The organism is Pontibacter sp. GD13 (assembly GCF_058216355.1).
Window position 1 is genome coordinate 230687 of sequence record NZ_JBYZMQ010000003.1, and the last position, 41857, is coordinate 272543.

Sequence of the window (41857 nt, forward strand, 5' to 3'; positions counted from 1 at the left end):
ACTTTAAATTAGCATTTAAAAGTATAACTTTACCGCATACAAACTTATCAACCCATGAAATATCAATACATCCTTTTACTTGGCCTGTTGCTGCTCGTCGATATTCTGACTTTTACCGAGATAGCCGATTTTGTGCGGCAGCCTTCTGATGCTTCGGTGGCTATGGGCTTGTTGTTGCTTGCCGTTTTGGTAGTGGCCAACTTCTTTGTCATTCGCTTTTCTATTAATAAACTTCAAGCTTAACCATGAACCGACAGATACTCACCTGGAGCATTTCTTTTATTTTGATTCTTGTTCTCTCTATCACAGCCATGAAATCGTGTACGCGCATTGATGCCGGCCACGAAGGAATTCTGGTAAAGCTTTACGGTACCGACAAAGGCGTGCAGGACGTGTCGTTGGTAACGGGGCGTGTGTGGTACAACCCTTTTACCGAAGAAGTTTTCCAGTTCCCGACCTTTGTGCAAACCGTGGATTATAATGCCTTTACCGTGAATGCCAAAGATGGCTCGGTGTTTACCGTAGACCCCACTATTTCGTTTAGGGTGATGGCAGGCGAGAGCCCGAAGATATTTGCCAAGTACCGAAAAGACATCGACCAGATTACCACCACCACGCTGTATAACTACACCCGCGATGCGTTCCGGATCCAGTTTAACCAGTACAGCACCGATAGCATTATCTCGAACCGCCAGAGCTTCGAGGACAAAGTACAGATAGCCCTGGATAACGCCCTGCGCAAAGAAGGATTTGAACTGGAGCAAATGACCAGTGGTTTGCAGTACCCTGAGGTAATTGTGCAGGCCGTAAACCTGAAAAACAAAGCCGTACAGCAGGCCATGCAGGTAGAGAACGAGCTGAAAGTTGCCGAAGCGCAGGCCCGCAAGAAGATTGTGGAAGCCGAGGCAGAGGCAAAGGCAAACGAAGTACGGCAGCGCACCCTCACCCCCATGCTTATTCAGCAGCAGTTCATCGAGAAATGGGACGGAAGAACGCCGCTCTACGGAAGCTCCCCCACCTTTTTCAAGAACGTGCAGTAAGCGTAGCGTAAGCAAATCTGCTAAAGTATAAAAAAGGCCGCTGGAAGTTATTTCAGCGGCCTTTTTTTGTGGTACCGGGTCCAGGTACGCCCAGCAAGTATTCAGAACATGGATCGATACAGGCATTAATCCTTTTATGTGTGGTGCCGGGTCCAACCACCCCCAACCCCTCCTTTTCTAAGGCGGGGAGTTTTTCTTACTTATGTTAACTATTTGCGTTTACTGAACTTAGATTATAGGTTTGGCAGCATGGCGATACATAACAGAAAGTACCTCAAGGAAAAGCGCAAAGAGCTAAGAAGTAGTTTAACGCCTGCAGAGGCGGAACTATGGAAATACTTGAAAGCTTCACAATTATACGGGCGTAAGTTTAGGCGACAACACAGCATTGCCAACTTTATCCTGGACTTCTATTGCCCTTCAGAGAGCCTGGCTATAGAGTTAGATGGGCAAGTGCATCAGCATGTTATTGCGGAGCAGGCAGATGTAGAACGGGATCAGGCGCTTCAACAGCTTGGGATACATGTAATTCGATTTGAGAACAAAGAAATATTCCAAAACCTAACTGCCGTTCTACTAGAGATAAGCAACCGCTTCCGGAACAAAAACTCCCCGCCTTAGAAAAGGAGGGGTTGGGGGTGGTTGGACCCGGTACCACCAGACCAGTAAGCGACACCTGCCGAACTACTCCGGCTTTTCGCGCATATCCGGGAAATCCTCTTCTGCGGGGTTGATGATGCGCTGGGGTTCGCCCTGAAAACCGTTCAGCTCGTTGTGCTGGTCGAAGGGTACTTTGATGCCGTGGTAGTAATCCTGAATTTGGTAGTCTTTGCGCAGGGGGTGGCCCTCCCAGTCGGCGGCGCACAGGATGCGGCGCATGTCGGGATGATCGGTAAAGTAAATGCCCAGCAGGTCGAATACTTCCCGCTCGTGCCAGTCGGCGGAGCGCCAGATAGGGGTTACGGTTGGAACTTGCGGCATGGGCTGCTCCTCTGAGTTGTTGCGGGGCACCTGCACCTTTAACATCAGACGATGATCATGCGGGATGGAATAGAGGTTGTAGGCTACTTCCATCGTGCCTGCCTCCGGGCCATTGTCTATCCCGGTCAGGCAGGAAAGAAAATCGAAATAAGTCAGTTCATTGTCGTGCAGCTCGAGGCAAACTGCCGGCAGCAGCTCCGTCTGAAGCAGCAGGTAGGGTTGCAGGCCATCGGCCTTGATCTCCAGGATCGCCTCCGGACCAAACGCATGATATATAAAATCTTTTAGCTCCTCGAACGACACGGCTTTTTAATTTTGAATGAAGGAATGATGGAATTCTGAACGACTGAGTTAACCAACTGTGGCATCAGTTACAGGCTGGCCTTGCGCTGCCCGCTTCGCCATGAGCTGTTGTATGGCCCTTGGGGCGCGTATCGTTTCCTTTCGGATGATTTCCTGTAGTTTCAAAAATCCGCCGATCAGGGCCTCCGGCCTGGGCGGGCAACCCGGCACGTATACATCCACGGGGATAACCCTGTCAACGCCTTTAACCACATGGTAGCCGTGTTCCCAATAAGGGCCACCGCAGTTGGAGCAGGAACCCATCGAGATCACGTAGCGCGGCTCCGGCATTTGTTCGTACAAACGCCGCACGCGGTCCGCCATCTTAAAGGTTACCGTGCCGGCCACAATCATCACATCCGACTGGCGTGGCGAGGCCCTGGGTATAATGCCAAAGCGGTCCATATCATAGCCCGAAGCATAGGCACCCATCATTTCGATGGCGCAGCAGGCTATGCCAAAGCCCATCGGGAACAGCGAGGTCAGCCTTGCCCAATTGAGCAGGTCATCCAGCTTGGTGATCACAATGCCGCCTTCTCCGGTTTTTGCTTCCATAATGGTAAATCGTATTATTTGGAGCTGCCCGCTCTTATTTTTTTAAGCAGCAGAAATTTAACAGGCAGCCCTTTAGTGCTTACGCAAAAGTATAAAACGCCAGTTAAACATCAGCTACGCCTGTTTCCGGCTGCGTAGGCGCAGTTTTGGGGCCGTATGGCCGTTGGTTAACACGTTGGTACACATCCAGGGGTATGCTGGAGCAACTCTGCGGAAGTATGGGTTTCGGCTTGATCCAGTCCAGGTGCCCCTTAACCCACGCATAGGCGAGGCCCAGCACCAGCACGCCAATAAAGACAAACATCTCGATCAACGAGAACCAGCCCCAGGCGCCGTTGGTGGCCTCTATCAGTTCCCGGCGCCCAAACACGGTTGCCCACGGAAACAGAAACGCCAGTTCCACATCAAACACAATAAAAATAAGCGCCACCACGTAAAAACGGGGGTTAAACTGTATCCAGGCATTGCCAATCGGCTCTTCCCCCGACTCGTAAGTAGAGAGCTTTTCCGGGTTGGGGTTGCTGGGGCGGATCAGCCTGCTGGTCAGCAGACCGATCACCACAAAAAAAGCACCGCCAATCAGGTAGAGCAGGATGGTACCGAAATCAGAAGTATAGGTTTCTGCCATGGCTTGCAGTTGTTTATACAAATTTACAATAAAATTGCGGTTTACCCCAAGTATGGCCCGTTGCTAAAATAAACGTGGTGCCAGCCAGTTTAAATTGAAATGACAGGTCCAAAACTATAACGTATGGTTAGCTGAAATACGAAAAACATTTATGCTTGCAAACCTGTACCAACTAAAACAACCATTTACCATACCTTACCATGCTGACAGGCCGCGTTACCGCACCGGAAATCAACACCGAACATGGCTGGCTGAACACCGACAGGCCCTGGTCTATCAAGGACTTCCGGGGAAAGATCGTGCTGTTGGATTTCTGGACCTTCGGCTGCATCAACTGCCAGCACATTATCCCTGACCTGAAACGGCTGGAGGAAGAGTTTACCGATGTGCTGGTCGTGATCGGGGTGCACTCTGCTAAGTTTGATGCTGAGAAAAGCAGCGAGGCCATCAAGCAGGCCATCCGCAAGTTCGGCATTACGCACCCGGTGGTTAACGACGCAGATTTTAAGATATGGGACCAGTATGGCGCCAAAGCCTGGCCAACCATCGTGCTGATCGACCCTATGGGGAAAGTGATCGGGCAGCATGCCGGCGAAGGGGTATACGATACAGTACGGCCCCATATTCAGCAACTGGCAAACGATTACAAAGCGCAGCTAAACGAACAGCCCATTGTTTTCCACGTGGAGCATAGCCAGGAGCAGATGCTAAACTTCCCCTCCAAGCTGATCTGCGACGACGGGCACGATATTTACCTGTCCGACAGCGGCCACAACCGCATTTTGAAGCTGAACACCCAGGGGCAGGTGCTGGAGGTGATCGGAAGCGGCGAGCAGGGCTTTAACAATGGCGGCTTTGCCGATTCCACTTTTTACGAGCCCCACGGCCTGGCGCTGCACGGCGATATACTTTATGTGGCCGATTCCAAGAACAATGCCATCCGAAAAATTGACCTGGAGCATCGCATGGTGAGCACAGCCGCCGGCACCGGAGAGCTGGAGTATTATTTTAGGGAGGACAGGCTGCAGGAGCCCGTGAACCCCAACAGCCCCTGGGATTTGCTGATCTACCAGAACAGCATGTTCGTGGCCAGCGCCGGGAACCACCAGATCCTGCGCATGGATTTGGAAACGGAGCAGCTATACCGCTTTGCCGGCAGCGGCCGCGAAGCCTTAACGGACGGGCAACTGCAGGAGGCGGCATTCAACCAGCCTAGCGGCATGGCGCACCAGGCGCACGTGCTCTACGTGGCCGATGCCGAGGCAAGCGCCATTCGTACTATAAACCTGAAAACGGGCATGGTGCTTACTCCCCTGGGCAGAGGCCTTTTTAACTTTGGCGATGTGGACGGCAACGTGGATGATGCCCTGCTGCAGCACTGTGTGGGCGTGGAAGTAATAGACCAGGACGTATATATTGCTGATACCTACAATGGCAAGATAAAAGTGCTGGACCTATCCAGAGGGCGCGTGCATACGCTCACTGCCGGCTTGCACGAGCCAAATGACCTGCTTTTCCTGAACGGGCAACTCTGGGTAACCAGCACCAACAGCCACCAGCTTTTTAAAGTAGACCTGAGCACCGGCGAGAAAGAGGAAGTGGTGGTGCAGCTTTCGGGTGGCGTAATTGCCTAAACTTTAATGCTTTGTAAATTCGCATACTTTAAAAAAAGGCCTTATCTTCAGGTAGTGATTTAAATTCTGCTCTCTTTTTGCTTCACTTTGTCTGTCGTATCGGTATGAATTTTAAGAAAAAAACACTGTTTACTGCTTTTCTGCTAATTTCCTGCGGGCTGTTTCAGTTAGTACAGGCTCAGGTGTTGGTAGTAGATGCAACGGGCAGGCCGATCATGCCAAAGGAATATGTCAAACTAAAAGGGTCGCCCTATCTTTACCCCGATTGGGTGAAAGGTACGGTACAAATGGCCAATGGTGTGGTTTATAAAGACATTTTCCTGATGTATGACCAGGTGACAGAGGAACTCAACTTTACCTATAAGGATGGGAAGGTACAGAAATTTGTGGACCCGGTAGTGGGTTTTACCATGGGCGACAGGAAGTTTGAGCGAAATCCGGATTATAAAAATACAACCCTGTCCCAAGAGTTCTTTGAGGTGCTAGTGGACGGCGACACGAAACTGCTCCGGAGGACAAGCAAGAAAATTCTGGACGAGGTGAACCATGCCGTAGCAACCAAAGAAAGAAGCGTGAGTACCACCACCAGTTATTTTTTTACGGTGCCCGGCAACCTGGTACTGCTTAAAAACAACAAGAAAACGCTGCTTAAAAACCTACAAAAACACCAGCAAGAGGTGGCAGCCTACATGGAAAAAGAGGAACTGAGCTTAAAAGATGAACAGGACCTGGTGCAGCTGTTTACTTATTACAATACGCTGGATTAATTTTTCGGAGAGGCTGCCCGTCGCTGTTCAAACGTGTCAAATCCCCCCAATTCCTCCTTCTGCTCCACCTCTACGTGCGTTACCCGGGCACGGCTTGGCCCTTGGTGCGCCCACTGCTCCAGCGCTTTCAGGGCCTTGGGTTCTCCTTCGGCTTCCAGGTACACGGTGCCATCCTGCTCGTTGCGTACAAAACCCGTTAAGCCCAGTTCCTTTGCCTTCTCTTGCGTGCTGGCCCTGAAAAAAACGCCTTGTACCTTGCCATGAATGCGCATGGCTACCCGTTTTATGTCTTTCCCCATTGGTTGCTATATGTCTATTCTGTTTTGTCCTGCTGTTTGTCTTTGGCACAGGCCTGTTCGATTTCAGAAAGTTGCGATGTGTTGATCCAACCCATTTTAGCGGCATGTTTGGCAGCTGAAAACGTTTCTTCGACCAGCATCATCTCGGTTCCTCCCTGCTCTACTTTCTGGGCTAACTCCTGCACCTCCTCATCGCGTTTATGTTTGGTTACATCCCGAATGTACACACCCAGGATGCGGCCCGGGTACTCTGCTGCAATTTTCTGATAGGTTTCCGGGTCGTGCTGGCCGCTGTCGCCAATGCAGATGAAATTGAGCTGTGGGTAGGTATCAAGTATATGGCGTATTTTCTCGCTTTTGTACGCTGCCTGGCTAGTTTCATACTTCCCCTTATCCAAAGTAGTGGCGTGGTCTCGCAGTAACAAGGGCCCTTCCGGTATGTTATGCGACTGCAGGAAGCTAATGAGCAGGTCATACAGATTCCATTCGCTGCCCGATACAAAGAAGATCGGGTTAGAGGCTTTGCCATCTTTTCCCTTCAACAACGCTTTCAAGAAGGCGGCAATACCAGGAAACGGACTGCGCTCGGTGGCGTTTTTCTGAAGCATCAGGCGCAGGTTGCCCATAAATTGGTTGGCATGCGACACCATGACCGTATCATCCATATCCGAGATCACCCCAAACTCTACCTCCTTCCCCGGAATAAACAGGTGTCCTTTAGCCTCCTTCTCGTCATGATCAGTATACTGGTCCTGGAGTTGCAGCCGGATTTCAGAAACAGCAGGGTCGAACCGGGTGTTTGCATCGGCATGGATCTCTACCTCAAAATAGCCTTCCTGGTCTGTTTCGATATCTAGCTCTTGCTCTCCGTACCAGGCCTTTAGTTTTGCGCCCGGTATCTCGTCCGATTCCATGCGTTTCCACATGTTTAGCCACTGCTCCCTTTTGTGGTCTACCTTGGCGGGGTTCTTAATGTCCTCCTTTTCCAGCACGCGTCCTTTTAAAAAAACATACTTGTCGCTGGCAAACCCATAATAAGGCATGATCGTGACAGGTTCCAGCACGTTCAGGCGCTGTTTTATAGCAAATTTCACCCGCGATGCCTGTGTTTCCAGCGTATCGAGGGCATCAAGCAGTTTCTGTTTTACTTCAGCGGTCAAATCACTCATAAACTTTTTTAGTTCATTGAACGAGACAGGCCAAAGTGGGGTTTGGCGGTTCCTGACATTGCCTGCAGGTAAGCCTTCCAAAATTTACAGTTCATTTAAATCAAACTATACTTTTGCGAAAAAGAACATTTGCTGGTGCTATCTTTGTTAGGCAAGTGGGTGCATATGGTTATGCGAAAATGCAGCTGACCAGGCATGGCCTGCTACCAGTTGTGGGCACTGTTTAAACCGAGATCGATATGTCATTATTATTCACTGATTTTAAGAGTTGGGAAAAGCATTGCGCCGAAACAGGTGAGCCGCTTTACCAGCCTGTGTTAGCTTACGAGATAGAGCAGAAGGGCCGCACCGAAGCGTTTATCTGGGAAAACATTGCCAAGGCTTTTGAGGTGATGAAGGATGCGGTGCAAACCGGCCTGACCGAGGACATGCGCTCGCGCTCGGGCATGGTGAACAACAGTGCTAAAAAGGTAGCCAATTCGCCGGTTACGGTGCTGTCGCCGGAGTTCCAGATGCTGGTGTCGCGCGCCTTGGGTGCCAAAGAGGTGAACTCGTGCATGGGCCGTGTGGTGGCCGCCCCAACCGCAGGTGCCTCCGGTATTTTGCCCGGCACGCTTACCACGTTGCAGGAACTGCACGGCCTCGAAGACCGCAGGATACACGAGGGTTTGTTAGTGGCAGCCGGCATTGCCCTGATCATAGAGCAGAACGCCTCGTTGGCAGGTGCCGTGGGTGGTTGCCAGGCCGAGACAGGCAGTGCGGCGGCCATGGCGGCAGGTGCCATTGTGTATTGCCTGGGCGGCGATGTGCCGCAGGTGTTCAATGCCGTAGCCATTACTATCCAATGCATGCTGGGGCTGGTATGCGACCCGGTGGCCGGATTGGTGGAGGTGCCTTGCATTGTGCGTAATGCCAGTGCGGCAGCTATTGCTTTCTCCTCGTCGCAGCTGGCCATTGCTGGCGTAGATCCGGTTATACCCGTAGACCAGTGTGTGGCAGCGCTGGGCGAGGTAGGCGAGAGTATGGAGCGCAAGTACAAGGAAACAGCGGAGGGTGGCCTGGCCAATACGCCCCGGGCCCGTGAAATAGAAAATTTTGTGCTGGTGCAGGATGTGGAGATCTTGCCCGACGAAGACGCTGAATAGGCCTAAGTTAAAAAGCGACAGCGGTATAAAAAGGCAGTGGGCTGATGCAGTCCGCTGCCTTTTTTGAACCACGTGCGCACAGGGCATTAAGACAGTATACTGGAAACCCCGGCAGCGATTTGAACTAATAAACAGGGGGGCACGTTGCCAAATCTAGGGTAGAGAGTTGAATTAGAGTGATTTAAGCGCCTTTGGATGCAAGATTTGGCCATTGCGCCACGTTATACTTTCATCAGCTGGTATTGCCCTTTCCGTAGGAGCAGTTTTGAATAAAAATACATGAAAAAATTCTTTTGGTGGTGCGCCGGAGCCGACGACACGATCCTTGAAAAATGCTCTAAATCAGAGCATGTAAAGTACGCCGGTATAGGCGCTACGGTGCTGTTTACGGGTTTGCTGGCCAGTATCTCCGGTGGTTATGCGTTGCACACCGTGTTCGACTCCCCGATTCTGGCCATTGCCTTTGGCCTGTTGTGGGGTGCCGTTATCTTTAACCTCGATCGTTTTATTGTTTCCACGCTGCGCAAAGAGGGCAAGTTCTGGAAAGAGCTGCTGCAGGTAACGCCCCGGATCTTGCTGGCCCTGGTGCTGGCCGTGGTTATCTCGAAGCCGCTGGAGCTGAAAATATTCGACAAGGAAATACAGGCCATACTTAAGGAGAAGCAGGCAGAACTGGCCATTGAGCACAAGGCGCTGGTGGGCAAGCAATTCGCCGAGGTAGATTCTGTAAAGTCAGAGATTGCCGCCATCCGCCAGGAAGTGGATGCCAAACTGCAGGTGCGAAACAAGTTATATGAAATTGTGGCTGCGGAATCGGATGGTACCGGCGGAACCGGCAAGATAGGCAAAGGCCCTATTTACGAGGAGAAGAAGCGGCAGTATGATAAAGTGGATGAGGAGCTGAAACTACTGCAGGCCGATGCGCAGGCAAGAATTTTGCTCAAAGAGCAGCGCATCGCCGACCTGATGCAGCAGTACGATACCACCGTGGCTGAAGGGCAGGCGAGTTTTTCGAACTATGATGGCCTGATGGCTCGCATCAATGCCTTAGACAAGCTACCCTGGCTGCCGGTATTCTTTATTACCCTGTTGTTTATCTGCCTCGAAACGGCGCCGATCTTTACCAAGCTTATCTCCAGCAAAGGTCCTTACGACGATATTCTGAAAGGAGTGGAGCACGAGCGCACCACCCAGGAAATGCAGCGTGTGGCAGAGCGCCAGAAGCAGTACGATACCCGACAGACCGTGGCTGAGGCCAAGTTCTCGTCCCGCACCGATTATGAGATTGATGCCAAGCGCGAGGAAGAGCGCATTAAGTCTGATGCGCACCTGGAGGTAGTACGAGAGTCTGCCGCCGTATGGAAAGAGCGTAAATTAAAAGACGTTAACCGCAGTCCGGATGCCGCTGCCGAAATTTTAAACGACGGCGAGGAGAACGGCTACTATAAGTGGTAACCTTTCGCGGTAGGCAAAGTATAAATCGCCTGTATCAGTAACTGATACAGGCGATTTATACTTTAGGGTTGGTTCCGGTGCTACAGGTATCCTGTGCGGGTCTGCAATGTATGGTTTTAGCCCCTTGTTTATTTAAAAGCAGCTGCCCGGGTTAATTGCAGGAGCCTTCCGTGCACAGCTGCCCGTAAATGCTTAACTTGTTATACACCAAAGCCCCTTCCCTATGACTGTTTCTAAAATGGCCCAAAACCTGATCGGCTCCGAAATTATAAAGGTGGCCGGCGAGGTAAACGCAATGATAGCGCAGGGTAAGCCGATCTGTAACCTGACCATCGGTGATTTTAACCCTGAAATCTATCCGATACCCGAACCTTTACAGCAGGGCATCACAAAAGCATACGAGCAGGGGCATACCAATTACCCGCCTGCAAACGGGGTGGCGGTGCTGCGGAAGGCGGTGGTGGAGTTTACAAAAGCGCGTTTGGGCCTCGATTACCCGGAGCATGACATTCTGGTGGCGGGCGGCTCGCGCCCCTTGATCTACGCGGCCTACATGGCCCTGATTGATCCGGGCGATAAAGTGGTGTACCCCACGCCATCCTGGAACAACAACCATTACTGCCATTTATCCGGCGCCGCGCCGGTAGAGGTAAGAACGCGGCCCGAGAATAACTTTATGCCCACAGCGGCCGATGTTGAGCCCCATTTGAAAGGCGCTACCATGCTGGCCCTTTGCTCTCCGCTGAACCCAACCGGCACCATGTTCTCCAAAAAAGACCTGGAGGAGATATGCGACCTGGTACTGGAGGAGAACCGCAGCCGCACGGCAGGAGAAAAGCCGCTGTACGTACTCTACGATCAGATCTACTGGATGCTGACCTTCGGTGCCGCCGCGCATTACGACCCGGTAAGCCTGCGGCCCGAAATTAGGGAATACACAATCTATATTGACGGCACCTCCAAATGCTTTGCCGCCACGGGCGTGCGGGTAGGGTATGCCTTTGGACCTACTCTGGTAATGGATAAAATGAAATCGATACTGGGCCATGTGGGTGCCTGGGCCCCGAAGGCCGAGCAGATGGCCATGGCTGGTTTTCTGCAACAGCCCAACCAGGTAGACGCTTTTATGGATGCCTTCAAACCCAAAATTCAGGAGAGCCTCGAGGTGCTGTACCAGGGCTTTCAGGAGTTAAAGGCAGCTGGCTTTGCCGTGGATGCCATTGAGCCCATGGGAGCCATTTATCTGTCGGCCAAGATCGACCTGGCGGGTAAAACCACCCCGGAGGGCACCGTGCTGCAAACCAGCCAGGACGTTACCTTTTATGTGCTGCATGCGGCAAAGCTGGCCGTGGTGCCTTTCTCCGCTTTCGGCTCTAGCCGCGACCTGAACTGGTTCAGGCTATCGGTGGGTGGCGCATCGCTGGATGCTATCAAAGCCTCCTTAGGGCGGCTACAGGAAGCGCTTGAGAAGTTGAGGTAGTTGGCTTTAGGGCTGTTAAGAATAAAAAAAGGCCTGTATCGCTAAGATACAGGCCTTTTTGCTTAAGCTCGTTGCTCCTTCCAGAGCTGGTTAAAGGATTTCTTGGGAACGTGGAGCGGCTCGCGGCGTTTGCTCCAGGTATCTTTTAACACCTGCTTTAGCACAAAGTTCTTGATGCCGGCAGGTGCCAGGTTCAATAACCTGCGGCTTTTCATGGCCTTCACCCAAAACTTAAAAGCGGTTGTTTCGCTGCCCTCTGCCAGGCCTTGCTCCACACTTTGCTTGCGGTTAAGCAGCAACAGGTTGTGGATATTGATCTTAACAGGGCAAACAGAGGTACAGGCACCACAAAGGGAACTGGCAAAGCTCAGGTGCTTGTTCTCGGCCATGCCACTAAGGTGAGGCGTGATTACCGAGCCAATCGGCCCGCTGTACGTGCTCTCGTAGGTATGGCCCCCGATGTTTTTGTACACGGGGCACACGTTTAAGCAGGCGCCGCAACGGATACAGTTCAGCGCCTCGCGTTTTTCGGGCAGCGCCAGCAAGTCGGTGCGGCCGTTGTCGAGCAAGATCACATACATCTCATCCGGCCCGTCGTGCTCTTTAGGCTGCCGCGGCCCCGTCATGATGGTGTTGTAAACAGTCACGTTCTGGCCGGTTCCGCTGGTGCTCAGCAAGGGCCAGAACAGGTCCAGGTCCATAACAGACGGGATCATCTTCTCGATGCCGACAATAGCGATGTGTGTTTTGGGGAAGGTGGTGGAGAGCCTCGCGTTTCCCTCGTTTTCTGTAACGGCTATCCCGCCAATGTCGGCTATCAGGAAGTTGCCCCCTGTTATACCCACCTCGGCGGCGGTGTACTTATCGCGCAGCAGCTTGCGGGCAATGCCTACCAGTTCTTCGGCGTTATCAGTGGGGGCAATGCCCAGTTTCCGCACAAACAAGTCGGCTATGTCTTTTTTAGACATGTGCATGGCCGGGGTAACGATGTGATACGGGCGTTGCTCGGCCAGCTGCACAATGTACTCGCCCAGGTCAGTTTCTACGGTCTCGATGCCGTTCTTCTCCAGGTAGTCGTTCAGGTGTATCTCCTCGGTGCTCATCGATTTAGACTTGACAACCGAGCGGGCACGTTTGCGCTTCATGATCTCCCCAATTTCTTTCAGGGCTTCTTTGGCATCGCGTGCCCAGATCACCTTTCCGCCACGCGCTGTAAAATTAGCCTCAAACTCCATCAGGTACTTATCCAGGTTGTTGATGGTGTTTGTCTTTATAAAGGAGCCGCGCTCGCGGGCCAGTTCATGATCGGAGTATTGGGTGAGGCCACGCTGCACAGCGGCATTATACTTGCCGATGTTGAACTTGATGGTGGCACGGTGGCTTTGGTCAAATGCTTTGGTCTCTGCGTCCAGCAGAAACTGTTTCAGTTTACTCATACTGTCTCCCTTACGGTTTTTCTGGGTAAAAGCTACATCTGGGGGTGCGGCAAAAAAGAAAAACACCCTTAAAGTTAGGGTGTTTTTCTGGAAACTGCATAAGAGTTACCTGATGAGTTAAATTTAGGCGCCGAAAGGGGCGAGTTAAATTTGCGGAAGTTCAGGGCTTTGCTTAACCGCTATTGTTAACTTCCGGTAAATTCAGGGGCAGCGTGCCTCGGGCTTGTCTTCCCGGCTCCTAAACGCAACCCTAAACATGCAACGTGCTTACTTCTTGTGGCTGTCCACTACAATGCGGTTGTCGCGGTTTGCCACTTCCCAGGCTACGTAGAAGGCCAGACGCGCTACTTTCTCAGCACTGTCAAAAAGGATCTTGTCTACTTCGTCGGAGGGCTGGTGGTAGTCTGCATGCACACCGTTGAAGTAAAACACGATCGGAATGCCATGTTTGGCGAAGTTATAATGATCAGAGCGGTAGTAAAAGCGGTTCGGATCGTTCTCGTCGTTGTAAGTATAATCCAGCTTCAGGTTCACGTACTTCTGGTTCATCTCCTCGTTTATCTGGTGCAGTTCCGAAGAAAGCTTGTCCGCCCCTATCACATAGATATAATTGCTGTCGTTGGTTTTCTCATGGTCAGTGTCCATGCGCCCGATCATGTCGATGTTGATGTCTGCCACGGTGTTCTCTAGCGGGAAAACAGGGTTTTCAGAGTAGTACTCTGATCCCAGCAAACCCTTCTCCTCGCCTGTAACCGTTAGGAACAGCATGCTGCGGCGCGGCCCGAAACCATCCTTTTTTGCCTGGGCAAATGCCTCTGCCAGTTCAATAACCGCTACCGTGCCGGAGCCGTCATCGTTGGCGCCGTTGTAAATCTGGTCGCCCTGGCGCGTGGTGTCCATGCCAACGTGGTCATAATGAGCCGATACCACTACCACTTCATCCTTCTTATCAGAGCCTTCTATAAAGCCCAGCACATTCTCCGTCGGGAGCGGGTCTGACTTACGCTCTGTTTTGATCCTGACATCTTTGGCTGCCTTGAAAGTTGCTGCCACAGGCTTACCTGCTTTTGCCACCATGTTGCCATAGTCGAACAGCTTATCGGTGGTGGTGCCTAAGAGGGCGGCGCCGGCCACCGGCGAGATGAAAACAGGGGTAGCGGTTGGTTCGCCACTGCTTTTTATGCCGATAGAAGGACGTGTGGCATACGCTTTATAGCGTTGGGTGAGGCTGTTGAACTCATCCTGGCTGGTGCCTGTCACGATCAGGACTGCCTTAGCGCCGCGCTTGGTGGCGGCATTCCGCTTAGAGCGGTAGTCATTCCCCCAGTCCGAGGCTTTTTCGGTGCCGCTGATCAGGTAGTTGCCATTGGGCCCTTTAGGCTCCCCTGCCAACACCACCACTACTTTGTTTTTTACATCCAAGGTGTTATAATCGGAGTATTTCTCATCATCGATGCCATATCCAGCAAAAACAAGGTCTGCGGCTTGCTCTGTCTGGAAAGGCGAGCTGCTGCCCAGCACAAAGAAATCCTGCATCATCAGGAATTTTTCTGACCCGATGGTCATGTACCCGTCACCCCACTGGCTTTTCTCCAGGTCGAAGGTTTGGTAGTAGGGGTTGGTGGCGTTGCCCTTCACCGGGCCCATCAGGCCATCCTCACGGAACTCACGCGAAATGTAGGCAGCTGCCATTTTCTGACCTTTCTCACCGGTGTTACGACCTTCGTACTCATCCGAGGCCAGTATGTGCAGGTGCTTGGAAAGGTCGGCGGCTGTTACGGTCGCCGCATACTTGGGTGCAGCTTCGCGCAGCTTCGTAGCGTCGGTTACTGGTTCTTTGCTAACGGAAGGTGTTTTGGAGCAGCCGAATCCGAGGGAAGCCAGCAGCAGGTAAGCGTAGACATTATGTCTCATAATTGGAGCAGGTAAGTTAAAATTTAGATTTAAAGATTAGAGTGAATCAGATTATGGCAAATGAGGTGACGGGCTTTACGGGCTGTTAAGGCCCTATTTTACTGCTTTACGATAAGAACAGTTGCAAAAGCGGCCACGCCTTCTTTTTTCCCCACAAAGCCCAGGTGTTCAGTGGTGGTTGCCTTAATGGAGAGATCGTGCGCCGGAATTCCCATCACTTCTGCCAGGCAGGCTTTCATGGCCGGGATATGTGGGTTTACCTTGGGCTCCTGCAGGCAAACCGTCGTGTCGATGTTGCCGATCTCATAGCCTTCCCGGGATAAAAGATGCACCACTTCTTTCAGCAGTATCTTGCTGTCGATGCCCTTGTACTGTGGGTCTTTGTCGGAGAAGTGGAAGCCAATGTCGCGCATGTTGGCCGCGCCGAGCAGGGCATCGCAGATAACATGGATCAAGACATCGGCATCGGAGTGGCCCAGGGCCCCGTGTGTGTGCGGGATCTTGATGCCGCCCAACCAAAAATCGAGTCCTTCCTGCAACTGGTGCACATCGTAGCCGAAGCCGGTTCTTATTTTAAGTTTCATGTAAGCGCGCTTAAGTAAAAGCCTTTTCACCGCTTGCGGGCGGAGGGTATAAAAAGTAAATCTAATTTAAAATTACGATTGTGTGTTAGCAGCCGCCGCCTTTTTTGCCGTTTTATGCTTTATGGGCAGCTGAGAAGTACCTATAAAGCCAAAGCCAGCTACCCGTAGGCAACTGGCTTTGGCTTTGTTTATATAAAAGAGTTGGTGGCTTAGGCCTCCACCTCTGCCAGGGAAGGATAATCGACATAGCCTTTGGCGCCAGGCGTGTAAAAGGTGTCTTTGTCTGGTTGCTGCAGCGCTGCATTCTGCTCGAAACGCTCCGGCAGGTCAGGGTTGGCGATAAACGGCACGCCGAAAGCCACCATGTCGGCATCACCTTCGGCTATTACCTTGTTACCTTTTTCCTGTGTAAAGCCGGCATTAATGATCAGGTTGCCTTTATAAAGCGGGCGGTAGTGCTTGGCAATGTGTGGCTCGGCATGCGGCAGGTCGCTGACATCGGTAAAAGGCTCTGACAGGTGCAGGTAGGCCAGGTTATACTTGTTCAGGTTTTCCACGATGTAATCGAACGTCGGAATGGTATCCTCATTCAGGGTCATGCCGAACACGCCGTGCAAGCTTGGGTTCAGGCGTACACCTACTTTCTCTGTCGGCACTACTTCCTTTATGGCATCGAGTATCTCAAAAAGTATGCGGGCACGGTTCTCTATCGAGCCGCCATAGGCATCGGTGCGTGTGTTGGAGGTAGAGGCAAAAAACTGGTGCAACAGGTAGCCGTTGGACGCGTGTATTTCCACTCCGTCAAAATCAGCCGCTATGGCGTTCTGAGCCGCGTTCTTAAAGTCCTGCACCGTCTGCTTGATCTCATCCAAGGTAAGGGCGCGTGGCGTCACCGTATCCTTAAACCCCTCTTTGGTAAACGATTTCTCGTTCGGGTTGATGGCCGAAGGGGCCACGGGTAGTGCGCCGTCGTGGAAATCAGGGTGCGACATGCGGCCTACGTGCCATAGCTGCAGAAAAATCTTACCGCCTTCGGCGTGCACGGCCTTCGTGATCTTCTTCCAGCCCTCTACCTGCTCCTGCGTATAAATGCCGGGCGTATTAATGTACCCTACCGCCTGCTGCGATACCTGCGAGCCTTCCGAGATGATCAGCCCGGCGCCTGCGCGCTGTCTGTAATAAGTGGCCATCAGGTCGGTGGGCACATTGCCCTCGTTGGCGGCGCGGCTGCGTGTCATGGGGGCCATGATCACCCGGTTATCCAGTTCTAAATCGTGTAGTGCTATGGGTTTTAAAAGTGCTTGTGTCATTTTATTCAGTTATATCAGTTATAGATGTAAGCGTAAAGGCCGGCGGCTGTAAATAGTACCAGGCGGCCTTCCACCCTGTTCAATTAATTATTATTTCAGTGTTTAAAAGTTAAATTCAATCCCATTGCGGGGCGAAAGGCGGGTTCACCACGCGGGTGTTCGCTTTTTTAAGCTCATCAATCTGCTGCATCTCCTCCAGCGTCAGCTCAAAGTCGAAAATGCTGATGTTAGATTTCAGGTGGCTTAATTTGGATGTTCTCGGGATGGCCAGTACGCTTTCCTGCTGCATCATCCAGCGCAGTGTTACCTGCACCTCGTTTTTGCCATACTTATCGCCGATGTTTTTCAGGGTTTCGTTGCCCACTACCTGGCCCTGCGCAATAGGGCTATAGGCAGTAAGGGTGAGGTTATGCTCCAGCAGGTAATTGTACAGCTTGGTTTGGTTGATGAGCGGATGATACTCTACCTGGTTTGTGATGATATCGGCGCCCGTTGCCAACACTTTGTCCAGTAGCTGCGTGGGGTGGTTGCTAACGCCGATATGCCTGGTGTAGCCTTTTTCCTGGGCTTTCATCAGTTCCTGCATGTACTCTTCCACAGGCACGTTCGCGTTGGGCCAATGGATCAGCAGGAGGTCCACCTGGTCGGTTTTTAGTTTTTTAAGGCTCTCCTCCACCGACGGCAGGAAGTTCTTCTTGTACAGGCTTTCCCGAAATACCTTGGTGGTCAGGAAAACCTCCTCTCTGGCGGGGCCTGCTTCCTGAATGGCACGGCCCACGCCTTCTTCGTTTCCGTAGATCTGTGCCGTGTCTATGTGGCGGTAGCCTTCGCTCAGGGCAGCCTTTGTCATTTCATAAGCCGTCTCATTCTCAAGCTGAAACGTGCCGAAGCCAAGGGCGGGAATTTTGGCTCCTTTTATGGTTATATCTTTCATAATTAAAGTCTATACATTATTTGTTTATACAAATATTATGTTAAAAAAATAGTTATCCCCTGAGTTTATCCAGCAGGTTACTAACCAAAACAGCCTCCTGGCTCGAAAGGTTATGGAAACTGGCGAAAAGGCCCGGGAAACTGGCGTCTACCTGTTGTAGTTTCTGCATGCCCTTTTCCGTGATGCGCACCTCGATCATTCGCCTGTTAGCGGCGCAAATGTCGCGGGTGACGAAGCCTTTCTCGATCAATTTGTCGATCAGGCGCGTGACGTTGGAGTTGCGGTCTACCATGCGGTTCTGGATGTCGCCGAAGCACACAGGCTCAGGATACTGACCACGGATGATGCTTAGCACGTTATGCTGCTGCAGGGTAAGGCCAAGTTTTTTGAAGAACGGCATCAGTTGCTGATTCACCCAGTTGTTGGTAAACAACAGGTTTGTCAGCAGGCGACGGTAATCGTCTTTAAATTCTACCTGATGTATTTCGTCTTCTATGCGCATGCGTCCGTATTAAGGCGTGCAAATATATGCACCTTGTTTGTATATACAAATGTTACGCGTTAAAAGTTCAGTTCTATTATTACGCGGTAGCATGCAAGGGCATAGTTTAGCCTTACCCGAATCAATTCCCAGCCTTGTATAAACAAAGTGAACTGCAACCTGGCGCTACTGGAAAATTGGTGGTTAGGGTCAGGTTTGAACGCATCAATGGCCCTAAGTAAAGTAACCTATAGCGCTTTTGCCTGAGGCACGCGGGGTGCCTGAAACCGAAAAAGCGGCTGGAGGGCCGCTTTTTCAAGTATAGGTTAAAGTAGAGATCAAAAGAATTTACGCTTCTACGGCGGCTGCTTTCTTCTCGGCTTTGTAAAGCAGGGTGCTGCAGTTGTTGGGGTCCAGCACCTGTTGGGCACTGCGCTGAATATCTGCGGGGGTAACAGCTTGCAGTTTCTCTCCTTCGGTGTTCACAAAATTGGCATCGCCCAGCAGTTTGCCGTAGGCCAGGTTCATGGCGCGGTTAAGCAGCTCAATCTCTGAAAACACGATCGAGGTCTCTGCCTGGTTTTTTACCTTGTTCAGCTCATGCTCCCCCACCAGGTTATCCATCAGCTCCTGGTTAATAGCCTCGATGGCAGCGTTGGCTTCCTGCAGGTCCACGCCCTCGTTCAGTTTGCCCTGTATCATCAGCAGGCCGGGTTCTATAGAGCCCGACACGGAAGCTGTGATCGAGTTGAACAGCTTCTGCTCCTTTACCAGTTTGTCGTATAGCCTGCTTGATTTGCCCCTACCCAGTATATCGCTCACCAGGTCGGCTGCATAATACGCCTCCTCGGTTCTGCCGGGCATGTGGTAGGCTTTGTAAATGGCACTAAGCGGCACATCGGCGCTGGTTTCCAGAACGCGCGGTACCGTTTGCCTGGGCTCTGCGGGTATCTGGCGCGTGTACTTCTCTCCGGCGGGTATGGGCCCGAACCACTTTTCCGTCAGTTCTTTGGCGTGGTCAAACGTTACGTTGCCAGCCACTACCAGTATGGCGTTGCTCGGGGAGTAGTGTTTCCTGAAAAAGGCCTTCACCTCATCCATGGTGGCGTCCTCGATGTGGGCGATCTCCTTGCCGATGGTGGCCCATCTGTACGGGTGCTCCTGGTAAGCCAAAGGGCGCAGCTTCAGCCACACATCCCCGTAAGGCTGGTTCAGGTAATTCTGCTTAAACTCCTCCACCACTACCTTTCGCTGCACCTCCAGGCCGTTCTCGTTAAAAAGCAGCTCCATCATTCTATCCGACTCCAGCCAGAAGCCTGTTTCTATGTTCTGTGCGGGCACAGAAAGGTAATAGTTGGTGATGTCGGGACTGGTAAAGGCGTTGTTCTCGCCACCTACGCGCTGCAAGGGCTCGTCGTAGCTGTGGATGTTGATAGACCCGCTGAACATCAGGTGCTCGAACAGGTGTGCAAAGCCGGTGTGGGCCTCGTCCTCGTCGCGGGAACCTACGTCGTAGAGCACGTTCAGTACGGCCATCGGGGAAGTATGATCTTCGTGCACGATCACGCGCAAACCGTTGTCGAGGGTAAATTCTTTAAACTGTATCATATTTTTTCAAAGGCATAAGAAAGCAGGCAAAGGACTTTAGGATATACTATAGCCTGATGACAGGGGTTATAGCAGTCCTCTGTCTTTTGTCTAAAAGTCTTTCATCAAAAGATCAGACAAAAGTATAAATTAGCTGCGTATTTTCAGGGCTACGCTTAATATATTAACTTGCCCATCCATAACGAGGTTTTCCTTTTTTAAGATGAACTATAACCGCAAAGAGTATACCGACGACGAACTGTTAGCCTTATACAGGGCTATATTGAAGCCACGCATGATCGAGGAGCGCATGCTGGTGCTCCTGCGACAGGGTAAGGTAAGCAAGTGGTTCTCCGGTATCGGCCAGGAGGCCATCTCAGTCGGCTCGGCCCTGGCGCTCGATCAGGACGAGTATATTTTGCCGCTGCACCGGAACCTGGGTGTTTTCACCAGCCGGAACGTGCCCCTCGACAGGCTCTTCGCCCAGTTTCAGGGCAAGACAACGGGCTTTACCAAAGGCAGGGACCGCTCTTTTCACTTTGGCAGCAACGAGCACCACATTGTCGGCATGATCTCGCACCTGGGGCCGCAGCTGGCTGTTGCCGACGGCATTGCACTGGCCGACCTGCTGGAAAACAAGGAGAGGGTAACGCTGGTGTTCAGCGGTGACGGCGGTGCCAGCGAAGGCGATTTCCATGAGGCCCTGAACGTGGCGGCCGTGTGGGGCCTCCCGGTTATTTTCATGATCGAGAATAACGGCTATGGCCTTTCCACGCCAAGCAGCGAGCAGTTCAAGTTTAACCAGTTTATCGATAAAGGCCCAGCCTATGGCATCGATGCCCTGCAGGTAGACGGCAACAACATCCTGGAAGTGTACGACACGGTACGGCAGGCGGCCATCAGCATGCGCAAGAACCCAAGGCCCATGCTGATAGAGGCGATCACGTTCCGGATGCGTGGCCACGAAGAGGCCAGCGGAACGAAGTATGTGCCGCAGGAGCTGTTTGAGAAATGGGCCAAGAAAGACCCTGTGGAGAACTTTGAGAAGTACCTGCTGGAAGGGCTGGTGCTGACACAGAAGACCATGGAAGGTATAAAAGCGGAACTGAAGGCAGAGATCGAGGAAGGGCTGAACACAGCCTTCGAAACACCCATGCCGGAGGTAAACCGTGCGCAGGAGATAGAGGACATGTACCGCCCGTTCAACCAGGAGGTGATCAGGCCCGCGTCGGACTCTAAAACCGAAAAGCGCTTTGTGGATGCCATCTCGGATGGGCTTCGCCAAAGCATGGAGCGTTACCCGGAACTGGTGCTGATGGGCCAGGACATAGCCGACTATGGCGGTGTGTTTAAAGTGACGGAGGGCTTTGTGGATAAGTTCGGTAAAAAGCGCGTCCGCAACACGCCCTTGTGCGAGTCAGCCATACTGGGTGTGGGCCTGGGACTATCGGTACGAGGGCAGAAAAGTATGGTGGAGATGCAGTTTGCCGACTTCGTAAGCGCAGGCTTCAGCCAGATTGTGAATAACCTGGCCAAGAGCCACTACCGCTGGGGGCAGCAAGCCGATGTGGTGGTGCGCATGCCGACCGGCGCAGGATCGGCGGCGGGACCTTTCCACTCGCAGAGCAACGAAGCCTGGTTTTTCCATACGCCGGGCCTGAAAGTGGTTTATCCCTCCTCGCCTTACGATGCTAAAGGCTTACTGAACGCCGCCATCGAGGATCCGAACCCGGTGATGTACTTTGAGCACAAAATGCTTTACCGTTCCATTTCTCAGGAGGTACCGGACGATTATTATACTATAGAGATAGGCAAGGCCAGGACCGTGACCGAGGGAACAGACCTGACCATCATTACGTATGGCATGGGGGTACACTGGGCAAAGCAACTGCAGCAGGAGCTAACCGATGCTAGCCTGGAGATCCTGGACCTGCGCTCGCTGCTGCCCTGGGATAAAGAAGCCGTGCGCGCAGCCGTTGAAAAAACGGGCCGGGTGATCATCCTGCACGAAGACACCCTGACCGGTGGCATTGGCGGAGAGATTGCCGCCTGGATAAGCGAGCATTGCTTTGAGCTGCTGGATGCCCCGGTGGCACGCGTGGCCAGCCTGGACACAGCCGTGCCGTTTGCGCCGCCATTGGAGCAGGACTTTCTGCCAAGGCAGCGGCTTCGCGACAAAGTAGACCTGATGCTGTCTTATTGATAACAAAACTCCGCGCACGTGAACGGTGATATGAAATTTAGACGAAGCCTTTTTCTATTACCGCTCATGGCCTTGTTTTTTGGGGTAACCGGCAGTTGCCAGCACAAGGGCGTTATACGCTGCCCTAAGATCGGCAGCAGCGGGAAACCCGTGGAGGTAAAAGGGAAGAACGGCCAGGCCCTGCAGACAACCACTGTGGCACTCGATAAAAACGGACGTGTTAAAAAGAAGAGCCGCCTTAAATTCTGGTAGCCGAACAAGCCTTTTAAAAATCAGTATAACTAAGCAGGCATAAGCTTGTTTGGGATGTTATACGCTTTTATACATAGGTGCAGCAAGAATTTGGCGTTGTTGGCGGCCCTGCTCTTTATGGCGGTTTCGCCTGCTCTTGCACAGATAAGCTACCAGAAAAAAGGAGAGCATAAACACCTGCGCAGGAAGTTTGTTAAACAGGCTGACACCGTAGAGGCCACATACAAAGCAACGCACCTCGATGTGAGCGCTTATAATTTTAAGATAGGCGAACCGGGCCGAAGCAGGATAAAAAGCGAGAAGTACCATTACAGTGCCGGCTCCGCACCAGAAAAGAAACACCGTTTCTTATTCTGGAAAAAGAAGGAGAAGAAGCGGCAAAAAAAATCTGATAACTAGACTAATAAGCATAACAATATGAATTGGCACCCCCTGACAAGCACTGAGCAGATCGATGAGGTAATAGCGGAGTCTAAAAATACTCCGATCGTGATTTTTAAGCATAGCACCGCCTGTTCCATTAGCTCCACGGCCAAAAGTCGCCTGGAGCGGCAATGGGATAACGCGGGCCTGGACCATGTAAAGCCCTACTTCCTGGACCTGATCAGCTACCGGCCTGTTTCGAGAGAAGTGGCAGAGGTGCTGCACGTAACCCACCAGTCGCCGCAGCTGTTGCTGGTGCAGGATGGCATGTGTACCTACGATGCCTCCCATCTGGGGATAAGTGTGGATGCCATTAAAAAGCAGGTAACGGCCTAGCAGGTTTAGTTACTGCGAGGCCGCCACAAGTTATACTTCATACAGAAATGCGATCGTTTGCTTTATGTCCGGGTGCAAGCTTAAGGCGACAGGGCAGGTGCGGGCAGCGTTCTCCAGCATTGCTTTCTCCTTGGCACTGTAGGCTTTGGCAGGCATTCTGAAATTAAGAATGATCTCGGAAATACGGCGTGGCTCAGCGGCCATCACCTTGATGGTTTCGATCTCCATGCCTGCTATATCGATGTTGCTGCGGTTGGCTACAATGCCCATAATGGTCATCATGCAGCTGCCTAAAGCGGCACAAACCAGGTCGGTAGGAGAAAAAGCCTCGCCTTTTCCGTTGTTGTCCACCGGCGCATCGGTGATAATGGTGTTGTTGGAGGCCACGTGCACAGCAGCGGTACGCAGGTCGCCTTTATAGGAGCTTTTAACGGTTATCATAGGGCCTTAACTATAGTTTTGAATACAACGTAAATTTAATTACTTTTAATAACAACTATAAAAAAATAAAGGGTGATCAGATACCTCGCACTTGCACTGGTTCTAACTTTCGGAATGGCCTTGCCTGCCTTCGCTCAATACGAGGAGGAGGAGAGTTTCCAGAATGAACTGAGTTACGGGATTAACTTTAATTCTAACGGGGGACTGATCGGGGGCGTGTTTGTGCGCTCTTCCTATTTAAAATCCCAGAACAATTACCAGTTTGGCGAACTAGAGCTCGTGGAGGTTAAGCATCCAAAAGAAAACCGTCTCTACAGTAATGAAACAGGCGATTTTTTTGTGGCAGGCAAACAGAATTACCTGTTTGTCGTTCGCCCGCGCTATGGCCGCGAGGTCGTGCTTTTCCGAAAAGCCGCTGAGTCGGGTGTGCAGGTGAACGCCGTGGGTGCCGTTGGCCCGTCGCTGGGTTTGCTGGTGCCTTATTACATCCGGTACAACTATGGCGGCGGCGTAGGCGGCACGGATGTGCGCACAGAGCAGTATGACCCTCAGAAACACCGCAACCTGGAAAACATACAAGGAAGCGTTTTCTTTTTGCAAGGCCTTGGAGAGGCTAACGTAAACGTGGGCGTGCATGTAAAAGGCGGCTTAAGCTTTGAGTATGGCCGCTACCGCGAAAGCATTGCCGGTATCGAGGTAGGCTTTGTGGTGGAAGTGTTCCCGAAGGAGCTCGTCATCATCCCGCAGGCCGAGAACGAACAGCTTTTTACCTCCGTCTACCTGAACCTGTACTACGGGCGCCGTAAATAATCCCCCTCCCGAACAAATCTTTGCGGTGCTTTGTTAAGGCAGCGTGCCCACCCGTTTACACATAGGGTTAAGGCACAAATCTTAGCCGATGGCTGAACTCTTACCGCATAAATCCTATCTTTGCACCATGGACGATTTGATCACACTTCCGGTTATTCAACCTAACGCGATACCTGAGGGGCTGAACGCTTTGGGCAAGCCCCGCAAACCGAACTGGCTTCGGGTAAAGTTGCCTGTGGGCAAAGAGTACGCAAAAGTAAGAAGCATAGTAGAGGAGTATAAGCTGCACACTATTTGCGAGAGCGGCAACTGCCCCAACATGGGCGAGTGCTGGGGGGCTGGTACGGCTACGTTTATGATACTAGGCAATGTGTGTACCCGCAGCTGCTCCTTCTGCGCAGTGGCCACGGGCCGCCCGAACGAGTTCGACGAGGACGAGCCGCGCCGCGTAGCCGAAGCCATACAATTGATGGGCGTAAAGCACGCTGTTATTACCTCTGTTAACCGCGATGAGCTAAAAGACCGTGGCGCTGCCATTTGGCATGATACCGTGAAGCAGGTAAAGCTCATGTCGCCGGCCACCACCATAGAAACCCTGATCCCGGATGTGAAAGGCACCTGGGAAGCACTGATCACCATGATCTCGCCGGGCCAGGAAGTGGTGTCGCATAACATGGAAACGGTGAAAGAGCTTTACCGCCGTGTGCGCCCGCAAGCCAAGTATGAGCGTAGTCTGGAGCAGATCCGGCGCACCAAGGAATATGGCAAGCGTACCAAAACAGGTATCATGCTGGGCCTGGGCGAAACGCGCGAGCAGGTATACCAGGCCCTGGATGACCTGGCGGCCAACGGATGCGACATCCTGACCCTGGGGCAGTACCTGCAGCCCACAAAGCTGCATATCGAAGTAGCCGAGTTTATCCACCCTGATCTGTTTGACCATTACCGGGAAGAGGGCCTGAAGAGAGGCCTGAAATACGTAGAGTCCGGGCCGCTGGTCCGGTCATCGTACCACGCAGAACGGCACGTGCACGTGTAAAGATTTGCACTTTTTGTATCAAGAAGCCCTGTTACTTACCTTAGTAGCAGGGCTTTTCTGTTTAATTGCACTTATTGCTAAGGGTATTTTGTGGGCGATTGTCTTTATTAAATCATGGGGGAATGCAAAATAAGAGGCTTATGCGGGTTCATTTGCAGCAGGTACAAGGTGCCGTGTTTCTGGCCCTGATTACAAGCGTGCAAAGAATTGTATCTTTATTCATTAATGAACAACATGTGCCTGAATATTAGGTAATTGTAGTAAATGTAACTTTTAAAACATCTTTAACATAATATACTTATTTTAATATAAAGTTTTCAATTACAAACAACTTGTAGGTGGAAATTAAGTAAAGCAAAATGTTCTATATCTATACTTGAATCTTTAGATATTAAAACACGCCCTTATTTTTCTTTGCTTAAAGTATATGAAAAAATATTTACTCCTATCCATCCTTTGCCTGCTTGCCACCACCCTAAGTATAGCGCAATCGGCACCAAGCCTTGGCAAGTCCACCATGTTTGCTGTTTTAGGGTTCAGCTACGTAAGCAACACCGGAAACACCGGCGTCAGCGGCGACTTAGGCGTGCCTCCACTGGGCATTTACACCGACAACGGGCAGCTGTTGGTGCGCGGCACCAAATACATCGGTTCGTCTATCGCGCTGGAGGCGTTGCAGGACGCCCGCGCGGTGTACGACTACTACAGCGGCCAGGCGGGCCCTGCTTTTACAGGCCCCGGACTGGTGGCAAACGGAAGTTCGCCGGGGGTTTACAGGAACAGTGGGTCCGTAGATCTGGATGGCATAATTGTGCTGGATGCCGGCGGGGATGTAAACGCCCAGTTTGTTTTTATTATCGATGGCGACCTGACCACACCCTCCATTGCGCCGCCCGCCCTGGGTACGGGCTTATTGCTGCAGAACGGGGCGCAGCCTCAGAATATTTTCTGGATCGTGAAAGGGAAAGTGAACCTTGGCAACTCCACGAGCTTTCAGGGAAACATCATCTCTTTGGGCGACATTACGCTGCAGCCGGGTGTAAACCTGATCGGCAGGGCCATTGCTTTGGCAGGCGGTGTAAGCCTGAATACGAACAACGTTTTTTTGCCTAGCGTAGTACTGGCCGACCTGAATGTGACAAAAGCCGCCGCCGCGGGCAATTACCTGATCGGCGATGAGCTTACCTACACCATCACGGCCAACAACGCCGGCCCCAGCACGGCATACAATGTGGTCGTGCACGAGCTAATTCCACCTGAACTCGAATTTGTCCGGGTAGAGAGCGCCAGCCGCGGCACCTACGACCCCATTACGCAGGAGTGGAAGATCGGGGAGATGCAGCTAAACGAGACAGCAGAGTTAAAACTTACCTTCAGGATCATCGCTGCAGGCGAAATCGTGAACAAAATATCCGTTGGCGGCAGCAACCCCGATCCAAAGCCCGGCAACAACGACGGCGAAGACCCTGTGGATGTGCCCGTGGAGTCAGCGGATGTGAGCCTCACTAAAATGGCTGGTCCCGGGCCTTATGTGGTAGGCGATGCCATCACTTACACCATTGTGGTAATGAACAAAGGGCCTTACGCAGCAACGGATGTCGTTGTGAACGAGGTGTTGTCAGGCAAGCTGGAACTGCTCAGCTTTTCGGTAAGCCAAGGCAGCTACGATCCGGCTACAGGCTCATTTACCGTTGGCACCCTGGGGAACGGCGAGACAGCCACGCTGACCATACAAGCCAGAATAATAGCGGCAGGCGAGATTGAGAACACCGCAGGGGTAGGAAGCGCTACCCCCGACCCGGTGCCCGGCGATAATACAGATATCGTAGTAGTTGACCCCACCTGTGCCACTCCCACACTTAGCCTGACAGGCAATGCCTCACCGTGCGCCGAAGCCGAAAACATAACCTATACCGTGTCCGAAGTGTTTGGCGCCACCTATGCCTTTGAGGTAACAGGCGGCCTGACCGAAGTATCCCGTACAGGAAACACCATTACTGTAAACATCGGCACGGCATCCGGAACGGTGAAGGCTACGGTAACAGACCTGTGCGGCAAAACTTATACCATTGAAAAAGAAGTTTTAGTCACATCCAGGCCAGCTGCACCAACTATAGCTGGAGAGGCAAGTGTATGCGCCAATACCACCGGCCATACTTACACGGCTGAGGGGCCTGCTGGCGCTGCCTATACCTGGACTGCTGCTGGCGATGTGGAGATCGTGAGCGGGCAGGATGGAAGAAGCGTGGTGGTAAGCATAGGCGCAAACGGTGGTACTTTAACCGTAAGCACCAGTAACGCATGCTTTACAAGTGCGGCAACAAGTATAGCGATCGGCATAACCCCACCTCCTGTTGCCCCGGCAAGTATAGCAGGCGACGTTAAACTCTGCGCTGGCGATGAGGCTACGTACACGGTGCCCGGCGTAACTGGTGCCACAGGCTATACCTGGGCAGCTCCGGCTGGCTGGGCCATTGTGAGTGGGCAGGGTACGGCAAGCATTGTGGTTCGGGCAGGCGCCAGTTCCGGGAATGTTACCGTAGTGGCAGAGAACGCATGCGGTGCCAGCACAGGTACAGCATTAGGCGTAGCAGTAAACGAGAAACCAGCAAGTCCGGGGGCGATAGCCGGAACAGCAGACGCCTGTGCGGGCAAAGATGGCTTTACCTATACCGTAAACCCAGTGGACGGCGCAGACAGGTATACCTGGACGGTTCCGGCCGGCTGGACTATCGTGAGCGGGCAGGGTACAACCGGCATCACGGTGAAGGCGGGCACGGCGGGTGGCTCTGTTACCGTGATTGCCGTGAACGAGTGTGGCAGCAGTGCACCAGCTGAAATGCCGCTTACGGTAAGCACCCCACCGCAGGCGCCGCTAGCTATCACTGGTCCGGCAAGCGGTTGTGTGGGCACCTCCTTAACTTATACTACGGGCAGTGCGGCCGGAGCTGAAGGCTATACCTGGACCGTGCCGGCAGGCTGGACCATTACAGGCGGACAGGGTACCGGAACGATCACCGTAACGGTAGGCAACACGCCCGGCATTGTAACAGTAGCAGCAACGAACAAATGCGGCGACAGTGCGGGTATAAGCAAAGCAGTTTCGTCAACCACGCCTCCTGCTGTACCGGGCCCTATTTCCGGGCCTTCGGCCACCTGTGGCAACACCGCAGGTTTAACATACAACATTGCCGCTGTGCCAGGGGCCACAGGCTACACCTGGACGGTTCCGGCCGGTTGGGCGATTGAAAGCGGCCAAGGCTCCACAACGATAAAGGTAACAGCCGGAACAGTTTCCGGCAACATTTCGGTAACCGCCGACAATGCCTGTGGCTCCAGTTCGGCAGTTATGTATGCCCTGAGTATCAGCAATGTGCCGCCGGCCCCCCTCACCATAACCGGTAGTTCCAATGGCTGTATCGGCTCAGTGCTGACCTACAGAGTAGATGCCCTGGACGGAGCCACCGGCTATACCTGGGCAGTGCCGGAAACCTGGACGATCAGAAGCGGGCAAGGCTCCAACACCATCGAGGTAGTGGCCGGAAGCGGCGCAGGCGCCATCACGGTATCGGGCACCAACGCCTGCGGCAAAGGGGCAGCGGCAAGTATAGCCGTGTCTCCCCTCACCACGCCAAACGCACCCGGAGCCATTGACGGACCAGACGCTTCCTGCGCGGCCAGTGAGAACCTGGTCTACAGCATCACCGTGCTCACCAGCGGGGAAACCTACACCTGGACCGTGCCGGACGGTTGGACCATCGTGAGCGGACAAGGCACTTATAGCATTACCGCCAATGCCGGTGCCACCGGCGGCGAGGTGAAAGTAACAGCAGCCAACGACTGCGGTACCAGCACGGCCAGCATCCTGAACGTGAAGATCACCGCCGCCCCAGCAGCAGTAACCCGCATTACCGATATGAGCTCCCTGTGTGCGGGCCTGAAGTATAGCGCTGCTCCGGTTACAGGCGCCACAGGCTACACCTGGACGGTACCTGCCGGCTTCACCATCGTGTCGGGGCAAGGTACAACCGAGATCACAGTGAAGGCAGACAAGCCGAATGCTTTTGGGGAGGTAAGCGTGGTGGCTAACAACGGCAATTGCTCCAGCGCAGCATCCAGCCTGCCGATAGACACCTCGATGCTGGACGGCGCACTGGAGTTCCCGAAGGCCTTTAGCCCGAACGGCGACGGTAAAAACGACACCTGGGTGATAAACAACCTGACAAAGTACCCGCAGAACCAGGTGGTGGTGGTAAACCGATGGGGCTCTGAAGTGTACAAGAAAACGAACTATCAGAACGACTGGAACGGCAACAAACTGGAACAGGGCACTTATTACTACGTGGTTAAAGTAACCCTGTGCGATGGTGTTGTAAAGGAATTTACCGGGTACGTTACGATTTTCCGCTAAGAGATATTCTTATCAACAGATAAAGCCCATTACCATGAAAATAATTTATACCCTCCTGTTGCTGCTGCTCGCTTTTGGAGTCAGGGCGCAGCAAAACCCCCAGTACTCGCAGTATATTTTTAACAGCATGAACATAAACCCGGCTTACACGGGTAGCAAGAACGTGCTCAACCTCAATGCCTTCCATCGTTCACAGTGGACTGGTATTGAGGGGGCACCCACCACACAGTCACTTAGCGTTGACGGCATCGCGGCCAACAACAAGCTGGGCGTCGGCTTTGGTATCGTCCGCGACCAAGTAGGGGCGCAGTCCTCGTTGTCGGCCTATGCCAACATAGCGGTGAAGCTACAGGTGAACGAGCGCGGTACCCTGAGCTTTGGCCTGGCCCCCGGCCTGGTGCAGCACACCCTGGATGGCGTTGAACTGGGTATAGAAGACGACCCGTCCATTCCGCCCGGTAAGGATACAAGTATAAAGCCGGATGTAAAGGTGGGAGCCTATTACCACACAGAGCGCTTTTATGCCGGACTTTCTGCCTCAGATCTGCTTCAGTTCAAGGATATGGAGCAGATCAGGCCGGAGCGCCATTATTACTTTACCTCAGGGTATGTGTTTGATGTGGGCAGCTTCCTGAAGTTTAAGCCCAGCGTGTTGGTAAAGGAGGATTTTCATGCCCCGGCCAACGTTGACCTGAACGCCTTTGTGCTTTTAGCCGACAGGCTGTGGCTGGGAAGCTCGTACCGAACCACGATGAATCTTTTTAACAGTGAACAAGACATGGAAGACGCCTACAAGCGATCAGCCATCGCTTTGATTGCAGAGTTGCAGATCCATAAATCGCTGCGCCTGGGCTACGCTTACGACAAGATGCTGAATAGCCTGAGCGGTTTTAACACGCACGAAATCTCGGTAGGGTATTATTTCTTCAAGAAGAAAGATACCAGGATCATCACACCGCAATATTTTTAACCTTTAGCCCCTTACGCGATGAACTATAGAAGCACACTTTTATACTTGGTAACGGCGGCCATGCTTGGCCTGGGCGCGGCGGCTCAGGCCCAATCGGAACTGCGTAAAGCCAACAAGCAATTCGATAACTATGCGTTTGCCCTGGCCCTGGATAATTACCAGCTGGCTGTGCAGAAAAACAAACCCGACCTGCACACCCTGCAGCGCATGGCCGATGCCTACCGCCTCACCCGCCAGAACAAGCAGGCCGAGCAGTGGTATGAGCAGATTGTGAACACGGCAGGGCGCGATCCGCAGAACGTATACTTCTACGCCGAGGCCCTGCGAGGCAATGGCAAATACGAGGAGGCCAAAAAGCAATACGCGCAGTGGGCCACCGAAACGCCCGACAACGGCCCGCAGGCCAGGCAACTGATAGCTGACTGCGACAGGGCCATACGCTGGCAGCAAAAACCCCTGGTGGCCGAGGTAAAGCCCCTTGAAAGTATAAATGCCGTGGGCTTCTCTGATTTCAGCCCGATGCAACATGGCAACGAGATCATTTTCACCTCTGACCGGGGAACCGGGGCAGATATAAAAAAATCGGATGTGTACGGCTGGACGGGAAGGCCTTACCTGCAATTATTTGCGGCAAAGCAGGACGAACAGGGCAACTGGGGCAACCCGAAAGCACTGGAGGAGATGATCAACTCAGACTATCACAATGCCACCGCCTCAGCCGCCGAAGAGGGGAACACGCTATACTTTACGCGCACCCACATGGTGCCTTTGCGCAAAAGGATGAATCCGGACCCCACCAGCTGGGCCCGGGAGCCGGAGGCAAAGGAGTTCGTTAACCGGCTTGAGATATTCTCGGCAGAGAAACAGGGAGCGGCCTGGACCAATATCCAGCCCTTCATTTACAATAATGTGGATGCATACTCGGTTGGGCACCCAGCCCTGTCAAAAAATGGGCAGATACTGTATTTTGCCTCTGATATGCCAGGGGGCATGGGGGATACAGACATTTACTATTCCGTTCGCAAGGCTGATGGCAGCTGGGGAGAGCCTGTAAATGCCGGCCCGGCCATAAATACTGCCGGGCGCGAAAGCTTCCCTTACCTGGATGCCAACGGCAAGCTGTACTTTGCCTCTGACGGACACGCAGGCTTTGGAGGCCTGGATGTGTTTGAAGCCGAAGGGCAGCATGCCGCCTGGACACAGGTCCGGAATGTGGGGGCACCCATCAACTCACCACAAAATGACTATGGCATCATGTTTACCAAAGCAGGCGACGAAGGGCTGTTCTCTTCGAACCGGGATGCTGAGAACGGCACGGACGATATCTATGCCTTCAAAATGCTGCGCCAGCCGGTAGTGGTAGTGGTGACCACGCTGGAGCGAAAACAAGACGCGCAGCACCGTAAAACGGAAGTACCGCTCCCAAAAACCCAACTTGTGGTTTCGCAGGAGAACCTAAACGATTCCGCTGTGGTTTTGACAGATGAAGAGGGGCGTTACGTTATGGATGCTCGCCGGGGAGACACTTTCGCTGTTGTGGGCAGAAAAGACGGCTACCTGACCCAGGAAACCCGTGCCCAGATACCCGCCACCGCAGGCGACACCGTGCAAATTGCGCTGCTGTTTGATAGTAATGAGGTGGATAAAGCCATTGTGCTGGAAAATATTTACTACGACCTGGATAAATGGAATATCCGTGCTGATGCGGCTGCCGGCCTCGATGAGTTGGTACAGGTGTTGAAGAACAACCCGCAGGTAAAAGTAGAGCTGAGTGCCCACACCGATAGCCGCGAAACACAATACTACAACAAGGTACTGTCGGAGCGCAGGGCCAAGGCAGCAGTAGACTACCTGGTGTCGCAGGGCATCAGCAGAAGCAGGCTAACAGCCAAAGGCTACGGCAAAACAAGGTTGGTTAACAACTGTAGCGACGGGGTGGAGTGCTCTGAGGAGGAGCATCAGCTAAACCGCCGGACTGAATTCAGGATTATCAAAAATTGATATAAAATTCTCATTAGCTTTCATAGTTTGGAAAGGCTCCGCAGTTTCTGCCGGAGCTTTTTTTATGTGTTTCAGCCCCAAGTCCGTCGGTTACCTTGCCCAGATGGAAGGGTTTAGCAATAACGTTTATAGCCGCCAACCAGGTGCAGTGCATGGGCCGTGCGTAATTAGTTTACAAACTAAATTAACTTTAGGGGCCTGGATGCGTTTTCATGGGGTATTTCTATTAAGTATGACTGCACGATATCTCTTTCTGCTCGGTTTGCTGCTGCTTGTCCTTTTGTTGCCCCAGGCTTTACAGGCACAGGCACACTTTGAGGGCTATATAAGAAAAGCCGAAACAGCGGAGCCCCTGGCAGGGGTTACGGTAACCGCGAATACCGGGGCGCAGACCACCAGCAACGAGGAGGGCTACTTCAGCCTTGCGGCAACAGGCGAAGTAACGCAGCTTATCTTTACCCACATCGGTTTTAAAACCGCTACTGTGTTTACGCCAGTGCCGGGCCAGCCGCTGCAGGTGTTGCTTCAGCCAGGCGCGACTGGCCTGCAGGAGGTGGTTATCAGAGGCTATGAAAGTAACCGGCCGCTACTGCAAACAGCCGGTGCTATAAGTGTGGTAGGCAGAGCAAGCATTGAGCGCTTTGATGAAGGCTCTATCGTTAGGGCTGTAAACACCGTGCCGGGCGTGCGCATGGAAGAACGGGCACCTGCCAGCTTCAGGCTGTCCATCCGGGGCAGTACGCTGCGCTCTCCTTATGGTATCCGGAATGTGAAAGTATACTTCGATGGCATTCCTTTTACCGAGGCAAACGGCACAACAGCGCTTAACCTGCTGGATGCCGCCAACATCGAACAGCTTGAGGTCCTGAAAGGCCCTACGGCCAGTATTTATGGCGCGGGCACAGGGGGCACGGTGCTGTTGAGCCCGCGCAGGGCGGCCCCCGGCGAGCAGCAGGTAATGGCAGGAACAACTGTTGGCTCCTACGGTTTCAGAAGGCACGTTGTGGCGGCAAGTACAGGCACAGAGAACAGCAGCCTGCTGGTGCAGTACAGCAAACAAAAGTATGATGGTTACCGCCAGCAGTCGGCCACAGACCGCGACGTACTGCTGATCTCTTCGGAGTTCACGCCCTCCGACAAGCGAACCGTCAGCACGAACCTTATTTATTCGAATCTCTACTACGAACTTCCCGGTGGGCTTACCCGGGAGCAGTATGAGCAGGACCCACGCCAGGCGCGCGGCGGCCAGTTTGGCAGTGTAAAGCAAAATGCCTCTCTTGACCTGGAGGGAATAAACGTGGGCGTGAAGCAGGAGTACAGGTTCAGCGGCAACTTCCGGAACACCACCGCGCTATATGGCTTGCACAAGTTCAAGGACAATCCCTTTAACACCGACTACGAGCGCAACACCAACCAGGAGTTTGGCGGCCGTACTGGTTTTGCCTACGATGCCGTTCTGGGAAGCGCTTCTGCCACCTTTACCCTGGGCGGGGAGTTTCAGCGGGGTTTTGAAGCGGCCCGCACCTACGACAATAACAGTGGCACCCCCGGCAACCTGCGCACCGACGATGAGGTGGTGGCCAAAACAGGCTTTGTGTTTGCCCAGGCCGAACTAGGGCTTCCCGCCGATATAATTGCCACCGCAGCGCTCAGCCTGAATGACACCCGGTATAATATTACCCGCTTACAGCAGGTAAGCAGCGGGAACTACGTCTTTAACCGCGACTTCAAAGCCGTGCTTTCTCCCAGGTTGGCGCTACTGAAACGGATCACGCAGCAAATAACGGTACATGCCAGTGTAAGCTCCGGCTTCTCTCCTCCAACCGAAGAAGAGATACTGACATCGGATGGCACGCTAAACAAAGACCTGGAGGCTGAGAAAGGAACGAATTACGAGGCAGGCGTGCGTGGTTTAGCGTTTGCAGGTAAGCTGAGCTTGGATGTGGTAGGCTTTTACTTCCGGCTGAAAGAAACCATTGTAAGCCGGCAGGATGCATCGAGCGTGGCCGTGTTCCGGAATGTCGGTTCCACCAATCAGAGAGGGATAGAAACAAGCTTAAGCTATACTTTGCTTGATGAACCGGAGCTACAGCTGGGCATACTCAAAGTATGGAGTAGCTATACCTACAGCCACTTTAGGTTCAAGGACTATCAGAAAGACAAAGAAGACCTTTCGGGAAACAAGCTCACAGGCGTGGCGCCGCATGTGCTTACGGCAGGCCTGGATGTAGGCATGCGCAACGGCCTGTATCTGAAGATGACCTCCAATTACGTAGACGCCATCCCGCTGAATGATGAGAACACCGTGTACGCTGACAGTTATTTTCTTTTTGGTGCCCGTGGGGGCCTGAAACGACAGCTCGGGAAGCGCTTCGGGCTGGAGCTTTTTGCAGGAATCGAGAACCTGACGGATAACAAGTATAGCCTGGGGAACGACCTGAATGCGTTTGGGGGCCGCTTCTTCCAACCGGCCCCTAACCGCAACTACTATGGCGGCATCAACCTTAACTACAGGCTGTAAGAACCCGGTTTTTAACGGGTGAGATCCGGGGTGGGCGGGAAGCGTGACATGATGTTGGCCACGATCCGGTTTAGCTGGCGGGGTTCTATTGCGGCTGGGTCAAGGTCAGCCGCATACCAGCCGCGCCACACCAACTGATTGGTGTTCCTGTCGATAAGGTCTATTACCAGGGTGCCCACCGGGTAGGTGTCGATGGCCTGAAATTTCGGCACGTTGGCGTAGCCGTAGTTATAGCGGTAGCCCAGCTGATAGCTATAGCCATAACCGAAGCCAGGCGGGAAGACATAGGAGTCAGTTGGGCTTTGGGCAGGGCCTCGCGAGATGTCGTACGCCACTAACAAACCCGGGGCCGTTGTTGTAGGGCCAATGCCCTGTTTGACCAATTCGCTGGCAATGGCCTCTTTCAGGCGTTGGTCAACTGCAGAATTGCTTTCTGCAGCCGGCACTGCCTCAGCGGGATACCAGTTAAAGCTCTGGTATGTTTTAAAACGGGCAGCCCGGTCATACACCGATGCCACGTCGGGTACCACGGCACAACCTGTTAATAGCAACAAAAGGACAAGCAAGGCAACTACTGTGTTGGCTTGCTTCGGAAGTGTTTGATCAAGTAGAGGCATCGTTCTGTTTTAGGTTTATTACGTACGCTATAGTGCTGTGAACGGGCTGACAACACACTTATGTAAAAAAACCAGGCATCCTGCTGTGGGTATGCAGGATGCCTGGTGTGGCTAAAAGTATAAAGTTTGCTTAGTTTGCAGTCGGCGGGTATTTCTTGAGTATATCCATCACAATCGTGTTAATTTGTTCCTGGCTGATGCCGCTTTTCATGTCCACGACTGCTTCGCCTACCCCGCGCCACACTAATTCATTGGAGTCCGGGTCCACCAGGTCAACCACTACCGTGCCTTCCTTGTATTGGTTGATGGTGCGGTAAGCACCCGGGAAGCGATTAAAGCCATAGTTATAGCGGTAACCATACCAGTAACTGTAGCCGTAGCCAAACCCTGGGGGATAGGTGTAATTGGTGTTTACATTCGTTTCTGTATCTACACTTACATCGTAAGCCACTTTCAGGTCTGGGTTGGAGGCCTCGTAACTAAGCCCCTGGTTGGTTAAAGACTGCCGAATGGCGCTTTTTAAGTATTGGTCCAGCAGTGTGCTGTAATTCTGCGTTGTTTCCTGCGAAGCGGTTGGTTGCTCCTGGTAAAAGCCGAACGTCCTGTACTCGCTGAAGTCAGTTGATTTGTCGTAGTCAGTGGATACATCTACTGAGGAGGCGCAGCTTGCCATAAACAGGAAGCACAGACCCAGCAGTAACAGCTGGATTCCTTTGGTTGTTGTTTTCATAGTTTCTTGGTTAGGGGTTAAGTTTATTAATGATCATGTGTTCATGTATACGTGGCATGTCTGTGGTTTTGTTCGATAGTGCCCTATTGTGAGTTGGTGCTTACGGCAGGATATAAAAACAAGAAGCCTGGCCGCAGGCGGCCAGGCTTCTTGAAAGTATACGTCAGGAGTGTATTAGCCGATGGCCACCATCTCGTTCTCATTCTCATTGTACGCTTCGATCGGGGCGCAGGAGCAAACCAGGTTACGGTCGCCGTAGGCGCTGTCGATGCGGCTAACGGTTGGCCACATTTTATTGTCGCGCAGGAAAGGCATCGGGAAAACCGCTTTCTCACGCGAGTAAGGCCGCTCCCATTTTTCAACCATCACTCCCTTTAAAGTATGTGGCGCGTTTTTCAGCACATTGTTCTTTTGGTCAGCCTTGCCAGCCTCGATCTCACGGATCTCCTCACGAATCGAGATCATCACGTCGCAGAACCTGTCCAGCTCTTCCTGTGCTTCCGATTCGGTTGGCTCCACCATCAGGGTGCCAGCCACCGGGAACGATACCGTTGGCGCGTGAAAACCGTAGTCCATCAGTCGCTTGGCGATATCCTCAACCTCCACGCCTGCTTTCTTGAACTCACGGCAATCCAGGATCATCTCGTGCGCGCAGCGGCCGTTTTTACCCACATACAGTACCGGAAAGTGCTGCTCCAAACGTGCCTTGATGTAGTTAGCGTTCAGGATAGCCACTTTCGTAGCCTCTGTCAACCCGTCGCCGCCCATCATGGCAATGTAAGCATAAGAGATAGGCAGAATAGACGCCGAACCCCAGGGTGCGGCCGAGATTGCGTGAATTGCCTCAGAACGGCCTAAATCTACCACAGTATGGCCAGGCAGAAACGGGGCCAGGTCTTTTACCACACCGATTGGGCCCATGCCAGGACCACCGCCGCCATGCGGAATACAGAAGGTCTTGTGCAAGTTCAGGTGGCAAACGTCGGCGCCAATGTGGGCCGGAGAGGTTAAGCCAACCTGGGCGTTCATGTTGGCGCCATCCATGTAAACACGGCCACCGTTATCGTGAATGATCTGGCAGATGTCGATGATGCTCTCCTCATACACACCGTGCGTGGACGGGTAGGTCACCATCAGGCAAGACAGCTCGTTTTTATACTGCTCAGCTTTCGCGCGCAAGTCGGCCACATCAATGTTACCTTTCTCGTCGCACTTAACTATCACCACTTTCATGCCGGCCATTACCGCAGATGCCGGGTTGGTGCCATGGGCAGAAGACGGAATCAAAGCAATGGTGCGGTGATGATCTCGGCGGGACTCGTGGTAAGCCCGGATCACCATCAGGCCGGCGTACTCGCCCTGCGCACCTGAGTTAGGCTGTAGCGAAACCGCATCGAAACGGGTGATTTCGCACAGCCAGGCCTCCAGGTCTGAGAAGATCTGCTTATAGCCTAAGGTCTGGTTGGCAGGCGCGAAGGGGTGCAACTGCCCGATCTCCGGCCAGGTAACCGGAATCATCTCGGCAGTGGCATTCAGCTTCATGGTGCACGAGCCCAACGAGATCATGGAGTGAACCAAAGAAATATCCTTGTTCTCCAGGTGCTTCATGTAGCGCAGGATCTCGTGCTCGGAGTGGTGCTTGTTAAACACCTCGTGCGTCAGGTACTCGCTCTTCCGGATCAGGCTGTCAGCCCAGGTTACATGCGTATCCTCGGGTAGCTCACTTATAGTTAATACATCCGCAGATTTGCCGGCAACCTTAGCAAATACGGCAAGTATGGCTTTTACATCCTGCAGGTTGGTGTTCTGGTGAAGCGAGATGCCGATGTGATTCTCCCCTAAATAGCGGAAGTTTATGCCCGTTGCCTCCGCTTCTGTGCGGATAGCCTGCTGCAGGTCGGCACTCTCTACAGCTATTTTCAGTGTGTCGAAATACTGCTCGTTCTGCTGCGCAAAGCCTAATGCTTTTAAGCCCTTCTCTAACTGCTGCGCCAGGGCGTGCGTGTTCAGGCCGATATACCGCAGGCGACGTGGGCCATGGTAAACAGCGTACATGCCGGCAATAACAGCCAGTAATACCTGTGCCGTACAAATGTTAGAGGTTGCTTTCTCGCGGCGGATGTGTTGCTCGCGCGTCTGCAGGGCCATGCGGTATGCCTTATTGCCGGCTGCATCCACAGAAATACCGATAATACGGCCCGGGATAACACGCTTGAAGGTATCTTTTGTGGCAAAGTAGGCCGCATGCGGACCACCAAAGCCCATCGGTACGCCAAAACGTTGCGTAGTACCCACCACTACGTCGGCACCCATTTCCCCCGGAGGGGTTAGCAAGGTAAGCGAAAGTATATCAGCAGCCACCGCCACGTACATCTCCTGCGCGTGTGCTTTGGCTATAAAACCCGTATAATCGAAAATAGCCCCGTCAGCTGCCGGGTACTGCACCAGGGCACCGAACAAGGTGCCGTCAGTGAAATCAACTTCGCGGTGATCGCCAATAACCAACTCAATGCCAATCGGAACAGCGCGGGAAAGTAAAATATCAATTGTTTGTGGCAGTGCAAGCTCTGATACAAAGAAGCGGTTGGCATTCTTGCGGGCGCCTTTTCGCTGCGCATAAAACATGCCCATTGCCTCAGCGGCGGCAGTGCCTTCATCCAGCAACGATGCGTTGGCGATCTCCATACCCGTCAGTTCCATCACCATGGTCTGGTAGTTGATAAGCGCCTCCAGGCGTCCCTGCGCGATCTCGGCCTGGTAAGGGGTGTAGGCAGTGTACCAACCCGGGTTCTCCATAATATTACGAAGTATAACCGGAGGCAGAATAGTGTCGTTGTAACCAAGCCCGATGTAGGTCTTGTATACTTTGTTCTGCTTGGCGATTTGCGAGAACTGGTTCAGGAACTCAGTTTCGGTTAGCGCTGCAGGCAGGTTAAGTGGCTTCTTCAGGCGAATGGCGGCCGGTACGGTCTCCTCAATCAGTTGGTCCAGCGAGTCAACCCCGATGGCTTTAAGCATGTCCTGCATCTGTGTTTTGTCAGGGCCATTATGACGCTCCTTAAATACATCAGCAGGTTTGGTTTTAAATAGCATAGTTGAGATCAGTTGATTGGGAATGATGGATTTCAAATAGCAGAGGCAACGATGATGTTCGTTATTCTCCTTATTTCTACAAAAGTAATAGTAAATGTTTATTATATTGAAGCATCTTATCAAATAGTTAGCGCTAAACAGGCTATACCCGGTGGTGAAATACAAAGCGTAGCATACTGCTTGTCCTTTATAACAGGTATTGGTGCGTTTTGCTTATACTTCCTCTAACAAATCTGTTGGTTTAACAATTCAAGTCATCTATCGCTATGAGCAAACTTCGGATCGGAGTCATTAAAGAAGGGAAGGTACCCATAGACAAGCGCGTGCCGCTCACGCCCAAGAAGTGCGAAGAGGCCATGCAGGCGTTTCCCGAAATAGAAATAACGGTTCAGCCCAGTGCAATAAGATGTTTTTCGGATGCAGAGTATAAAGAGCTTAACCTGCCTTTACAGGAGGACCTAAACCATTGCGACATACTGATGGGTGTAAAGGAGGTGCCCATTGAGCTGCTGATACCCGGAAAGACGTATTTCTTCTTCTCCCACACTATTAAGAAACAACCACACAACGCCAGGCTGCTGCATGCCATCCTGTCTAAACGCATTACCTTAATAGACTATGAAACCCTGACAGCACAAAACGGGCAGCGCCTGGTTGCATTCGGGCGTTACGCCGGAATTGTAGGAGCTTATAATGGCGTGCTGACCTATGGGAAAAAGCACGGGCTGTTCGATTTGAAGCCTGCCTACCTGTGCCACGAAATGGAGGACATGCAGGAGGAGTACTTTAAGGTGCAGCTGCCACCAATCAAAATTGCCATTACAGGCGGCGGTCGGGTGGCAGGCGGTGCCATGGAAGTGCTGGACAAAATGGGAATTCGGAAAGTGAGTGTATTCGACTATTTATACAAACAATTTAAGGAGCCCGTGTACGCGCAGCTGCATTCCGGCGATTACAATACGCGGCCAGACGTGGAAGTATGGGACTCCCCAGATTTTTATGCCAATCCACACCTTTATAAGAGTACCTTCCGGAAATTCACTAAAGTAACCGATTTGCTGCTTGCCTGTGCTTATTGGGACCCACGCGCGCCAAAGCTATTTACGGAAGAAGATACCAAGGCAAGAGATTTTAAGATAGATACGATAGCAGACATTACCTGCGATGTAGACGGCTCGATACCTACCACAAAGCATGCTACTACCATAGAAGATCCGGCATACGATTATAACCCTATAACCGGGACGTTGGAGCCACCATACTCCCGGCCAGAGAACATTACGATAATGGCTGTTGATAACCTGCCATGCGAACTTCCGCGGAATGCCTCACGAGATTTTGGCCGCCACCTAATAGATAATGTGTTCCCGCATTTGTTTAACGGTGATAAAGAAGGTGTGCTGGCGAGAGGAACCATAGCGAAAGAAGGTAAGCTGACAGAGCGGTTTAAGTACCTGCAGGACTATGCCGATAGTGCCGCCAATAATAAAGAAAAGCAGCACCAAGAAAATTGAAGGAACCACTGTATATAAAAGGCCCTATTATATAAAGGGTAATTTTGAAAAGGAAGTAGAATAAGTGCCCTTAAAACAAGCAAGAGGATATGAATAATTGCAATTAAGGACAATATTAAAAAAGGGCTCAAAAATTTCCGCCTAATTTTCAGGCACTTACACAAGGCAAGCGTTTTTTCTTATTTCCCCGCTTGCAAGGACCGCCGTTTTGCTTACCTTTGCATCCCGGTTCAGCAGGGACGGGTTAAGCGGGGAGGATAGGGCGGCGAGAGCGGCCCGCGGGCGGCGGCAGGGCCTTTTCAGGCGGGCTTTAGGCCCCGGAAAAAAACCCGCCCTTCGGCTTGCGGTTTCCGAAAAAGCGCTTACCTTTGCATCCCGGTTCCGAGAGGGGGCCGGCGGCCCGCCCGGAAGGGGGAGGCCGGGAAAAAAAAGAGTGGAAAAGGTTGCGGCGAATCCAAAAGGTTTCGCTACCTTTGCAGCCCGCCAGAGGGGGAGGGCAGCTCCCCGGGATCGGCGGAAAAAAAAGAGTGAGAAAAAGATTTGGAGGTTTGGAGATAACTTCCGAGCTTTGCACCCCGCAAGCGAGCGATCGGCTCTGGGGGGTAGAAAAGATCAGCGCCGCTGGGCGCTCAGGCGAAGAAAGTAGTTCTTCGGCAAGTTCTTTGAGAGATTGTTGAGACAGAAATAACACACAAGAGAAAGAGTAAGGGTAACCCGCGCAGGGGCAACTTGCGCCGCCCCTCCTTACGGGGGGG

Annotated in this window: 35 protein-coding genes; 19 read left to right on the top strand and 16 right to left on the bottom strand. The window is 52.5% G+C overall.

From position 1 onward, the window contains the following. The first annotated feature begins 54 nt into the window (after positions 1-54). The 3 genes from AC4BAN_RS07410 to AC4BAN_RS07420 all read left to right on the top strand — a co-directional run bounded on the left by AC4BAN_RS07410 (position 55) and on the right by AC4BAN_RS07420 (position 1661). A complete protein-coding gene (locus AC4BAN_RS07410) occupies positions 55-243 on the top strand; it encodes a hypothetical protein (RefSeq protein WP_490563755.1) in 189 nt (62 codons plus the stop codon). A gap of 2 nt (positions 244-245) precedes the next feature. Then, positions 246-1040 carry an SPFH domain-containing protein gene (locus AC4BAN_RS07415; protein ID WP_490563756.1) on the top strand — a complete coding sequence of 265 codons (795 nt, stop codon included), beginning with the start codon at positions 246-248 and terminating at the stop codon, positions 1038-1040. A 249-nt stretch (positions 1041-1289) separates the two neighbouring features. After that, complete coding sequence (locus AC4BAN_RS07420) at positions 1290-1661, top strand: endonuclease domain-containing protein (protein ID WP_490563757.1); 372 nt, start codon at positions 1290-1292, stop codon at positions 1659-1661. A 63-nt stretch (positions 1662-1724) separates the two neighbouring features. On the opposite strand, the gene AC4BAN_RS07425 is transcribed toward AC4BAN_RS07420, so the two are convergent. The 3 genes from AC4BAN_RS07425 to AC4BAN_RS07435 form a co-directional block, all read right to left on the bottom strand. After that, positions 1725-2324, bottom strand: a complete 600-nt coding sequence (locus AC4BAN_RS07425) for an NADH-quinone oxidoreductase subunit C (RefSeq protein ID WP_490563758.1) — start codon at positions 2322-2324, stop codon at positions 1725-1727. 48 nt (positions 2325-2372) lie between these two features. Further along, positions 2373-2918: an NADH-quinone oxidoreductase subunit NuoB gene (gene nuoB, locus AC4BAN_RS07430; RefSeq protein WP_490563759.1), complete on the bottom strand. Its 546-nt coding sequence runs from the start codon at positions 2916-2918 to the stop codon at positions 2373-2375. A gap of 103 nt (positions 2919-3021) precedes the next feature. Further along, entirely contained in the window at positions 3022-3546 is a 525-nt protein-coding gene (locus tag AC4BAN_RS07435) for an NADH-quinone oxidoreductase subunit A (RefSeq protein ID WP_490563760.1), read from the bottom strand. 200 nt (positions 3547-3746) lie between these two features. Here AC4BAN_RS07435 and AC4BAN_RS07440 point away from each other — a divergent pair, with 200 nt between their 5' ends. Both AC4BAN_RS07440 and AC4BAN_RS07445 read left to right on the top strand, forming a co-directional pair. Beyond that, entirely contained in the window at positions 3747-5180 is a 1434-nt protein-coding gene (locus AC4BAN_RS07440; RefSeq protein WP_490563761.1) for a thioredoxin-like domain-containing protein, read from the top strand. A 104-nt stretch (positions 5181-5284) separates the two neighbouring features. Further along, a complete protein-coding gene (locus AC4BAN_RS07445) occupies positions 5285-5947 on the top strand; it encodes a hypothetical protein (protein WP_490563762.1) in 663 nt (220 codons plus the stop codon). Here the strand turns inward: AC4BAN_RS07445 and AC4BAN_RS07450 are convergent. Together AC4BAN_RS07450 and AC4BAN_RS07455 are read right to left on the bottom strand one after the other, a co-directional pair. Further along, entirely contained in the window at positions 5944-6246 is a 303-nt protein-coding gene (locus tag AC4BAN_RS07450) for an acylphosphatase (RefSeq protein WP_490563763.1), read from the bottom strand. The genes AC4BAN_RS07445 and AC4BAN_RS07450 overlap by 4 nt on opposite strands. A gap of 14 nt (positions 6247-6260) precedes the next feature. Continuing rightward, the gene (locus tag AC4BAN_RS07455; protein WP_490563764.1) at positions 6261-7415 is read right to left on the bottom strand and encodes an App1 family protein phosphatidate phosphatase; all 1155 of its coding nucleotides are present in this window, start codon (positions 7413-7415) and stop codon (positions 6261-6263) included. Positions 7416-7654: 239 nt separating this feature from the next. On the opposite strand from AC4BAN_RS07455, the gene sdaAA reads away from it, so the two are divergent. From sdaAA to AC4BAN_RS07470, 3 genes are all read left to right on the top strand, one after another. After that, positions 7655-8560 (top strand): L-serine ammonia-lyase, iron-sulfur-dependent, subunit alpha, encoded by a 906-nt coding sequence (gene sdaAA / locus AC4BAN_RS07460; RefSeq protein ID WP_490563765.1) that lies wholly within the window; start codon positions 7655-7657, stop codon positions 8558-8560. A gap of 279 nt (positions 8561-8839) precedes the next feature. Continuing rightward, positions 8840-10015, top strand: a complete 1176-nt coding sequence (locus AC4BAN_RS07465; RefSeq protein WP_490563766.1) for a DUF4407 domain-containing protein — start codon at positions 8840-8842, stop codon at positions 10013-10015. Between the two features lie 223 nt (positions 10016-10238). Beyond that, positions 10239-11495, top strand: coding sequence for a pyridoxal phosphate-dependent aminotransferase (locus tag AC4BAN_RS07470; RefSeq protein WP_490563767.1), 1257 nt, complete (start codon positions 10239-10241; stop codon positions 11493-11495). Between the two features lie 62 nt (positions 11496-11557). Here the strand turns inward: AC4BAN_RS07470 and AC4BAN_RS07475 are convergent, their stop codons facing one another. The 7 genes from AC4BAN_RS07475 to AC4BAN_RS07505 form a co-directional block, all read right to left on the bottom strand. Beyond that, positions 11558-12931 carry a LutB/LldF family L-lactate oxidation iron-sulfur protein gene (locus AC4BAN_RS07475; RefSeq protein ID WP_490563768.1) on the bottom strand — a complete coding sequence of 458 codons (1374 nt, stop codon included), beginning with the start codon at positions 12929-12931 and terminating at the stop codon, positions 11558-11560. Between the two features lie 267 nt (positions 12932-13198). Further along, entirely contained in the window at positions 13199-14845 is a 1647-nt protein-coding gene (locus AC4BAN_RS07480; protein ID WP_490563769.1) for a M28 family peptidase, read from the bottom strand. A gap of 98 nt (positions 14846-14943) precedes the next feature. Beyond that, a complete protein-coding gene (ispF, locus tag AC4BAN_RS07485) occupies positions 14944-15429 on the bottom strand; it encodes a 2-C-methyl-D-erythritol 2,4-cyclodiphosphate synthase (RefSeq protein ID WP_490563770.1) in 486 nt (161 codons plus the stop codon). Positions 15430-15638: 209 nt separating this feature from the next. Then, a complete protein-coding gene (locus AC4BAN_RS07490; RefSeq protein ID WP_490563771.1) occupies positions 15639-16739 on the bottom strand; it encodes an alkene reductase in 1101 nt (366 codons plus the stop codon). Between the two features lie 115 nt (positions 16740-16854). Continuing rightward, a complete protein-coding gene (locus AC4BAN_RS07495; RefSeq protein ID WP_490563772.1) occupies positions 16855-17673 on the bottom strand; it encodes an aldo/keto reductase in 819 nt (272 codons plus the stop codon). Positions 17674-17725: 52 nt separating this feature from the next. Continuing rightward, a complete protein-coding gene (locus tag AC4BAN_RS07500) occupies positions 17726-18175 on the bottom strand; it encodes a MarR family winged helix-turn-helix transcriptional regulator (RefSeq protein WP_490563773.1) in 450 nt (149 codons plus the stop codon). Positions 18176-18502: 327 nt separating this feature from the next. Continuing rightward, positions 18503-19762 (bottom strand): M16 family metallopeptidase, encoded by a 1260-nt coding sequence (locus tag AC4BAN_RS07505; RefSeq protein ID WP_490563774.1) that lies wholly within the window; start codon positions 19760-19762, stop codon positions 18503-18505. 202 nt (positions 19763-19964) lie between these two features. Here AC4BAN_RS07505 and AC4BAN_RS07510 point away from each other — a divergent pair, with 202 nt between their 5' ends. From AC4BAN_RS07510 to ytxJ, 4 genes are all read left to right on the top strand, one after another. Beyond that, the gene (locus AC4BAN_RS07510; RefSeq protein WP_490563775.1) at positions 19965-21944 is read left to right on the top strand and encodes an alpha-ketoacid dehydrogenase subunit alpha/beta; all 1980 of its coding nucleotides are present in this window, start codon (positions 19965-19967) and stop codon (positions 21942-21944) included. A gap of 30 nt (positions 21945-21974) precedes the next feature. Further along, entirely contained in the window at positions 21975-22196 is a 222-nt protein-coding gene (locus tag AC4BAN_RS07515) for a hypothetical protein (protein WP_490563776.1), read from the top strand. Between the two features lie 90 nt (positions 22197-22286). Beyond that, entirely contained in the window at positions 22287-22595 is a 309-nt protein-coding gene (locus AC4BAN_RS07520) for a hypothetical protein (RefSeq protein ID WP_490563777.1), read from the top strand. A gap of 18 nt (positions 22596-22613) precedes the next feature. Continuing rightward, on the top strand, positions 22614-22955 hold the full coding sequence (gene ytxJ / locus AC4BAN_RS07525; protein WP_490563778.1) for a bacillithiol system redox-active protein YtxJ: 342 nt from the start codon (positions 22614-22616) through the stop codon (positions 22953-22955). Between the two features lie 30 nt (positions 22956-22985). Here ytxJ and AC4BAN_RS07530 read toward each other — a convergent pair whose 3' ends face one another. Further along, positions 22986-23396: an OsmC family protein gene (locus tag AC4BAN_RS07530; protein WP_490563779.1), complete on the bottom strand. Its 411-nt coding sequence runs from the start codon at positions 23394-23396 to the stop codon at positions 22986-22988. A 72-nt stretch (positions 23397-23468) separates the two neighbouring features. Here AC4BAN_RS07530 and AC4BAN_RS07535 point away from each other — a divergent pair, with 72 nt between their 5' ends. From AC4BAN_RS07535 to AC4BAN_RS07560, 6 genes are all read left to right on the top strand, one after another. Continuing rightward, positions 23469-24206, top strand: a complete 738-nt coding sequence (locus AC4BAN_RS07535) for a hypothetical protein (RefSeq protein ID WP_490563780.1) — start codon at positions 23469-23471, stop codon at positions 24204-24206. A 136-nt stretch (positions 24207-24342) separates the two neighbouring features. Beyond that, entirely contained in the window at positions 24343-25245 is a 903-nt protein-coding gene (gene lipA, locus AC4BAN_RS07540; RefSeq protein WP_490563789.1) for a lipoyl synthase, read from the top strand. Between the two features lie 427 nt (positions 25246-25672). Beyond that, positions 25673-29656 carry an ice-binding family protein gene (locus AC4BAN_RS07545; protein WP_490563781.1) on the top strand — a complete coding sequence of 1328 codons (3984 nt, stop codon included), beginning with the start codon at positions 25673-25675 and terminating at the stop codon, positions 29654-29656. Positions 29657-29690: 34 nt separating this feature from the next. Beyond that, positions 29691-30626 (top strand): PorP/SprF family type IX secretion system membrane protein, encoded by a 936-nt coding sequence (locus AC4BAN_RS07550; protein WP_490563782.1) that lies wholly within the window; start codon positions 29691-29693, stop codon positions 30624-30626. A gap of 18 nt (positions 30627-30644) precedes the next feature. Then, positions 30645-32627 (top strand): OmpA family protein, encoded by a 1983-nt coding sequence (locus tag AC4BAN_RS07555; protein WP_490563783.1) that lies wholly within the window; start codon positions 30645-30647, stop codon positions 32625-32627. 232 nt (positions 32628-32859) lie between these two features. Continuing rightward, positions 32860-35148, top strand: coding sequence for a TonB-dependent receptor domain-containing protein (locus tag AC4BAN_RS07560; protein WP_490563784.1), 2289 nt, complete (start codon positions 32860-32862; stop codon positions 35146-35148). An 11-nt stretch (positions 35149-35159) separates the two neighbouring features. Here AC4BAN_RS07560 and AC4BAN_RS07565 read toward each other — a convergent pair whose 3' ends face one another. The 3 genes from AC4BAN_RS07565 to gcvP all read right to left on the bottom strand — a co-directional run bounded on the left by AC4BAN_RS07565 (position 35160) and on the right by gcvP (position 39588). Continuing rightward, the gene (locus tag AC4BAN_RS07565; RefSeq protein WP_490563785.1) at positions 35160-35765 is read right to left on the bottom strand and encodes a DUF4136 domain-containing protein; all 606 of its coding nucleotides are present in this window, start codon (positions 35763-35765) and stop codon (positions 35160-35162) included. Positions 35766-35895: 130 nt separating this feature from the next. Continuing rightward, on the bottom strand, positions 35896-36495 hold the full coding sequence (locus AC4BAN_RS07570) for a DUF4136 domain-containing protein (protein ID WP_490563786.1): 600 nt from the start codon (positions 36493-36495) through the stop codon (positions 35896-35898). A 174-nt stretch (positions 36496-36669) separates the two neighbouring features. Then, a complete protein-coding gene (gene gcvP, locus AC4BAN_RS07575) occupies positions 36670-39588 on the bottom strand; it encodes an aminomethyl-transferring glycine dehydrogenase (RefSeq protein ID WP_490563787.1) in 2919 nt (972 codons plus the stop codon). Positions 39589-39854: 266 nt separating this feature from the next. Here gcvP and AC4BAN_RS07580 point away from each other — a divergent pair, with 266 nt between their 5' ends. Further along, positions 39855-41102, top strand: a complete 1248-nt coding sequence (locus tag AC4BAN_RS07580) for an NAD(P)-dependent oxidoreductase (protein ID WP_490563788.1) — start codon at positions 39855-39857, stop codon at positions 41100-41102. The last annotated feature ends 755 nt before the right edge of the window (positions 41103-41857 follow it).

Coding starts and splice junctions, on each gene's coding strand:
- AC4BAN_RS07410 (WP_490563755.1), top strand. CDS start 55: ATGAAATATCAATACATCCTTTTACTTGGCCTGTTGCTGCTCGTCGAT.
- AC4BAN_RS07580 (WP_490563788.1), top strand. CDS start 39,855: ATGAGCAAACTTCGGATCGGAGTCATTAAAGAAGGGAAGGTACCCATA.
- AC4BAN_RS07470 (WP_490563767.1), top strand. CDS start 10,239: ATGACTGTTTCTAAAATGGCCCAAAACCTGATCGGCTCCGAAATTATA.
- AC4BAN_RS07555 (WP_490563783.1), top strand. CDS start 30,645: ATGAACTATAGAAGCACACTTTTATACTTGGTAACGGCGGCCATGCTT.
- AC4BAN_RS07480 (WP_490563769.1), bottom strand. CDS start 14,845: ATGAGACATAATGTCTACGCTTACCTGCTGCTGGCTTCCCTCGGATTC.
- sdaAA (WP_490563765.1), top strand. CDS start 7,655: ATGTCATTATTATTCACTGATTTTAAGAGTTGGGAAAAGCATTGCGCC.
- AC4BAN_RS07415 (WP_490563756.1), top strand. CDS start 246: ATGAACCGACAGATACTCACCTGGAGCATTTCTTTTATTTTGATTCTT.
- ispF (WP_490563770.1), bottom strand. CDS start 15,429: ATGAAACTTAAAATAAGAACCGGCTTCGGCTACGATGTGCACCAGTTG.
- AC4BAN_RS07490 (WP_490563771.1), bottom strand. CDS start 16,739: ATGACACAAGCACTTTTAAAACCCATAGCACTACACGATTTAGAACTG.
- AC4BAN_RS07475 (WP_490563768.1), bottom strand. CDS start 12,931: ATGAGTAAACTGAAACAGTTTCTGCTGGACGCAGAGACCAAAGCATTT.
- AC4BAN_RS07445 (WP_490563762.1), top strand. CDS start 5,285: ATGAATTTTAAGAAAAAAACACTGTTTACTGCTTTTCTGCTAATTTCC.
- AC4BAN_RS07455 (WP_490563764.1), bottom strand. CDS start 7,415: ATGAGTGATTTGACCGCTGAAGTAAAACAGAAACTGCTTGATGCCCTC.
- AC4BAN_RS07515 (WP_490563776.1), top strand. CDS start 21,975: ATGAAATTTAGACGAAGCCTTTTTCTATTACCGCTCATGGCCTTGTTT.
- AC4BAN_RS07500 (WP_490563773.1), bottom strand. CDS start 18,175: ATGCGCATAGAAGACGAAATACATCAGGTAGAATTTAAAGACGATTAC.
- AC4BAN_RS07450 (WP_490563763.1), bottom strand. CDS start 6,246: ATGGGGAAAGACATAAAACGGGTAGCCATGCGCATTCATGGCAAGGTA.
- AC4BAN_RS07550 (WP_490563782.1), top strand. CDS start 29,691: ATGAAAATAATTTATACCCTCCTGTTGCTGCTGCTCGCTTTTGGAGTC.
- AC4BAN_RS07530 (WP_490563779.1), bottom strand. CDS start 23,396: ATGATAACCGTTAAAAGCTCCTATAAAGGCGACCTGCGTACCGCTGCT.
- AC4BAN_RS07560 (WP_490563784.1), top strand. CDS start 32,860: ATGACTGCACGATATCTCTTTCTGCTCGGTTTGCTGCTGCTTGTCCTT.
- gcvP (WP_490563787.1), bottom strand. CDS start 39,588: ATGCTATTTAAAACCAAACCTGCTGATGTATTTAAGGAGCGTCATAAT.
- AC4BAN_RS07565 (WP_490563785.1), bottom strand. CDS start 35,765: ATGCCTCTACTTGATCAAACACTTCCGAAGCAAGCCAACACAGTAGTT.
- AC4BAN_RS07570 (WP_490563786.1), bottom strand. CDS start 36,495: ATGAAAACAACAACCAAAGGAATCCAGCTGTTACTGCTGGGTCTGTGC.
- AC4BAN_RS07505 (WP_490563774.1), bottom strand. CDS start 19,762: ATGATACAGTTTAAAGAATTTACCCTCGACAACGGTTTGCGCGTGATC.
- AC4BAN_RS07435 (WP_490563760.1), bottom strand. CDS start 3,546: ATGGCAGAAACCTATACTTCTGATTTCGGTACCATCCTGCTCTACCTG.
- AC4BAN_RS07495 (WP_490563772.1), bottom strand. CDS start 17,673: ATGAAAGATATAACCATAAAAGGAGCCAAAATTCCCGCCCTTGGCTTC.
- AC4BAN_RS07545 (WP_490563781.1), top strand. CDS start 25,673: ATGAAAAAATATTTACTCCTATCCATCCTTTGCCTGCTTGCCACCACC.
- nuoB (WP_490563759.1), bottom strand. CDS start 2,918: ATGGAAGCAAAAACCGGAGAAGGCGGCATTGTGATCACCAAGCTGGAT.
- AC4BAN_RS07510 (WP_490563775.1), top strand. CDS start 19,965: ATGAACTATAACCGCAAAGAGTATACCGACGACGAACTGTTAGCCTTA.
- AC4BAN_RS07465 (WP_490563766.1), top strand. CDS start 8,840: ATGAAAAAATTCTTTTGGTGGTGCGCCGGAGCCGACGACACGATCCTT.
- ytxJ (WP_490563778.1), top strand. CDS start 22,614: ATGAATTGGCACCCCCTGACAAGCACTGAGCAGATCGATGAGGTAATA.
- AC4BAN_RS07420 (WP_490563757.1), top strand. CDS start 1,290: ATGGCGATACATAACAGAAAGTACCTCAAGGAAAAGCGCAAAGAGCTA.
- AC4BAN_RS07440 (WP_490563761.1), top strand. CDS start 3,747: ATGCTGACAGGCCGCGTTACCGCACCGGAAATCAACACCGAACATGGC.